This window comes from Enterococcus sp. AZ080 (assembly GCF_051714945.1).
Classification (GTDB): domain Bacteria; phylum Bacillota; class Bacilli; order Lactobacillales; family Enterococcaceae; genus Enterococcus_B; species Enterococcus_B pernyi.
In genome coordinates, this window is record NZ_JBIOSV010000001.1 from 2,785,172 (window position 1) to 2,842,842 (window position 57,671).

Here is a 57,671-nt window from a genome sequence, read left to right on the forward strand (position 1 = left end):
CCATTTGGATTCCTGATAAAATTTATGGTCTTCTATGGAAAGCATCCGCTACAATAATGATGCGACACTCAGCATCTTCTTTCAATACAAAGGCATAGGCTTTCGGATCATCATTACTAATGGAATAATAGGCATGTGTCTTCTCATCTAGCACAAAATCAGTCGAAACGACTCAAATATTTTCAAATCCCCAGTCTGCTGTTCGACGCAAACATTGTTCGCCTTTTGTTGCGATCGAAAGAAGTCGCTCGACTGATTCCTTTAAAATCTTCTCTTATTGAAAAGAAGGTGGTATATCAAGGAATTTTCTTAAGTATTGACCTTCGACTGTTTCTGCGATTTTATCTACTTTTAATAATTCTAAACACACATCTTTGACTAAAGTCAATAAAAAAAATGACCCAACAGACTAATCTAATCTGTTGGGTCATCCTATATTTTAACTATTTTTTATTTCGCATAATCGGTTGCACGAGTCTCTCGGATCACGATTACTTTGATGTGTCCTGGGTAATCCAGATCATCTTCGATGCGTTTACGGATATCGCGTACTAAGCGTACCGCGTCTAAATCAGAGATTTCTTCTGGTTTGACCATGACGCGTACTTCACGTCCGGCTTGGACAGCAAAACTTGATTCAACACCGGCAAAGCTGTTTGAGATCGTTTCTAGGCTTCTCAAACGACGGATATAGTTTTCCAATGATTCGCTTCTTGCACCTGGGCGAGCTGCTGATAATGCGTCTGCAGCGGCAACTAGGACGGAAATAACAGAAGTCGCTTCGACATCGCCATGGTGAGAGGCGATCGCATTGATCACAACTGGATTCTCTTTGTATTTCGCTGCTAGTTCTGCACCGATCTCAACATGTGAGCCTTCAATTTCATGGTCTAATGCTTTCCCGATATCATGCAGCAATCCCGCACGTTTCGCCAATTGGATATCTTCGCCTAACTCCGCTGCTAAGATTCCTGATAATTTCGCTACTTCGACCGAGTGTTTCAACACGTTTTGGCCATAACTTGTTCGGAAATGTAGACGACCCATGATCTTGATCAAATCTGGATGAAGCGTATGTGCGCCGACTTCAAAGGCTGCTTCTTCTCCATATTCTCGAATCCGTTCGTCCATTTCTTTGCGTGATTTTTCAACCATTTCTTCAATACGCGCTGGATGGATCCGTCCATCTTGAATCAGTTTTTCTAATGTCATTCGTGCGATTTCTCGACGAATTGGATCAAATCCTGAAAGAACGACTGCTTCTGGTGTATCATCAATGATCAAATCGATCCCTGTAAGGGTCTCAAGGGTCCGAATGTTTCGTCCTTCACGTCCGATGATACGACCTTTCATTTCGTCATTTGGCAATGTCACGACAGACACTGTCGTTTCAGAAACTTGATCTGCTGCACAACGTTGGATAGCCAATGAGAGCAAGTTCTTCGCTTTGCGATCTGCTTCTTCTTTTGCACGTTGTTCTGATTCTTTTACCATCAAGGTCAGTTCATGATTCAACTCTTCTTCGGTTGATTTCATGATTACTTCTCTTGCATCTTCTTTCGATAAACCAGCAATTTTTTCTAATTCTTTTTGTTGATCTTCAATCAATCTTTCAACGTCTTTTTCTCGCTCTTCAATTAATTGCTGTTTTGAACTAAGTGCCTCTTCTTTACTTTCAAGTGAGTTTTCTCGTTTTTCTAACGAGTCATCTTTACGATCTAACGTTTGTTCGCGTTGGATCAATCGATTTTCTTGAGATTTTAGCTCTAATTTACTTTCTCTCAGCTCACTTTCAACTTCAGAACGATATTTCTGATTTTCTTCCTTAGCTTCCAACAATGCTTCTTTTTTTAGAGTTTCTGCTTCTTTTTTTGCACCTTCAAGAATACTTGCAGCTGATGTTTTTGCACCAGCAATTTCTTTCTCATGACGTGACTTCGCAACCATAAACCCTAAACCAAGACCGACAATTAAACCGATGATAGCGAGGAGAATGTTGAGTCCCATTAAATCCACCTCCATACTATCTTTTCCATTTTTATCATCTACCAATTTCTATGATAAATTATTCTAAACTATAAATATGCTGTTGCATATGTGCATAAAAACCTGCACAAGTTTATTCTAATGTTTGTTTCCAGTAGTGTCAACTTTAAATACGAAAAGAAACGGCTTCCTCGTTTTTCAAAAAAGGGAGGTTTTGAGCGAGTGATGACTTATTTTTTTGTGCTTATTCTAGAGAAAAATAAAAAAACATCCGGTAGTTATTAGACTACCGGATATCCGCTTATTTCTTTATTCATCTAGTGGTAATTCTTCTTGTGCTTCTTCTGGTACATCAACTGGTTCACCGATGCCATAAGCTGCACGCACTAATGTAGATACTTCAGCCATCATCTCTGGATGATTTGACATATAGATTTTCGCGTTTTCACGACCTTGACCAATGCGATCTTCTTTGTAAGAATACCATGCACCACTCTTGTCAACGATATCTTTTTCAACTGCCATATCCAATAGCTCGCCTTCTTGAGAGATACCTAAGCCATACATGACATCGACTTCAGCGATTTTGAATGGTGGCGCTACTTTATTTTTTACGACTTTGATCTTTGTACGGTTACCGACAATGTCCGTTCCTTGTTTCAATTGTTCAGCACGACGTACTTCCAAACGGATCGTTGCATAGAACTTCAGCGCACGTCCTCCTGGTGTGATTTCTGGATTACCGAACATCACGCCAACTTTTTCACGAATTTGGTTGATGAAAATCGCGATCGTTTTTGTTTTGTTGATCGATCCTGACAGTTTACGTAAGGCTTGAGACATCAAACGAGCTTGTAACCCTACGTGTGAGTCACCCATCTCACCGTCGATCTCTGCACGTGGTACTAAAGCTGCTACTGAGTCGATAACGACAATATCTACTGCACCACTTGATACTAAAGCATCAGCGATTTCTAATCCTTGTTCTCCTGTATCCGGTTGAGAAAGGAGTAATTCATCGATATTTACCCCTAATTTTTGGGCATATTGTGGATCTAAGGCATGTTCCGCATCAATAAAGGCGGCAGTCCCACCATTTTTTTGGACTTCTGCGATTGCATGAAGTGCAACCGTTGTTTTACCTGAACTTTCTGGACCGTAGACTTCAATGATCCGTCCACGAGGATAGCCACCTATCCCTAAAGCAACATCTAGTGCAAGAGAACCACTTGGAATTGTCGAGATTTGTTGGTCGATTTTTTCGCCCAGTTTCATGATCGAACCTTTCCCATAGTTCTTTTCAATTTTTTTCAATGCAGCATCTAAGGCTGCTTTACGATCATCTGCCAATACGATAATCCTCCTTATTTTTACGACTCAAAGTAACATTTCATTACGTTTATAATATCTTTTTTATTTATAAAAAGCAAGCGAAAACCGAACAAATATTCGCATTTATTTTTTTCTTAATAGTTGCTTTCTTAGCAGATCAAATCCTTGCATAATCGCGCTATTTCTGATTGCCGAACGGTCTCTTGTGAAGTGACATTCTTTTGTTTCTACGCCTTCTTTTGATGCAACGGCAAGCCAAACTGTACCCGCAGGATGTCCTTCTAATGTGTCGGGTCCCGCTACGCCAGTAAACGCTACGGCATAATCTGTACCAACGAGTTGGCGTGCTCGAATCGCCATTTGTTCGGCGCATTCTTTACTGACTGTGCCAAACTGCTCTAACAGGTCTGGATCGATGCCTAAGAGCTTTGCTTTGGTCTCTGCTGAATAAGTCACAAAACCACCAGAAAAGACTTGAGAGACGCCAGGAATCGCTCCTAGTGCGGATTGAAAGCCTCCGGCTGTCAAACTCTCAACTGCTGTGACTGTCTTCCCCTGTTCTTTCAGTAGATCCACGACGGCTTGTGGCAACGAATAGTCATCCCCATAGCCATAAAAATATTCACCGACACGGGCTTGGATTTTTTCTTCTAGTGCGTGCAACGCTTGATTCCCTGCATGGATGTCTGACGTTTTGACGGTCAATCTCAGTGTGACTTCATTTGGTTTGGCATAAGGAGCAATCGTGGGATTGATTTGTGTAGCAATCAAGTCTTTTAGATCGGTTACTAATTGTGATTCACCAATGCCATAGAAGCGCAACACTTTTGAGATCAGTTTTTCTTCTGAAGGGAATTGTTGTTCTAACAAGGGGCGTACTTGTTCTACAAACATCGGCTTCAACTCACTCGGTGGCCCAGGAAGTAAAAGATAGGCATTGCTTTTCGTTTGATAAAACGTGCCTAACGCTAAGCCAGTTCGATTAGGTAATGGTGTGCCACCTTCAATGATTTGGGACTGTTGTAAATTGTTATCCGTCATTTTTCTTTTTGTCGTTTCGAAAAATGCCAACAGTTTCTTGTAACCTTCTGTATTTTGGATCAGTTTTCTATCAAGGTGTTTTGCAACAACTTCTTTTGTTAAATCATCTTCTGTTGGTCCTAATCCACCACATAAAATGATTAGTTCACTTCTTGATTCAGCTAACTGGAGTAACTCCTCCAAACGAGTCGGATTATCCCCGACAACTGTGTGATAATAGACATCGATTCCTAGATCTGCTAACTGTTCTGATAAAAATGTCGCATTCGTATTCACGACTTGTCCAAGTAATAATTCTGTTCCTACTGCTATGATTTCAGATTTCATATTTGATCGCTTCCTTTAGTTGAGGTTGCTTTTGCAACATCTCTATTTATCTGTAAATCAGTCTTTGTTCGACTAATTATCTCTACCAAATAGTATACGCTATTTGCTGATAGAATCATTTCTCCTTGCTCAATTTATTCTTGTGATTGCGTCTATGTCAAAAAAATAAAAATCAGACCGGAAATGACCGATCTGATTGCAAGGTTCACTAAGTGACTCTATGATTTTACATGGATCCTTTGAATACGCCACGATTCTTGATAAAGTAATCGACACCTGAATAGATGGTAAAAATCAGACAAGCGTATAACATGATTTGATCAAGGGGTACATTGATCAAGTTGAATGGGATATTATTGATGAATAATAAAATGATCGCAATCATTTGAGTAGCTGTTTTTACTTTTCCAGGCCAAGCAGCTGCCATGACTTCCCCGTCCTCGACAAGCAATAATCGTAACCCTGTTACAGCCAACTCACGACAAACGATGATCGCAATCACCCATGCTGGCGCTTTTCCTTGACCTACCAACATGATAAAAGCTGTCATAACTAACATTTTGTCTGCTAATGGATCAGCAAATTTTCCGAAGTTCGTCACTAATCCTCTGGAGCGAGCAATTTTCCCATCTAGCCAATCCGTCACACTTGCTAAAGCAAAAATGATGGCACCTACTAGCTGAGTGATCGCTAATGACGTTGTTCCTACCGTTAATTGCCCCCAATCTAACGGAAGGCCGACGACTAAAATAAACACTGGAATCATACAGATTCTAAGTACAGTTAATTGATTTGGTAAATTCACAAGAACGACTCCTTTCTTTCCTATTTTACGTCAGTCCAGCAAAAGTTTCCACCAATAGTCTCTCAATTGCTAAACAAATCTTTCACTACATTATAACCTACTATCTAAACAAGAAAAGAGAGCCCAACACGAGATTCCGGCTCTCTTTTACACGGTTGATGTTTAAACTAGTTATTCTGCATACTGCAAGGAAAGCGAAATATTCTTCAGACTCGTATTATTTGGGCCTGCGTTGATAGGCAGTTCTTCACCATTTAATTTGACCGTTGCATTACTCGCTGCTCCAAGTGTGATCATTGCATTTGTCGTATTTTCTGGAAGTTCTGTTGTTTTTGTATCATTGGCAACCAAGGTTTCTTGATAGTGATAGTCAAACGTATTGTTCAATTGGACACCAATCCAGACACGTTCACTTGCTGTAAATTCCAATGTGATCGGTTTTTTCGCATCTTTTACCTCGATTGAAAGCGCACTTCCTGTGTCTTGTCCCGGTGTGATGATCATTTTTTTCTCTTCTTCTGTTGATTTTGTTGTCGATTCCACGGTCGATTCAACCGTTGATTCACTTGACTCCGGTTCTTCTTCCGTGATCGAACCATCGACAGATACCGTTGAAGCTGTTCCACCAATGATCGGCTCCGATTGACGGTCTTGCCATGACATATATGCCACTACTGTGATAATTGCTACAGCGACTAATCCTAATAAAATCACTGGCAGACTTGTCCAGAATTTTGTTAGATTCTTTTCTTCTTCGTGCATGGCTTTTCTTGAACCACTCACTGTTTCTGGTTCTGGTCGTTTTTTGATGATCTCATCTGCGAAAGATTTTTTCCCATCAAAAACATCCACTAAATAATCACCATCTTCACCAACAGCTTCTGCATATTGACGAATAAATGCACGAACATAAAATTTACCTGGCAATTGATCAAATTCGTTTTGATCGATCGATTCCAAGTAACGTTTTTGGATCTTCGTCATTTGTTGTAATTCATCTAATGATATTTTTTTGTTTAAACGGGCTTGCCGTAATTTTTCCCCGATGGTTTCAAAAGCCACTCGTTCATCTTCTCCAGTCTGTGTATTCTAGTCAGAAGGTGCTTTCTCTACTGAGGATCGACCATTTTTTCTGACTGCTTCTCATTGAATTTTTGCTTTATTCATGCTCAATGTATAGTGTTCCCTCTATATTGATCAATCTTGCACTCAATCTACTTAAGAATACCACAAAGCGAACTTACTTTGGACAACATTTCATCTGTTTTAAAGTGAAATTTAAAACTTTCTTTTATTCTTACAAAAAGCATGACGAAACAGCGAGTATGTCCAATAAATTCAGAGTTTTTTTACTGTTTCACTTTTTTGGCTGCATATAAAATTCACTAAATACATCAGCATTGATAAAAGAGCGTCCTACTTGAAGAAGATCCGTCATCTGGATTGATTCAATGATTTCTGGCAAATCAAACAATGTTTGGTCACCAAATAGACTTTGTGTAAATTGATTGGCGATGTATTCGATGGAGTTCAATGATTGGAAATACTGCCCTAACATTTTCTTTTTCAATAAGTTCAAGTTTTCTTCTGTGATTCCTTCGTCATGTTCAAAGTTCAATAGAATCTCTTTTATTTTTTTTACTGCTAGTTTTGGTTGGTCCGAATCGCCACTGAAGTCAGCAAAATGAAATTCACGATCTAAACTAAACTCAAAGCCAAAACTATCATCAATAATTCCTTCGTTGTAAAGGGCTAAATAGTTTTGTGCAGTTGGGCCTAAAAGTAATTGTAGTAACAAACGAATCGCTGTTTTATATCTGAGCAATTCTCTCCCATTTTCAGGTAACACATCGATTCCTTTGATCCCTAACACAAATTTTTCTCGTGTGATCGCTGCTTCTAAGGTACTTATCGGCAGAACATCTGCTTGATTTTCGGGAAAGAATCGTTCGATTTTTTGAGCGGGTGGAAATTCTTTGGTAGCTTGATTGTGGCGAATTTGCTCCATCAACTGTTCTGGTTCCAAATTACCAACTACAAATAACACCATATTGCTTGGTTGATAAAAGGTGCGATAGCAAGTATATAGATCCTCTGCTGTGATGTCAGCAATACTTTCCACCGTTCCTGCAATATCGATGTGTAATGGATGATTGGGGTATAGATTGTTTAAGATACCAAAGAATAACCGCCAATTCGGATCGTCTTCATACATCTGGATTTCTTGACCAATGATCCCTTTTTCTTTGTTGACTGTTTCTTCAGTAAAATAAGGTGCTTGAACAAAATCAAGTAAGGTCAAAAGATTCTTTTCTACCTGATCTGTCGTTGAAAACAAATAGCTGGTTTTTGTAAAGCTCGTGAACGCATTCGCTGATGCTCCTTGTTGACCGAACAACTGGAACACATCGCCTTCTTCTTTTTCAAATAACTTATGTTCCAAGAAATGCGCGATCCCATCAGGAACTTTCACTTTTTCCGTTGCATCATAGGGAATAAATTCATTGTCGATCGACCCATAGTTCGTACTGAATAAACCGTATGTTTTGTGATAATCGTTTTTTGGTAACAAGTAAACCGTCAAACCATTCGGTAAGACTTCGTGATACAGTGTTTCATTGATTTGACTGTACTCTGCTTTATGCATTCTCTTCACCTCCAGCTAAAAAGAAAATTGCTTGTAATTCGATTTGGTTTGCCACTTCTTGAATATCTTCGATCGTTACACGTTCCATGCGAGCCAGCCATTCCTCGTCCGATAGTTCAGTATCAGGAAGCCAGTGTGCTAAATAAGCGGATTCGATTGCAGCTTGTGGCGAATCCAAAGACAACAAATAGTGATTACGTAACATTGCCTTGGTTTGTTCAAGCTCCAATTTAGTGACTTCGCCATTTTGTAAACTTGCCAGTTGTTGATGGATCAAGTGCAAGACTTGATTACGATTTTTGGTCTCAATGCCTGTTTGTACAGTCAATAACCCACGAAAAGTATCAACGTTGCTAGACGCATAATAAGCTAAGCTTTCTTTTTCACGTACATTCATGAAAAGTTTGGAGTGAGGGAAGCCTCCGAATAAGCCATTAAAGACCATCAATGAAAAACGTTCTGGCTGATCGTAATAAACATTGGTTTGATAGGCTAGGTTCAGTTTGGCTTGCACCACTGGTTCTTGGATTTGTCGTTCCTTGATCACGTTGTTTTGTGTTTGTTGATAAAAGATTTCTGGTCGTACCACTTTTCGCTCAGTGAAAGGAAGCTCTTTTAACGCTTCGATTGCCATTGTTTCTTCGATATCACCCACTACAAAAATATCCACTTGGTCTTCTTTGATCATACGTGCATAATATTCTGCTAAGGCACTTGATGTGATATTTTCGAGTTCTTCAACGGACCCCATACTTGGGATTTTTTGTGCATCTGACTGTTCAAAATATAATTCTTGTAATGCTAATGAAGCCATTGTTTGCTTATCTTCATTTAAGCTTTCCAAATATTGCTTTAAGTTATTTTTCTCTAAATCAAATGTTGCTTGATCAAATGTTTGATTTTTGATGTTAGGGAAGAATAATACCTCTTTTAAAAAGGAAACGGCATTCGTCAAAATCGTGCTGTCATTGACATACGCACCATTGACGAAACTGATTCCCGCATTCATCCAATGTAGATTGCCTTTTTTCCGAACAGAAAAACCGAAACCAGCTCCATACAAATCAGCTAATTTTGCACTTAATTGTGTCTGATCCGGATAGTTCAAGCTATTCGTCTCTAATAAACTACTCAGTAATGAACGTTTGGTGACGATGTCTTTTTCTAAGGCTGTGGTGAACCGTACAAAAATACGGATCGTTTTAAATTGTTTGGTTGGTAGCACATGAAGGTTGACACCTTCTGTCAATTGATAGGCCATAAATAACTACTCCTTTTTGTCATGATCCTTGGATCTCTTAGCGATGATCGTTGTTGTTTCAACGACATAAAAGTTCTCTTTTTTTGTCCAATTTTTTTAAAAGTCACTTTCTAGTATAGCATACAAGTGATTGAACGAACGTGTGGGGATATTATTAAGCGTGTTGTTTTTACATTTTTTTATTCTTCGATATACTAGGATTAACAAGAAAGGAGAAAAACAATGATCAAAGAATTTAAAGAATTTATCATGCGAGGCGATGTGCTAGATCTAGCTGTCGGTGTAGTGATCGGTAGTGCTTTTACGGGCATTGTGAATCAAATCGTTCAAGGTCTGATTACTCCCTTAATTGGTTGGGTCGTTGCAATGATCACAGGTACCTCTGATTTGGATGGTGCATTGTCTGTTCTTGATTGGTCACCTGCGAAAGGGGTCACCTTTTCTTTTGGGAATGTTATTAGTGCAATTATTACATTTGTCATTACTGGTTTTGTTCTATTCCTAGTGGTCAAAGCAGCCAATCATGCGAAAAACTTACGTCCAAAAGAAGAAGAAGTGGTGGAAGACAAACCCACTGCGGAAGATTATCTTAGTGATATTCGCGATCTATTGGCACAACAAACAGCTGAAAATAATGCACGCCCCACTGCCCAAGCAACTTCTGAGAGCACGGATCCTAAAGCGTGAGATAAAAAAAACAGAAGGAAATCCTTCTGTTTTTTTTATGCTTGTTTTCTCATGTCTAAGTGGGGGATTCCATCTTCTAAATATACTTCTGAGATTGCCTGAAAACCAAAGGATTCATAAAATGATTGTAGATATTCTTGTGCCCCGATCACGATCGGACGTCCAGGTGCATTGGCTTCGATCGCCGCTAATGTTTGTGCCACGATTTTTTGTCCTAACCCTGACTTGCGATGCGCCTGATTGACCAAGACTCGTCCAAAATGAACTGTGTCTTCTTCTGCATAAATACGTGTATATGCCAAAATCGTACCATCTTCATCTTTAAAATAAGTATGCCATGCGATTTCATCGATCTCATCGACTTCTTGGTAAGGACAATTTTGTTCAACAACAAATACGGCGATTCGCTCTTTCACGATTGCATAAAATTCTGCTGTTGTTAGTTCTGCAAATTTTTTTACATAATGCTTCATCATCAGGACCTCCGTTCTTTCTTGCTAATAGCATAACGAGTTAGATACAAAAAAGCAAACGAACCTCATATATAATCTAGGTCCGCTTGCTTTTTAAACTGCTTCAGTTAAAAATTCGATCTCAACTGTTCGAGTAAGTACATCTGAATAACTGTAAGATACTCGTTCAAATGAATTTTCTTCAGGATCTAAGTCTACGACAAATACTGAAGGATAGGTTTCTGTTAAAACGCCTCGGCGTTCCGTTTGACGCTTTCTTCCGGTCTGTGCAACCAACATGATTTGGCTGCCGATACGACCTTCTAAATCTTTTTTGATTGTAGCTAAAGTTAGTGGCATACAATTCACCTCAATTACTATCATACCATATATAGTAAAATTTTTCAAGTTTACCATATCAAAAAAAGAAATGCAATAGAAATAAGTAAGAAAAACATTAGTAATGCTATAAAAAATCACTCATTATAATCTTTCAGATGTTTTTTTATCTTATATTTCACTCGACCGTAAGCGCTTTTTATTTGCTTCAGATCCATTGATAATTCTCTCTCCATCTCGCTAAAATCATTGCCTTGCATGTAATGTTGAAAGATTTTTGCCTCTTTTGATGAGAATTTGATATCACAGTCCTCGAAAGCTTCTTTTAATAGTAATTGTTGCATCGCAACAGGTTCTTGGATGGTGATCTCGGCTAAAAAATCTGGTCCTTCTGTCGCTATTTTTTGTTCAATAGAAATTTCATTTTTTTGGTCTCGACGTTTTAGCGCGTTTTGCTTACGCAATAAAGAGTAGATTTGGTTACTGATAATACTTTTGTAATAACTCCCAAAACTGACACCTTTATTATTTTCGTACGTTTTAAGTGCTTGATATAGAGCAATCCTTGCTTCTTGTTCCCAATCTTCACTTACATAATTCCTTAGATAATAAATATTTTTCAACCGTAATAATAACGGGAAATATTTTTGATACAGCATAGAAAATGCTTCTTCATCTCCATTACGGGCGGCGCACAATAACTCCTCGGACATAAAATAATTCCTCCATAACTTTCGATTATGGAGGAATCTTACCATCAATTCATTGAATAACTAATCGTATCTGGCTGTTATTTTTCTTTTCTCATTAAATCGTCCAATTTTTGGGACAATTTTTCTAATTGTTCTTCATTCCACGGAGAATTTCGTCGAAAATCAATAAAACGCATATTTATATTATCTTGGGTAATATTTTTTTCTGTTTTTTTGATTGTTTTATATAATTCGTACGCGGAAGTTCGTAAGGCACCTTGTGAAAAAATCACCCATTGTTCCGCTAAGTCACTCGTTGCGACAGTCACTTGCGTCAAACGAGTATTCAACTCTCCAGCGATCCGCTCGATATACGTATCTGCCGTTTCATCCTCTTTTGTGAAAACAACTTCTAATTGGTATTTTCGATAATTTTGTTGGATACCCGGCACTAATTGTGCATCAAAGACAACGATTACTTCTAGGCCTTCATATTTTGCATAATTCGATAAACGATGCAACAAGGCTTCTCTGGCATCCGCCATTTTATCTTGCTTTTTCAGTGCCACTAATTCCGGCCAAGAACCGATCATATTATAGCCATCGACGATCAACAGCTGCTTCTTCATGCCTTATCCCCCCTGACGCTGAGAAAAAGCCTGATACATCAGTAGCCCAGCCGCAACACTCGCGTTCAAGCTTTGAACATGACCGACCATAGGGATCGTTAACAACTCATCCATTTCTTTCTTCAAGCCTGCACTCATGCCACGACCTTCGTTACCGATCACTAACGCTATCGATCCTTTTGCATTCCATGATTGGAAATTCGTTCCTTCCATATCCGTTCCGAATACCCAAAATTGTTGCTCTTTTAGCTGCTGGACAGTTTGAACTAAGTTTGTCACACGAGCCACTGGCACGTATTCAACGGCGCCTGTCGATGTTTTCGTCACGATTGGCGTGATTCCGACTGCGCGATGTTTAGGAATGATGACACCATCCACCCCACTGGCATCTGCCGTTCGTAAAATCGAACCAAAATTGTGAGGATCTTCGATACTGTCCAAGATCAAGAAAAAGGGTGTTTCCGTTTTGCTCTTCGCCTGTTCCAATAGTTGATCCAACGTCAGATATTCATAAGGCGTGATGGCCAATACCACCCCTTGATGAACACCACGATCACTCAGTAGGTCTAATTTCTGCTTAGGCACCCACTTGACCGGCACCGATTGTTCTCGAGCAATATTTTTCAACTCTTCAACCTTGTCGCCCCGTGAATCTTCTTGGAGGAACAATTTATTTCCACGACCTTGTTGCAAAGCTTCGACTGTCGCATGATGACCAAATACAAAATTGTCTTCACTCGTTGTGTCCTCTTGACCAACATAAACTGTTTCCTTCTTGGCACTACGTTTCTCATTGCCTTTTGTAAAACGTTGAGAATCTTTTTTGTTTCGTTTTTGATAATTACGTTCTTTATTTTCTTTCCTCATGGGTTTCACCTACTTTCTCAATACACCAATTGATCAATTCTTCCATACGTTCGGTTTGTTTTGTTAGATGTAAGTAGCCCATCAAGGCTTCAAACCCTGTTGCAACGCGATAAGTGGTAATATCCGCATTTTTTGCACTCGTATGGCTTTTGGCATTTCTACCCCTGCGATAGTAAAGTTCTTCATTTTCTGTTAACAGGTTTTCTTGCAACATTTGTTGGATCAAAAAAGCTTGTGCCTTTGCCGAAACATAGTGTGTCGCTGCTCGGTGCAGTTTATTCGGCTTTGTTTCACCTTTTTCAATCAAGTAATCTCGAATATAGATTTCGTAGATAGCATCTCCAACATAAGCAAGTGCTAAACCATTTAGTTGTGTATAATCTCTCATGCTTCTCTTCTCCAACGAGTACCTTGTGGAGTGTCATCTAACAAGATACCTTTTTCTTTTAATTGGTCCCGAATTTCATCACTACGAGCGAAATCTCGGTTTTTTCTGGCTTGTGTTCGTTCTTCGATCAGTTGCTCGATTTCTTCATCCAACATTTCTGCTGTCGTAAATAAGATACCAAAGATCGACAACCATTGGGTAAATAGTGCCTCACTTTTGGATAGGATCGTTTTGGAGACAGTCGGTTGTTCCAAATACGTATTGATCCATTTTGCTAATTCATAGACAACTGTGATGCCGTTAGCCGCATTGAAATCATCGTCCATTTCTTTGATGAATCGTGTCTCTAATTGTTCCAGTTCTGTTACCTGTCTCTCATCTTCCGACTGGGCTGCTACCGCATTTTCAAAACGGAAGTTTAGATTATCAAACGTATTTTTCAATCGCTGTAAGTTTGTCGCTGCTTCTTTCATCGTTGCTTCACTATAGCGAATCGGTCGACGATATTGTGTGGTTGCCATAAAGAAGCGTAACACTTGTGGGTCTACCTCTTGGATCATTTCGTGGACAGTGATAAAGTTCCCTAAAGACTTACTCATTTTTTGATCGTCTTCACCAATCGTCACATAGCCATTGTGCATCCAATAGTTCGCAAATTTTTTACCTGTTTTCGCTTCACTTTGGGCAATTTCGTTCTCATGATGAGGGAACTCCAAGTCTTGTCCACCACCATGGATATCGATTGTCTCACCTAAATGTTTCGTTGCCATCACGGAACATTCGATATGCCACCCTGGACGACCTTCGCCCCATGGCGATTCCCATGAAATTTCGCCTGGTTTTGCTTTTTTCCACAAGGCAAAGTCTAAAGGATCTTCTTTTTGTTGCTGTTCTGCGCCAGTACGTTGACTTGCACCAATCTCTAACTCGTCTATTGATTGATCACTCAATTGACCATAATCAGTAAATTTACGCGTACGATAATAAACATCGCCATTCGATTCATAAGCAAAACCTTTGGCGATCAATATTTGGATGAACACACGAATATCTTCCATGTGATCCATTACTCTTGGATGGCTCGTTGCTGGCTGCACATTCAAGGCTTTCGTATCTTCTTCAAAAGCTTTGATAAAACGATCAGCAACTTCAGGCGCCGTGATCCCAAGCTCATTGGCAGCCTTGATGATTTTATCATCCACATCTGTAAAATTCGATACGTAGTTCACTTGATATCCACGGTATTCCAAATAGCGTCGAATCGTGTCAAATGCAATCGTACTTCGGGCATTTCCAATGTGGATATAATTATAGACAGTTGGTCCGCAAACATACATTGAAACTTGTCCTTCTTTTAAAGGAACAAAAGTCTCTTTTTCTCTTGATAGCGTATTATAGATTTTTATCATTCTCATCCCCTACTTTCTCTCCATTGATTCGGACAACTTTTGCTGGTATCCCTACTGCTGTTGCCCCATCAGGTATATCTTTTAAGACGACTGCGCCTGCACCGATTTTCGCATCTTTTCCTATGGTGATCGGTCCTAAGATTTGGGCATTGGCTGACAACATTGCGCCTTTTTTGACGGTTGGATGTCTTTTCCCCGTTTCTTTTCCAGTCCCCCCTAAAGTGACACCATGAAACAAGACGACATCATCTTCGATTTCTGCTGTTTCTCCAATAACGATTCCCATACCGTGATCGATAAATACACCCGTTCCAATCGTCGCTCCTGGATGTATCTCTATTCCCGTAATAAATCGCCAAAATTGGGCATTCATTTTGGCAATCAAATAGAGACGATGGCGATATAAATAATGGGAGAAACGATGCCAAAATAATGCATGTAGCCCAGGATAGGTCAAAATGACCTCTGCTGTGGTACGCGCTGCTGGATCATTTTTCTTTACGGCAATGACAGCTCGTTTGAACCATTCCATCGACTTCCTCTCCTTTCCTTTTTCGACTGTATGTAAGAACAACGAAAGACAACTAAAAAACGTCTTTTAATAAGTTTCCTTATTAAAAGACGCTATGAGGCGTGGTTCCACTTTTTTTCATAATCAAATGATTATCTCTAACAGGTAACGTCTGCTATTCGTTCTTCGCTACTTTCAAGGATTGAGATTGATCAACCCCCTCTTCGCAAAGACCACTCCCAGAGGCATTTCAAAAAAGAACAATTGACAACTTACACCACCCGTTGACTCTCTTGAAACCATTCTTTTTTTACTTCTTTCTGTTCATCGTGTTTAGTTCAATACTTGGTTTAAATGTGCTAAAGATTTTTCTTTTCCTAACAATTCGATTGTTTCTGGTAATTCAGGTCCATGCATTTGTCCTGAAACAGCGACACGGATCGGCATAAACAGGTTCTTTCCTTTTACCCCTGTTTCTTTTTGTACTGCTTTGATTGCTGCTTTGACTGTTGGTGCATCTACCACTTCCATTTGAGTAAGTTGTTCTTTGAAAGCTTTCAACACAGTCGGAACCGTTTCACCCGCTAATACTTCTTTGGCTGCTTCATCTAATACAGGATGTTCGTTAAAGAATAATGTTGATACTTCAACGATTTCCGCTGCATAACTCATTTGTGGTTGGTACAGACGAACAATTTTTTTCACCCATTCGATTGTTTGTGCATCTGGATTTTCTTGCACACGACCATCAGCGATCAAATAAGGTAAACACATTTCTGTCAATGCATCTAGATCCATTTCTTTGATGTAATGGTTGTTCACCCATTGTAATTTTTTTGCGTCAAATGCTGCTGGTGATTTGCTCAAGCGCTGTGGATCAAACATTTTGATCAATTCTTCTTGACTGAACAATTCATCTTCACCGACAGGCGACCAGCCTAGTAAAGCAATAAAATTGAACATCGCTTCTGGTAAGTAGCCTAATTCACGGTATTGTTCGATAAATTGTAAAATCGATTCATCACGTTTACTTAATTTTTTGCCCGTTTCAGAATTGATGATCAAGGTCATATGCCCAAATGTTGGCGCAGTCCAACCAAATGCTTCATAGATCATTAATTGTTTTGGTGTATTCGCAATATGATCATCCCCACGTAATACGTGAGTGATCTTCATTAAGTGATCGTCAACAGCTACCGCAAAGTTATAGGTTGGCATACCATCGCGTTTTTGGATGACATAATCCCCACCGATATTGTCTGATTCAAAGGTGATATCTCCTTTGACCATGTCGGTAAACGCATATTCTGTATTGCGCGGCACACGGAAACGAATCACTGGTACAATACCTTCTGCTTCTTTTTTCGCTTGTTCTTCAGGTGACAAGTTCGCACAAGTCCCAGCGTAGTGAGGCATTTCGCCACGCGCACGTTGCGCTTCACGTTCTGCTTCTAATTCTTCTTCTGAACAATAGCATTTGTAAGCACGATTGCTTGCTAATAACTGATCGATCCATGGTTGGTAGATTTCTTTTCTTTCAGATTGACGGTAAGGACCGTATTCACCTGGATTTTCAGGTGATTCATCCCATTCCATCCCTAACCATGCAAGATTCTCTAATTGGCTTTTTTCGCCATCTTCAATATTTCGTTTTTGGTCAGTGTCCTCAATGCGGATAATGAAATCTCCATCATTGTGACGGGCAAATAAATAATTGAATAATGCAGTTCGTGCATTCCCAATATGCAAATGCCCTGTTGGACTTGGTGCATAACGTACGCGTACTTTCGTCATTTTCTTCCTCTTCTTTCAAACTAGACTTTGAGACGCCAAAAACAACTGACAATACAATATCTTATCAGATTGTTTTGGGTTGGATCTCCTTTAGCGATAAATGTTGAAATTTAAAGCTACTCAGCACAAATTTTACCTTTTATACGTTAAATAGTAAAGAGATTATGAAAAAGTCATTCAAATCTACGTAAGAAGGCGGGAATCGAAAAAATAGTTTGGCCTACTTTTCAATCCTCGCCTACTCCACCTAAACTGAGGAAACAAAAACCATCTCTCTAAAAAATCTGACGATGTCTAATTGCCTCATATTTACCATATTGCGTTTTTATTTCGCTTTTTTCTCATTTTCACGCTTATTGTCGATTCCTCTACCCGCATGAGCAGGTTTTGCAAAGATCATTCGTCCAGCAGCTGTTTGTAGTGCACTCGTTACCACGACTTCGATCCGTTCATTCATGTAATGTTGCCCATCTTCCACAACCACCATTGTACCGTCATCTAGATAAGCCACTCCTTGTTGACGTTCTGTGCCTGCTTTGACCACTAGTACATTCATATTCTCACCAGGGATAACGACTGGTTTCACTGCGTTAGCAAGTGCATTGATATTGAGAACAGGTACATTTTGAAATTCAGAGACTTTGTTAAGATTATAATCATTGGTCACGATGACACCATCCAATAGTTTTGCCAATTTGATCAGCTTACTATCTACTTCACTGATGTCTTCAAAATCACCATCATACATCTCAACTGAAATACCTTCTTCTTTTTGTAACGCATTCAAAATATCTAGTCCGCGACGTCCACGTACCCGCTTCAGGCTATCGCCAGAATCAGCGATATATTGTAATTCATACAGGACGAAATTTGGGATCATCAAGGTTCCTTCTAGAAATCCTGTTTTTGTAATATCGTAAATACGTCCATCAATAATGACGCTTGTGTCTAAAATTTTATATTTATGAAAATGATCATCTAATTTGCGTTCTAATAACTGACTTTCCACCTGACTAGGTGTTTCTTGCTCCACCTTTTTACTTCTAGGTCCAAATATTTTCTTCCATTCTTCGATGCGGGTCGTTCCCATTCGCAAGCCCAAATAGCCAAGGATCACCATCAATAAGATGGGTAAAACACTGTTCACAAAAGGTATTTCAATATTGTAAAGCGGCGTTGAGATCACAACCCCCAACGTTAGGCCAATAATTGCACCGATTGCGCCAAATAAGAGATACGTCAAGCTGACTTCACTTAATTTTTCTTCAATTTGCTTGATGACTGCTGTTATATGTTTTGCCAATAGCAAAGATAATAGAAAGAAAATAAGTGCACCTAACAAGCTATTGGTAAAGGTGTTATTCAGCCATCCATTCGTCTGTTGACCGACCGCCTGCCAAGCTGTAGGTAAAAAAGAAATCCCTAAGCTGGCACCAACGATGATCATCAGTAAGGTGATGACACGTTTTTGCATCCTGTTTCCTCCATTTCATTTTGATTTTAGCGAAATACTCGTCTAAGAGTTTCATCAAGTGTAGCAACACCTACGACTTCGATACCCTCTGGAATATTCCAACCACCTAAATTATTTTTAGGTAAATATACTTTTGTAAAACCTAATTTTTGTACTTCTTTGACTCGTTGTTCAATTTGGTTGACTCTTCTGATTTCACCAGTCAGACCGATTTCTCCAATAAAACACTCCGTTGGTTGCGTTCCTTTTTCTTTGTAACTAGACGCAATACTGACTGCAATCGCTAAGTCGATTGCAGGTTCATTTAATTTTACCCCACCAGCTGCTTTTAAGTAAGCATCTTGATTTTGCAACAATAATCCTGCCCGTTTTTCTAAGACTGCCATGATCAATGACACCCGATTAAAGTCTAAACCAGTCGTTGTTCGTTTGGCATTTCCGAACATCGTAGGCGTGACTAAGGCTTGGATCTCAACCAAGATCGGACGTGTACCTTCCATGGCGACAACGATCGCTGAACCTGTCGCCCCATCCAATCGTTCTTCTAAGAAAATCTGTGAAGGATTGGCTACTTCTTCAAGGCCATGGGTGTGCATCTCAAAAATACCGATCTCATTGGTGGAACCAAAACGATTTTTGACGGCACGCAAAATGCGAAAACTATGATGTTGCTCACCTTCAAAATACAAGACCGTATCAACCATGTGCTCTAACATGCGCGGACCTGCAATCGAGCCTTCTTTCGTGACATGACCTACTATAAAGATAGCAATACCGTTTGTTTTTGCGATTTTCAATAGCTCAGCTGTGGTTTCTCGCACTTGACTAACACTACCAGCGACACTCGTAATATCAGGTTGAGTCATTGTTTGGATCGAATCGATGATGACATAATCAGGTGAAATTTGTTCGATGGCTCGACTGATTTCATTCATATCTGTCTCTGCATACAAGTAAAACTCTGTGTCGATCGAACCTAATCGTTCTGCACGCAACTTGATTTGGTCCGCACTCTCTTCTCCCGATACGTAAAGGACTTTTCCACCAATAGCAGCCAGTTGCTGTGATACTTGCAAGAGTAAGGTGGATTTTCCGATACCAGGGTCGCCACCGATCAAAACCATCGAGCCAGGGACCACACCACCGCCTAAAACACGGTTCAATTCTTCTAGCTTCGTCTTTACTCGTGGTTCTTTCTTAGGAACCACCTCAGCAATTTTTGTTGGCTTGGCTTTTTCTCCGGTCAAACTCGTTCGTACTCTGCGGTCCGTTGTATCTTGTTCGATTTCTTCAACCATGGTATTCCATTTACCACAATTTGGGCAACGTCCTAAAAATTTAGGCGACACATAGCCACAATTTTGACAAACAAATTGAACTTTTGCTTTTTTGGCCATTTCGGTGTACCACCTGTCTTTCATTTTACTTTTCTTGAGTTAAAGATAACTTAAATCTACTTTGCTTATTGGTTGGATGAACCAAATCCACCTTGACGAGCATTAGCGGTTTGATCTTGGTCCGCTTTTAAGAACGGTAGGAAGATTCCTTGCCCAATTCTTTCCCCTTTTTTGATCACTACATCTTTGAAACCAAAATTCGTGAATTGGAACATGATATGCCCTTCATTTGCTTCGTTATTATAATAGTCACTGTCGATCACGCCGACACCATTCGTCAAAATCAAAAAACGTTTTAATGGATTGCTCGAACGATTGGCTAATTGTAAGAATTCATCCTCACCCATATACGCTTTGATTCCTGTAGGCACTAAAACGGGTTTGATTTTCTTTTCCTCTGCTGACATTTCAGAGATCAGCGCATCTGATACAGCTGTTAGTCCTTGCTTGAACCCGGCTTTCCAAACACTTGGAATCACCACATCTTCTGCTGCTTCAAAATCATAACCGGCAGCGTGATGAGTCGCTCTTTGCGGCAATTGGATCTGTTGATCCTGATAACGTGTAATTACTTCAAAACCTCTTTTATTCACCGAATCCCTCCCAGAGTAAACTAGTTCTATTTTAACATACCAAGCGACTGAATACCCAAAGTTAACGAATTCTTCATGAAATTCCTTTCTCTATTTAAGAAACAAATTTATTGATTTTTTGAAAAAAAGTTTATTAAAACATGACTTTATGATTGAAAACAAGTAGAATAGAGCAAAATCATTTCTGTGTAAAAAAGATTAGTTGAGGTGCACCATGCGAAAAGAAATAATAGAAGCAAAACGAATCATTATAAAAGTAGGAACAAGTACGTTGATCTATCCAAATGGCAACATCAATTTGGGTGCGATCGATCAACTCGCTTTTGTTCTCTCTGACCTTCGTAATCAAGGCAAAGAAATCGTCTTAGTCTCTTCCGGTGCAGTAGGTGTTGGGATGCACAAGATGAATCTAGCAAAGCGTCCTAATACGATCCCCGCACAACAAGCGATTGCAGCAATTGGACAAGCTGAATTGATGAATATCTATAATCAACGGTTCAGTGCCTATGGTCAACAAACGGCACAAATCTTAGTGACGCGAGATGTTATCGATTACCCTGAAAGCCGAAAAAATGTTGTCAATACGTTAGAACAGCTACTAGCAATGGGAACCATTCCGATCGTCAATGAAAATGACACCGTCGCAGTGGATGAATTAGATCACTCCACCAAATTTGGCGACAATGATCAGTTATCTGCGATCGTTACCAAACTGATTGCCGCTGATCTACTCATCATTCTTTCAGATATCGACGGTTTTTATTCGGATAATCCAACCATCAATCCTGACGCTGAAATGTATCAAACAGTTACCGCGATCGACGATGAACTGATGGCCCAAGCAGGTGGTGCTGGTAGTGCCTACGGAACTGGTGGGATGGCAAGCAAACTAAAAGCAGCTTTAAGGATCTTTGAAGCAAATCGTCCGATGATCTTAGCAAACGGAAAAAATCCAGCAATCATTTTTGATATTTTAGCTGGAAAAGAAATCGGCACATTATTTAAGGAGGTTTTATAATGACTGATCTTAACCAACTTGGGATACAAGCAAAAAAAGGCGCGCGAGAACTTGCTTTGATGCCGACTAAACAAAAAAATGACTTATTGTTGCAAATGGCACAAACAATCAAGAGAAATCAACTAGCCATTCTTGAAGCCAATCAAAAAGACTTAGATCAAGCGACAGAAAATAATATTAGCGAAACAATGCAAGATCGTTTACGGCTAACACCAGAACGCATCCATACAATGGCGGAAGAAATCATTAAAGTGGCGCAACTAGACGACCCAATCGGAAAAGTCGATCACATGTGGCAAAACGAAGATGGTTTATTGATTGGCAAGAAACGTGTCCCTCTAGGTGTCATCGGCATGATCTACGAATCACGTCCGAATGTGACAACTGATGCGGCAAGTCTCGCATTTAAATCAGGAAATGCAGTGATTTTACGTGGTGGAAAAGAAGCCTTCCATTCCAATCAACTGTTGGTTGAATTACTTCAAGAAACATTGGGAAATGCTGAAGTTTCGCCTTACGCGATCCAATTCGTGGATGATACCTCTCATGAGACGGCTGCGGAATTGATGCGATTAACGGATTATTTAGACGTATTGATTCCTCGAGGTGGTGCTTCGTTGATCAAACGTGTGAAAGAGCAAGCCACTGTACCAATCATTGAAACGGGTACCGGCAATAACCATATCTATATCGATAAAGAAGCACAATTAGCCATGGCCGTGGATATCATTGTGAACGCCAAAACATCTCGCCCTTCTGTCTGTAACGCTGCCGAGACTTTGCTGATCCATTCAGAGATCGCACCTTTCTTCTTGCCATCTATTGAGCAAGCACTGGTTGAACATGGTGTCTCTCTACATGCAGATGCTCACGCGTTAGATTATTTAGAGACCGCAACCTTAGCAGACGAAACCGATTGGGATACAGAATATTTGGATTATATTTTAGCGGTTAAGATCGTTGATTCTTTGGACGAAGCAATTGAACATATCAACCGTCACAATACACAACATTCCGAAGCTATCGTGACGGACAGTTACACAGCAAGCCAACGCTTTTTAAATGAAGTTGATGCAGCTGCTGTTTACGTCAATGCGTCCACTCGCTTCACGGATGGTTCAGTATTTGGCTTCGGTGCAGAAATCGGTATTTCTACACAAAAACTTCATGCTAGAGGTCCAATGGGGCTAAATGAGTTAACAACGACGAAATACATCATCTATGGAGATGGACAAATTCGTAAATAATGTTTCACGGGAAACATTTTATGTGCGAGTTGTCTTTCATAATAAAGTTACGTAAAAATCAGATTATTCTTTATTAAAAGAAAAAAATAAGACGACATCCACAAAATTTTAAAATAAATTTCGTGGATGTCGTCTTGTTTCTAAAGAGTGCACACTATTAGTACATTCTCCCTTGATAGACTATTCTTCCGTTAATTGATCAAATAAAGAAAAGCCATCAAATGTTTCTCCATCGTAATAGCGCAATAATTGTTCACTCGTCAGATTTGTGGTAGTTTCTTTTTCCTCTTCTGATTCAAGAAGAAGTTGTTCACGATAGATTCGGTAGGTCTCTGCTAATTGTTGTTGCATTTTTATCCTTGAATTAGCCTCCGCATTGATCGTCGGAAGCTCCTTGATCAATCCCCGATAAATCAACTGTTCATCTACCCATTCAACAGGTAGTTCGACCATCGTCAAACCTACCTCTTTAAAATATTCTTCGATCATCATCTAAGCCTCACATTTATGTCTTGCTTGCATTTTAGCTTATCTAACTGAAAGTTGCTAGCGACAACATAGAGACTTCTTTATTTATTTTTGGATCGTCGCCAAAACTGCACGTGAAACTGGACCGACAAATAATAACTGTAACGGCAACGCCATGATCACATTCATTTTCCAAGCTGTAAGATAGGCAGAAAGAAATTGTTCTGGAATCCCTTGTTCAATAACAATACCGAATAATGACATACATGTCACCATACCTAAAACCATGAGACATGAAATCGTAAGGATCATTTGCATTTTATTTTGTTTATTTATAGGTAGTTTGAAAGCAATCTTTTTTGCGACTACTCCTACGATAAAAACATCTAAGATAAATGCCACGATAAATCCTGGTATAAGTCCTACGAATAAGTTTGATACATGCAACGCATTATGTAACCATAGATTATAGATACTCATCCCTAAAACCATCAGAAAACACATCATTGTTGTAAAAATAATTCCTTCTTTTTTGTTTGTTGGCACTTCAATCACTCCTTTTCATGAAAAACAGCATAGCATAAATGAAAATTTTTCGTAAGTTTTTATTTTATTTTTTTCATTGAGCTATATTTCTTGACTTAATTTAGAAAATATATTGGAAAATAATTAAATTTACGATAGAATAATATTAGTAACACCGAAATAAAAATAACATTTTCTTATCAATCAAATAAAGAAAAGATTATAACCAGGAGGATATTTGATGAAAGTAAGGATTTTGCTTGCATCGATAATGTTATTAAACGCATCATTGTCGCCATGTATTGCTTTAGCAGAAACAGTAACAAACAATAATCAGCAAACCGAAACCACCTCAAGTTCAATCACCGAAGAAAAAACAACGAATGTAATATCTCCAACTACCATTTCAACCACAAATGAAGAGATACCCCCACCCAGCACTGACACACCAACTATAATAGGAACTCCCCAATTAATAGGAGAAAGCTATAAGGATGGTGTCAGTAAACCGAAACGAATCAACGTATCAGCGACTGAAACTATGCAACAAACATTTATTGAAGATGAGGAAAACAAAAAAACAACACACAGCTACATTGGTGGAAACACAATCTATGAAATCAATTCCACAGATGTGCAAGTCCCTAACCCCCGAACTACTGATTCATCCACGATCCAGTTAGCTGTCTACACTGGAGATGTCTCACAAACCAAACAAACTTTAGCTTATTATCTTGCACAACAGTTTAAAACTTATCAACTCTCACTCGAGAATCTCACAGATATTCTTTCAATTGATCCAACTTTAGCGATCAATGAAGATAGTTTGTTTGCTTTGATCCAAGAGTATTATCCGCAGGTCACAGAAAAAACCACTATTCGAGAAATAGAAGATTTAACTGATCAATATGGGAGTGTGCAACAACAATCACTAACTGATACATTTAATCAACAATCTAATGAAAAAGTATTCTCTGGAAACATTCTTTTGAGTCGAAAAATCGCATTATCCAATCAGGAAACATTCTTTTTTGTCGAAAGCGCTACGCAGTCCGGTTGGATTTTTGCAGAAAATTTAACTTATCATGCTTCTAAAATAATAAACCTTTCTGAAAAAGGAAAATTAACAGAAAATCATGCAAAAATTTATTCCACTTTAGATGATGCATGGCTTGAAAAATCTGCAATGCAAGCTGATCTTGAAACACTTTATGAAATAAATCAACAAATACAAATCAATAACCGTTCATTTTATAAAATATCCCATGACAATGTTGTGGTGGGGTATGTTGATCAGAACGACTTCAACAAATTGGGACAAGGTGATCCAGACACAACTGAAACAGAAAATATTACACCTACTATACCTTCGAATAGTAGTGTCAATGATACAAATCATTCACCTAGCGAAAGAAGAACAGAAACTTCAATTAGTTACTCAACACATGTGCGTGGACATGGGTGGATGCCCACCTCAAAAAATGGTGAGTTGTCTGGCACAGAAGGACAAGGACTACGCATTGAAGCAATACGTGCCAATCTTACTTCTTCCCTTTCTGGTTCGATTGAGTATAGTTCCTATGTTGAAGGAACTGGCTGGCAAGACTGGGTAGCAAATGGAGCAATATCAGGAACGGAGGGGCAAGGTCTTCAAATAGAAGGAATTAATATGCGACTCACAGGAGAATTGGCTGAAAATTATAACCTTTATTACCGAGTTCATGTTCAAAAACTTGGTTGGCTACCTTGGGCAAAAAATGGAAATCCTTCTGGAACATCCAGTTTTGGTTTCCGAATCGAAGCCATCGAAATTCAATTAATTAGCCGCTCCCAACAAGGTCCTGAACTTGGAGATTCTTACGTCCAAAGAGCATCTATAAATTATTCCACGCATGTACGCGGGCAAGGTTGGCTTCCTGAATCTTCGAATGGGGAAATTTCTGGAACAGAAGGACAAGGGTTACGTATTGAAGCGTTACGTGTCAATCTCTCTTCTGCCTTTTCTGGATCAATCGAATATACTTCCTATATTGAAAATCATGGTTGGCAAAATTGGGTAGCAAATGGAGGGATATCGGGAACAGAAGGACAAGGTCGTCAGATTGAAGGAATCAGGATACGACTGACAGACGAACTTGCAACACATTACAATATTTATTACCGAATCCATGCTCAAAATCTAGGCTGGTTACCTTGGGCAGAAAATGGAAATAGTGCTGGTACATTGGGGTACGGTTATCGTATTGAAGCAATTGAAATACGTCTGCTACCCAAAGAGCAAATTGGGCCACCAACGGGTGAATCTTATGTTGAAAAAACCCCTTCTGTCTTAGCGAACGCTCACGTAGCTTCTAGAGGATGGCTACCAGAACAAACAGCCGAGACACAAGTTGGAACGGTCGGACAAGGACTTAGCTTACAGGCACTTCAATTAAAATTAACGGAAAACAGTTATGAGGGTGGTATCGTTTACCAGTCCCACCTGGCACATCGTGGTTGGGAAACTTCATGGATTCAGGAAGGACAAACTTCAGGGACCGTTGGACAAAGCTTAGCATTACAAGCTGTCCGAATTAATTTGACCGGTGATATCAGTCACCACTATGATATTTATTACCGTGTCCACTCCCAACACTTCGGCTGGTTAGACTGGGCAAAAAATGGAGAATCAGCTGGCACACAAGGTTACTCGTATCGTGCAGAGGGCTTACAAATAAAACTAGTCGAAAAAGGGCAAGCTCCCCCAGGTCAAACTGCTCGTGCCTTTCGAATTGCACCACCTAAGGTTTTCTTTGATGGTCATGTGTCTGGTATTGGTTGGGTCAATCGCAATGGTCTAAGTAATTCAATCAATCATGCGAATCAAGGGCGGCAATTTGAAGCAATTCGTGCACAATTAGAACAAAGTGATTACTCTGGTGGAATTAGATATGATTCACATATTTCATCAAGTGGATGGACAAATCCTGTTGAGAATGGAGCAATATCAGGTTCGGTCGGACATAGTCGTGCACTCCAGGCCTTCTCTTTTCAACTAACAGGTGAATTATCTGAAAAATACGATATTTACTATCGTTCATTCGTCCGTTCACGCGGTTGGTTAGGTTGGGCTTCAAATGGTCAAAAAGCAGGCTCAGTTGGAATGAGTCTACCTGTCGAAGCAATTGAAGTCACGATTGTAGAAAATGATCGAAAACCAGCGGGTTACCAAGCAAATCAACTGACCATATTAGGTCAAATTGACACTTCAACACCAGAAGGAAGATTTGTCAATTCTATTACACAAAGTGCAAATCGAGTTGCTCCAGCATACGGATTATACACTTCTGTCATGCTTGCTCAAGCAATTCTAGAGACCGGCTATGGCACTAGCTTCTTGGCACGCAATGCGAACAATTTCTTTGGAATGAAGTTCAAAGATGGGGAAGATGAAGGGAAATATGATTACGTTTGGCATGTATCCAATGAAGTTGTCAACGGGATCACGATACCTGTCAATTCTAAATTCCGTGTCTATCAAAGTACCGATGAATCTTTCATCGACAATGCTGTGAAACTGAAATATGGCGTACCTTGGGACCCTGTTCGCTATCGTGGAACTTGGAAAGTTAATACACGTTCTTATCGAGATGCGACCCAAGCCTTAACTGGAACATATGCAACTGATCCAAATTATGGAACAAAATTAAACAACATCATTGAACGTTGGCGTTTGGATCAGTTTGATTGATCTGATCTTTTATAAAAAATATCTACTTGACATTATTTAAAAATGCCAAGTAGATATTTTTTATTTATTAATTCGCGTAAAAGCCGATTCCCTCATATCTCCAACCTAATGGTGTCAAAGAATCTCTTTCTACTGAACTTAATGTGTAATGATGTGTTCCGATAGTTTCATTTGGGTTAAATAGTCGATAAATTGGTTTAGAACCTCCAGAATAAAAACTTAGCCCTTCATATCTCCAGCCTAGTGGTGTAAGGAAGTTGATTTCTGACTGAGCCATTGTATAATGATGATCCCCATTATTTGGATTATACAGACGATACACCGGTTGACCACTATTTGGTGCTTGCCATGCAATTCCTTCGTATTTCCAACCAACTGTTGATAAATAGTTTTTCTCTCCCGCATTTAATGTGTACAAATGTTGCCCTGTACTTTTATTATATAAGCGATACATCGGTGAAGAACTAGAGTTTGGCGTATCATATTGTGTCAAATTATAGGTTTCAATAATACTATTCAATATTGAACCATAGTTTGGTGCTGTCGCGTAACGACCTGTTAACCATGCTGTGGCATCTTTATACGAAGAGGTATTACTTTTCCAAGCACCTGAGTAATAATACACACCCGATTGGAACGAAGTTGTTTTAAGAACAGTTACATTATCCTGTAAAGATTCTGCGTACGAAGGATATTTACGAAAAGCGGCATTTACAGTGATCCATTGCCCATTTACAAACTCAGAAGTTGGCATTGTCACGGATTGCCCATTATAACTTCCCTTTATTCCAAATAAATTGTAGTTAGGTGCCGAAGCTAGCGTACTTTTCCCCCAGCCACTTTCAACAATCGCTTGAGCGATCATAACTGAAGCATATAAGTCATTCGCGCTTGCTAAGGTCTGTGCACTTGCAGCAATGCTATCAATGAACGCTTGTTGCGCATTTGAAGAAGCACGTGCTGAAAATGCTGCTATGCCAGGATTTTCAAATTGTGATAAATCCGCTTGATGTGTGTGTGTTAGTTCTTCCCCATTTGTCAGAGGATTCGTAATAGATTCAGTTTGTTCCACATTTTCCGTAGGCTGTTCTGTCACATCGTCTGCTTGTGTCGAAACGGTGGTTTCAACAGAATTATTTGTCCCTACTTCTTCTGCAAGTACAGTAAGGTTGGTAGTCACAAGACTACTCAGAACAATTGCACTAAATAATAAATTTTTTGCTTTCATTACTTCTCCTTTATTCTTAAAAATAAAATAATTTAATGTGTTGCATATGATAACAGAAATATACACTCTCTTTAAACATCATACACTTTTTAATTATACATAGATTTCAACATTTTTCAGTATATAAATTCTTAAGATTTAGAGGAGTCTTTATGCCATTTTGTAACTTTCTATTTTTGAAGTCGATGATTATTGGCTCAAATCAAAAAATAAAAAACTCTTAGAGGCTTGCCGGCATAGTTTAGAAATACATCTGCTATTTCCAAACCCATACGCGTGCTCTAAGAGTAACATTCCTATTAAATTTGGTAGAAAAAACTAGTCCTTAATTTAGATACCTAACTCCCTTAACCCATCTTCTATCGAAGTCAATTCGCGTCCTAATACTTTTGCAAAATCATCAGAAGTTACATCTAACTGATTATTGCGAATATCATTTTGGATTGCAGTCGTCATTTCTGCACCACCTTGAGAAAATCCCGAGGCTGTTAGTTTGTCTGTAAATTCATCTGGAGCCAACGAAAGGATGTCTAAAGGTTTCCCACTTACTTTAGCAACTTGTTCTGCCAAGGTTTGATAGGTGATTGGTTTTCCAGATAATTCTAAGAACTCAGGATAATCCATTCCTGTTAACACTTTTGCAGCTACTTCTGCATACTCTCTCTTTAACGCCCAACCGGTTTTCCCTTCGCCAGCTGCATAAACAAACTGACCAGTTTTCAATGCTACTCCAATCAATGGCATCTCATTTTCTAAGTACCAGTTATTTCGTAAAAAGGTATGTTTAATACCCGATTCTTTGATGATTTTTTCTGTAAATTGATGGTCTGGAGCCAGGATACTAGTCGAATGATCTGCATCCGCAAAACTAGTATAGGCAATAAAAGAAACCCCCGTTTCTTTTGCTGCTTCTACAACATGTTGATGTTCAGCTTGTCGGTTTCCCGGTACACCTGATACAAATAATAGACGATCGATGCCTTGTAGCGCCTGTACCATCGTCTCGCGATCAGCATAATCGCCGATGCGAACTTGAAGTCCTGCTTCAATTAATTTCTGTGCCTTTTCTTCATTACGAGCAAGGACATAGATCTCCTCCAATGGAACCAGCTTCTTTAATTCTTCTAAAGCGTAGTGTCCAAATCCTCCAGTTGCTCCTGTTACTAAATAAGTCATATTCCCACTCCCTATTGATTAATTATTTTTGTTCATATAGCTGTACATTTTTAAAATACACCATTATCATAAAGAGTATGCTAAGATAAGTCAAGAAATCAAGTTGAAAGGATGGATTTTAATGAAATATTCTCTACAATTAAGCGATGCGATCCACATCTTAGCTTATATCCACATATTTCAAGGAACTGATTTACTTTCAAGCGACATGATTGCAAGTAGCATTGAAACGAATCCAACAAATGTTCGAAAAATCATGAGTCAATTAAAAAAAGCAGATCTTATCCATACAACAAGTGGGAAACCAACACCCGTACTTGCGAAAGCTCCCGAAAATATCAATTTATTGGAAATTTATCGAAGTATTGAAGGCAACACAAATTTGATCCAAGTAGATCCAAAAACAAATCCGAATTGCGTGGTAGGCGCTAATATCCAAGAAGTCTTGGCTGCAACTTATTCTCGATTACAAAAAAAAGTGGAAGAAGAAATGGCAGTAATCACTTTAGATGGACTCATTAAACAGATTGCATTATCAGAAAAAGAGAAACGTCCAGAAAACCAGCCGCTCGTGGAAAAATTTCTTTAGTTTGATGTAAATCAGAGTCACTTTTAGTTATCTAAAAATTAAAATAACAGTTTTATATTATTATTAATTTTATAATAGATTAAATAATCTTCGTACTGGAAAAAAATTGCTGTTTTCTTTTTATTTATTCGGTAAAATTAAACTATGAAGATAACTAAAGGAGGAAATTTTATGAAAGATTGGAAAAACGATTTTTGGGAATCTGATTTAGATCATGGCTATGAAATGTTTATTGAAAAACGCGTTCATGGATGTTTGTTTACACAAGAAAAAATCATCGCAAAAGTCACAGAAGAAAACAAGAAGGAGTATGACATACTTATCCAATTAACAGATGACAACCAATTCTATGGTTTGTCTTGCAGTTGCTCCCACGAAGACACAGGTCATTGTCCTCATGTCGTGGCTACCTTATTCAAATATGAACAAGAAAAAGAGCAGAGAAAAGCAAATGAACTGGTCAAGTTGATTTCTTATGCAAATGAACAAGATATTCAAGACTTTCTATTAATTATTTTAAAAGAGAACCAAGAACTAGCTCAACGATTCCAAGAACATACTGCAATCAAAAATATGGACGATTACGATAAAATGATTGTTATTTTAGAAAAACATACCCATTATTCTGGAAGCAATATTCATGATCGCACACTTCAAAACATCAATAAAGAACTGTCTGAATTTTTAAACAGTCTTATTGATACATCCATCGCAAAAAAACAGATCCTTCATGCATTCGAATTAATGAACAGAATAGTTGAACACTTTGACTTAGCAAAGGTACATAATGTAGAAAATGATATCAGCCTTATCATGCATCAATGGTACTCTCTATGGAAAAAATTACTTAGACATGCGTCTGAGCAAGAAAAACAACGAATATATTCTAAACTTTCGGCTAAAATAAATAACGCAAGCCAATCTAGTTTTTATATCCAACAAATTTTACATGAAGAATTCCCTGAACAGTTCTCTGATCAGGATCAGCAAAAACTTGATCAAACATCTGAAAATAACGGACACTTAAACTATAAAAACAAACGATTGCTATCCATTCGCCAAATGGAAAATTTGAATTATACAGACAATCAAATTCATCAACGTGCACGCGAAAGCTGGCAATCTCCAACTATACGTTCACAATATATTGACTATCTGATGCAAAAGAAAGCATATGAAGAAGCAATCACTGTTTTGAATGAAAGTATTGTATTAGATCAACACTCTTCTGATATGGTCACCTTGCATCGCTATGCATTAAAAAATCTTTATCATAAACTAGGGGAAAAAGAGCTGTATGCGGAACAAGTCTTGCATCTTCTATTAGAGGGAGAGACCGTTGATATGAATTTGATCCATCAATTGAAAAAAACATATTCGATTGATCAGTGGGAAGAAGTACGTGAAAACTTATTTGAAAAATTAAAATATCGTACAGACGTTGGATTGTTTTATTCAAAAGAAAGACGTTATGATTTATTGTTGGATTATGTCCTCAAGTCACCTGGACTGGAAGAAGCAAGTCGCTATTTTTCTTTCTTGAGAAAGCAATTTCCAGAAGCGCTTCTTCAAAAATATGAATACGAATTACGGCGGATGGCTGCTGAGACAACTACACGTTTACGGTATCATAAAATGGCTTTGTTGATCGCCGAAATGGCCACCCTTCCAAGTAGCACCATCTCTGTTCAATTACTGATCAAAGAACTAAAAGAAAAATACCCACGCAGAAAAGCGATGCTAGAAGAATTGAGAAAATTAGAAAAAACGTATAAATAATGTAGCAATAGCGACCCTATTCACAGTCCGTACTTCAAAAAGCCGAATCAACAAGCAACGCCGTTGATTCGGCTTTTTTGAATAGACAATTACAAATTTGTCTATTTCCTATATTTTCCTAAAAAAGAAAAAGCATTTTAAAAACTTTTAAATAACATGATATCTCATCTGTCAATCAAATCCAATCGGAATTGATTGGGCTGATTTACTGGTTGCTTGCTTCACGTCAGTCTCCCACTTGCTATAGATCTCTAAAAATCTCACTTCTTCTTCATCACTATATCCTTCAAAAACAACTTTATCGATATTTTTATGATCAAAAAAAATCGTGGTCTCAGGATTTAATCCTGAGGGATAAAGTACTGCCATATAGTCTGCAAACGTATCTTTTTTCGACTGTTGATCTGTATATACAGCACCTCTTCCAACGATGACTAATTTTTGTAACCCTTCCTCAAGCAACACGACACTTCCTAATGGTAATAACTTTTTCCCCTCATTCATTATATATTTCCTCCTTATCAGTTCCTTTGATATGTTTGTTAAAATATTTCTCTCCATACCATTCTAATTGTGTTTTCCCTTCAAAATTACGGTATTCTTCTGAGTATTTGTGTTTATAATAACCGTGTAATAGATACGGGAAGAATAGATAGGCTTCTCCGAAAATCATAACGATATTCATAGCTATCCATAGACCTAAAGTACTGATAAATCCAACAAAATCTGTTCGGACCTCATCACTATCCGGAAATACGATCTTCCATACCATGACGACAATGACAACTATCCAGCCATATTTTATTGCTTTCTCTACTAACATAGCCAACATATCTTTCTTTCTACCTGTTCCATACAAAACATACTCAATTGAACGCTTCTTATTTATAAAAATGACACAACTAACTAGTAATACTAATCCTAGTAACACTGTCAATCCTATTAGAGTCAATGGTTTAAGAAAAAATGTAATACACAATAAGTTTGCACTTAACAACATTATTATCAATAGATTATTCGCATTTAGAAGAAAAACAACTTGACTAATTTCCTTATAAACAAATCTTTTGATGAAAACGATACATAGTAACCATAAAAATAAAAAAATAGCCACTAACCAAGATGGGAAGAAGTTGATTTCAGCTCTTCCCACTGGACTATTAGGATCTTGATGATAAAACAGTCTAGATATAAGATAAATAATGCTAAATATTACTATTGAAAAAAAAGTATTTAATATTGGTCTACTCCGAAGTGATTTAGGATCTCCTTTCTCAATCATATATATTATTAATTGGTCATCCAACAACTTAATACATTGTTCAAATGATGCATTGAATAATTTTTTCATATTCTTCACCAATTAAAGCTACTCTCATCTCTAATGTCTACTCCTTATATTTTTTCTTCTTTATCAGTTCCTTTGATATGTTTGTTAAAATATTTCTCTCCGTACCATTCTAATTGTGTTTTCCCTTCCAGATTGCGGTATTCTTCTGAATATTTGTGTCTATAATAACCACGCAAGAGATACGGAAGGAACAGGTAAGCTTGTGCGATAATAAATCCTATATCAAACACAAACCACATAGCTAAAAATCCTAGAAAACCAGTTACATCTGTGCGTGGTGTATCTCCACTAGGAAAAATAAAATTCCAAATAACCCCGATAATAACGACTATTGAGCTATACTTCACCACTAAATTTATTGATTTTTCTATCCATTCATCCACCTTTTCTTTTTTATTTGTATCATAAAGCAAATTTTCCAACGACGCTTTCTTACTTCTAACTACTATATATCCTACTAATAAAATTATTGAGAAAAATATTCCCATTCCTATAGCTGTTAGAGGCTTTAGAAATGCTGTGATGAAAAGAAGGTTAGTTTCAATTACTAGCCAAACAAAAATGTTTACTGCATTAATGTAGCCCCAGAAAAATTTAGTGGCTCGATAACGTTTAATCAATGTATAGACCCATATAACTAAATACATTACCAAAAGTATCCAAAACAAAGATAAAGGTAAAAAGTTTATATCAGCTTGTGGAACCAAACTATTCTTATCGTGATTCGTAATAATGCTATTTGTAAATAAAACTATGCCATATAGCATGCCTATCAAAGCTAGTGCTAATATTTTCAATAAAATAGGTCTTTCTTTTAAATCCCACCTTTCAACATCATTTTTCATATAATTGATTAGCTTGTCATTTTTCAAATTTAAACTTTCTTCAAAAGATGCCTTGAATAAATTTTTCATATTAATCTCCAATTAAAATTTATTTCTGGTAATTTTATCGAAGAAAGTGCATTCCCAATTGATTTTCCCACTTGCTGAATCTCCTTATTCATATATTTCACTGTATTAGTACTTTGCTCAATAGCTTTGCCTATTTTTTCCGTACTCCTATCATATACTTCATATGCCCAAGTTTTACCACGATCATACACATCTGGTGCTAGTAGTTGTATCCCCTTATTTACTAAGCCTGCAGTAAATCCTATAGCAGCACCAACACCATTCCCAATAAATGGTACAAATGTTCCTAACTTTGCACCTAATGTCATTCCCTCTAACGGTCCAATGCTCTTCACCATCTCTATTCCACCGCCTATTATTCCTTTGCCAACACTTCCTGTTTTTCCATATTCATTCACCGCATTGGCGGCGAAAGTGACGCCTAATTGCGCGTAAGTAGCTACTTGGCCTGCCGTTCCTAATCCTTTGGCAACACCCCAATTTTTAGCTCCTTGCACAAATTGAGATTTCTTCAAGGCTTCGCTGACATAGGTTTTTACGGGAGAGGTAAATTTAGTGAAATTTTGATAGGCCTTGCCTAGCGTATCGATTTTAGGAATCCATTTCCCTTGGGCAACGGCTTTACCGAACATTTCGTATTTTGCAAGACCGCTAAATAATTTATTTTTCATACCTGATGGTAGATGATTAGCAAGCATCCAAAATTCATCGTTGGATGCCAATTTGTTGACTAATGCATCCGGATAATTTTTGATCAACATTTCGAACCGCTTGACTGCATCGGTTTTCCCATCTTTCAAGGGTTGGACCAATTTTTCGATCTCCGCATACATTTCTAAGTAGGCATTATTTGAAGATTCTTCCAACAAAGCTTGTCCGTTTGGTTTGTACTTCTCAAACCAACTCCCATCCACTCCTTTCGGCAATACATAACTACCGTCTGCCTTGATGGTTGTTTGGTTCAAGACTAATACGCTTTGCATGGCGAGTTTCAATTCCAGTAGACTGTTATTGAACAGTCCACTGGTTTGGAAGTTAAAGGCATGCAGTTTTTGTTGTTTGCGTTGCAACTTGTAGATATCTTCTTGCAGGCTGTCCGCCATTCGCATCAAGTTTCGATGAAAATCACTGAGCATTTCTGTGATACCTGGTAATATGCTTGTATTGGCGATCTGCCTAATCGTCTGCGCGTGGTTATCGATTGATTGTTTAGCGAATGTTTTGGCACGAATCTGTCCGCTTAAATTCTCTTCATCCAAGTATCCTTCACTGGCAAGCATTTGATGTGCGGAAGAGTAAAGATTCAAGTCTGACTGAATCCCTTGTACCGCAGTGTTTACCCGATTGATCGTAGGAATGATCAACTCAGAAAACAGCCCTTTCCCAGCTTGATAAGCAGCTCCTGAGAGTTTTTTGCCATCAACCGCTTGAACAACTTGTTGACTACCTGTTCGTAGTTGGGTGATCGTTGTACGAGCAAGCGATAAATTAGTGGTCAGATTGCTCATTAAATTAGAAGACTCTGTGGCTGAATAAATTAGTCCCATCGTTTATTCCTTTCTTTCTGAAGTTCCGTACGTTCTTCTTCAAGTTTGATTACACCTTTTAAGTATTCTTGATCTAGTTGGTGCTGTTGGTTTTCTACCAACTGCGTGAAGTAAGTTGATTTCCCTTCATTCTCATTTTGCTCCCAACGAGCAACTTGGCTTCCTTGGGATACTAATTCTTCTGTGAATTGTTGGATTTCTCGAAAGCTTTTTCGCATGTCCATCTCTAAATAATACATACATTGTTTTAACTGCTGTTTTTCTTTACTCAGACGCTCCAATCGTTGTTCATTGTTGCTGATTTTACGCTCATATTCAGCGAGCAACTCTTCCTTTTCCATACTGACTCCTTACTTGAATCTTGTTTGACTGTCTCTGACTGCGATTGCTTGAGCAAGCTGAGGGAATTTGTTTGCCTGTTCATTGACACAAGTAACTAGATTTGAAATATCGGTGAGTAGGTTGTTACTGACCTCTACTCCTGTTTTCATACTGCTGATCGTGCTCTTGCTTAAAGAACTTGTTTTACTACTACTAACAGATACATTTTTTATTCCTGTTACGGCTGCTGTTGCAGTGGATTCCTGAGAAGCGATTTTCGGCATCTTTTTTCTCCTTATCTGAATTGATAGAATGGGTCTTCTTTTAATCTCTCTTCTTCATTGATTTTTATAGTTTCTACAATCTGTACAGGTTTCTCCTCTTGCACGAGTGGTGGTCTAGTTGGCGCATCCCTAAGTTGCTTCAGCAAATCGTCTAAAAATTCTTCATCGTCTTGGTTTTGGAAGCCTTCGAACAACACTTCTGTGATTTGATCGGCATGGATAGAAAAGACTTCTTGGCTCGGTACATCTCCAAACGGATGGGGGGCTACTCGATATCTCGCTATCACTTTTTCTTCTTCATTTTTAGCGATGGCACGAGCAACGACAAAATAGAGCAGTTGGTCATCCTCTGTCCCAACTAGTCTTAAGATACTACCTAGTGGCAAAAACGGTGTGATCATTTCTTCTCTCATGCTTCTTCCTCCGTAGGAAACACCAAAGCTTCCAAGTGTTCATCCTTCAAACTGTGTAGGACGTTTTTAGCAACTATTGCGTTTTTTTCTTGATAAGAAAGATTTTCAATAAATAATTGATTTTGTAAGCTTCCACCAAATAAAATATGATCGATATTTTCTTTTACGAACATAGTGATTCCGCCAAAGGTATTACCCACTTTCGTCATATGATCGAGAAAAACAAACTGTAAATGCTCGTTTCCTCCACTTAGCAGAGCGGTAACTTCCTCAGGGTTCAATGTTAATTTATCGACCAAGTCTGCGATACCATTGATAATGATGATTCTCTTGCCAGTTTCATTTGTTAAGAGAGCTTCTAAAGCCCCTTTTAGGGCTGTTGCTTTTTCACTAAGACATGAACGGTCCAAATATAGTGAAACTTTCGGCTTTGCTGGTTCGAGTGTTCCATTTGCATCGATCAACACCACTTCTTCTTGTCTTTCTTGACAAATTTGTTGAAGCAGCCAAGGCATCATCGCACGAAGTTGCTTATTGGATCTGAAAAAGATCCCTAATCTCATGCGCTGGAACAAGTCGAACGATTCTACTGAAGAAGTGGCTTTGTTTAATCCCAAATACAGTGTGTGGCTGTCGTCTTGTTCAAGGTAAGAAGCAAAACTTTTTTGCGTTAGGTTTTCTGGTACCATTGGAATTTTATCTGGGCGTTCGCCTGTCCAAGCTTGATTGATTTCTATAATTTCTTCTTCCAGATTTTGGAGTAGTTCCGCATCATTTTTCCCGTTAATCGGCAGATAAAACTGAATGGTAGTTGGCGTAGAGAGTAAGACTTGTCCGCGCCCATTGATTGCTTCAGGTGACAAAGCATTTCTGCCCATGACCATATTTATTTCATTTTCATCGTTTAAATATAGCGTTATCTTAGTGGCAATATTGCTCATCATGTTAGTCCGAATACTTCCTACACGATTCGCGGTCATCACAAGAAAGATACCCAAACTGGCACCATCTCTTAGTAGTTGAAGAAGCACTTCGTCGATTCTATCTTTGCGCTTATCTTCCAAGCTCAGGCCATCATAACTATCAAGAATGATTCCTAAGATCGGTAATTTTTCTCTTGTTCTTGTTTCGTATTGCGTTAGATTCGCGACACCAGCTTGCTTGAACAAATTTTTGCGTGCTGCCAATAATTTTTCGATGCGATCAAGCATTTTTTGCAGTTTTTCATCTTCTTCCAAAGTCGCTATATCCGCAATATGGGGTAATTCCTTGAGTACTAATAAACCATTATTCCCAAAATCAATTAAATGAAACTGAATCGTTGCAGGGGTGTTTTGACGGGCAAGGTTCATTACAAGAGTTTGCAACACTGTCGACTTCCCATAGCCTGGACTAGCTACGATCAATGTGTGACTCGCTTCTTCGAGATTGAAGGTATAATTCATTTGTTTTTGTTCAGAAGGAATATCTAAACAACCAAATGGGATAGCTAGATTACGAACTTCTGACTGTTTTATTTTTGGCGCCATAATCTGCTTATTTAGGTTCGGTAGCCATGGCTTATCCGGCAATTTGTAGGTAGAATCGGCAAAGATTGTCTTGATCTTATCAATCACTGCTTCTAATTGTGTCGGCAAATCTCGTGTATCTTTTCCTTGAATGATTTCGATATCTGGATCATAGAGTAATTCTAACTGGCCCAATTCGTTGATTTTGAATACCCGTTCATCAATCACTTCTTCGATCAATTGTTCTGGATCATATGGAACCCCCGCATAGCCACTTTGAAATAATTCATACACCTCATTTTCGCCAACTTTCAAATAGCCTCGTCCAGGATTCGTGATTTGTGCGGCATCTGGCGTTTTGAGTAACTCATTCGAGTCTTGGACACTCGCCATTTTCAAGGCAATTTTACTCGTACTATTGGCTTCGATCTGGTCATTGACTACCCCAGAAGGTTTTTGGGTGGCTAAAATCAAATGAACACCTAATGAACGTCCGATTCGTGCAACAGAAGTGAGCTCATCTAAGAATTCTGGAACATTGGCTTTAAGCTCCGCAAATTCATCCGAAACTAAAATCAAATGGGGCAAAGGTTTTTGTGGATAAACAACGTCTGGTTTTGGGGTATTTCTTTGTTTATACAAGGTCATGTAGCCGTTGATATTATTTACACCATATTTGGCAAACTCTCTTTGACGTTTCGCTAGCTCTGCTTTGATGCTTGCTAAGGCTCGCGCAGTTCCAGCACCATCCAAATTAGTGATTGCGCCCATAAAATGGGGCAAATGATCTAAGGTATTGGCTATTCCGCCACCTTTCCAGTCAATAATCAACATGCCGATATCTTCTGGCGAAAAATTGATTGCTAAGCCGATCAAATAAGTCGTTAAAAATTCAGATTTCCCGGAACCAGTCGTACCACCAACTAAGGCGTGTGGTCCATGGACTCGTTCATGTAGATCCCAGTAAACTAAATCTTTTTTTCCACGCCAACCAATTAATGAACGAATCGATTTATTAGGTTCCGCAGTAGCCCAGCGATTTGAAATCGCTAGTTCTTCAGCTGTCTTGACCTCATATTGATCCAATAGACTCAAGCTGTCAGGTACGGCATTTTTCTCTACTTCCACATGATGAAGATTCGCCAAACGCCGAATGGCTTTTTCGATTGGATAGGTTGTCGGCAAATGATTGGGAATAAAACGCTGGTTCACATATTCATTGTCCTGATTGATCAACGTTGCTGCTTCATTGCTTTGATATTCAATTAAAGTAGTCGTTGTTTCTGGCAACATATTCAACGTTTCTTTTCCCCAAATGACCGTGATTCCATAGTCTCCTAAGTTTTCGGCTAAAAACTCGTTCAATCCATGACCTGCCAACCAACTTTCATCCAAAATCGAAAAAACATACTGTGGCTGAAAGTGTACCTTTTCATTTCCCGCTTCACGGACTTGTTGTTTTCTTTTTGCCACTATTTGATAAAAAGAATTCAAAATCATGTCTCGACTTTGGGGGGTATGCACCATTCCTCTTAGATTTAAAGAACGGATTTTGTTATGAGGTAACCAACGCCATTCTCGCCAATGTTGTTCGTACTCTTCCGACGGGATCAGTGTAATGAATTCGACGTCTCGATAAGAATGCAACACACATAACTGAAATAATAGGAGTTGTAATGCTGTTCGTAAAACACTAGGTGTTCCTGCTAAGCCAACCGTCTGTTCCAAAAGTGAAACGATGATCGGGGCATCTCCAAGTTGTTTATAGGGACTATTAAGATGCTCAAACGCTTCATTACTCAGTTCATCCTCTTCTACCGGCTGAAAGTTTGTTTGAAAACTAGCATTGATTTCGCCGATTCCTAGGCGGACAGTCAAAAAATCTTCGTTCACTGTCATGCGTTCATAAATCCTCGCATGATAATCTTTAGCCATCAATGCTAATTCATCCAGTGAAGGATTCATATATTCTAATGCTGTTTTTTGTGTTTGCTGTAAGACATTAAGCTCTGACTTTTTTTTGATCATATACTGACGGAAATGCTCTTCTCTCATATGATTTTTACTGTTGATTTCTTTTTTGTTTGTAAAATAACTCGACACAGAAAAACCTGTTGTAAGTAAACTAGCACCTCCCATACTGATCAACATAACTGGATTGCCCCCGCTCAAAAAACTTGTCGCACCGCTCAAAACAACCATACCTAACGGTGGAACGATAGTTTTCAACCACTCATTCTTTCCTTCATTAGATTTCTGCTTAGGCGCTTGGATCTCTATTTTTTCTTTTGGCTCTTTTAAATGGATTCTTGGACTACGCCTAAATGCTGGAAAATTTTCTGGATACTCGGGAATGTAGGGTTCTTCGAGCAACTGCCAGGGGTCCAACTGTAGCTGATTTTTTAAATCTGAGATCTTTAATTGTTTCTCACGCATCTCAATCATGAGATAATCAATGATCAATTGATCGCCTACAGAAAATGGAAAGACACCTTTTTCTACACGTTGGTGATTGTAATAAATCTTGGCCTTACTAGGATAGATTTTTATTTGATAGTCATCAGTACTATTACGATGAATAAAAATCAACGCATCCGAATCAATACGGATCGCCGAGTCTTGTGTATTTGATAGATAGACGCTTTCCCTTGGCTTATTGACGATTACCGTTTTCAAATTTTCATGATGAACGAGGAGAAACTTTTCATCCTTGACTAATTCTCCTCCACAAAAAAGCTGTCCGTCTTCACAGGAAAGTGTTCGATTGTCCAGTATTACTTGATTGTTTTTTTCTGTTATTTGTTTATGAATAAACGTCGAACCAAAGTAAAAAAGATCATAAAGAACTGAAACGGAATGTTGGATTTGATCAGTTATTGAATTTGGCTTAGTTTGCTTCATTACTATCCGTCTCGCTTTCTAAGATTTCTAAGTACTTATTGATTTCTTCCTCATAACTTGTTAATAACTCTTGCTTCTTCTGTCCACTCATCTTGTTGTTTGCTCGCGTCGCGTCGTATAGTTTGGTGTAGGCATGTAAAATGTATTGATGATCGCCGAGGTTTTGTGCGATATCTAATGATCGTTCAAAATTCCCCCTTCCAATATAGATCCAGTAAAGCAAAGTATTCTCATTTGATTTTTGAGAAATGTTATTTAAGATTGCTGTCTTTTGCTCATTCGACAAATTATCCAGCTGTACCGCGCTGACTGCAGCGACATATTGGGCACCAGAAGGGAGATCTTCGGGTTTATCATCTTTTAATGTGGTCAAAACACCAGCATAATTATTAGCAATATATTGCGTTTCAGCAGAACTGATCCGTTCTTGTGCGGGAAGTTTATCAAACGCATAGATACCTGTTGTAAGCGCTAAACCTATTGTTGAAATACTTAATAAAAGCGTGCCCCACTTAAACATAAAATAGCTTCTTTTGTTCACCATTTGAATTTCTGATGCACGTTTCGTTTTCTGCTGTACGACTTGTTCGCCAATCATGCGGTCGATTTCTGCGACACTGTTTGCTCTTTGGATTCGTTTAGAAAACTCGTCCTTCAATGTGCCATTTCCTTCAATCAGTTGCTCATAATCGAACTTAGGATGTAAAATTGTCAGGATCAAGGCACGATATTGCTTCAAAAATTCTTCTTCGGTTATTTCATAAGGAATAATTGAATGCGCAAAACCTCTATGTGCTACGATGATTTCTTCTCCAAATAGAAATAGATTGGCTGGATGGATGAACGGCTGGATCGGGCTACTCAAAAACTCGGATAAGAAATTGATTTTTTGTGCAAGTAATAATCGTTGAAAAAGTTCTGTTCGTTTAAGGTACTCTTGCAAAGAATAGATTTGTTTACTTTTCTGGTATTGAATGACGAGTTTTTCCTCTGAAGATTCTACGATCTGTCCAGAGAGCAAGTGTTTTTTCTGTGTTAAGAATAGTTGATACTGTTCTAAACGATCGAGTTGGTATTGCTTAGCATTCAGTGTCACTTTGACAGCATCAGTTGTTGTCTCAATCATGATCGTTTCAGAAATATCTTTTATGTGGGTCACGTTCGTTCCTCCGATTTTTGTTGAGATTCATGGATCAGTAAATGATCGCCTTCACTTAATGGATAGTCTGCCACATATGCCTCTTCCTTTAAGCGGATCGGTTTATTCAATACCACTAAGTCGAACACCTCTGGCAAGGACGAACCATTTTGTATGAAAGATTCCTTCAGTAATTCTTTTAATCGTGTAATCGTTACTTGGGTCGGGATCTGTAAGTCAATGATTTCTTCTTTGACTTGTAAACTTATCCCAATTGCTTGATTTCTATCCAACTACAACAGTCCTTTAATCATTTTTGTATTTCTGCTGTGAAAACTTTTTACCAAGATAATTGCCTCCAATAGTCAGTAAAATACTTCCTAGTAGAAGTAAGATCCACAAAACAATTCTTCCCTGGATAGCTGTGTGATTTGGGTTAGCTGACACCTGATGTCCTACAGACATTTGCCCTTTTTTGAATAATTGGGGTGTAATTGTTTGCTCAAAGACCTGTGGCTGTGGAGTTGCTTCCGACACAAAGACGAGGTTGTGAGCAGTAGAAATCTGTTGTCTTTGTTGTTGGACACGTTCTTGGTCTAATTTTGTTTTATCTTCTAAAAATAAATCTTGCACTATAAATGTTGTTTCATGATCTTCGATGCCTTCCCTTTCTTGGTAGATCACATGGTTATTGATAGTGAGTGTGCTTGCAAAGACTGTGACATTCGGGTGACTTAAAAATAGTAAAACTACCAACAAAAAGAAAAGCCCCCCTATTTTTTTCTGAACCATTTTATACCTCCGTTTATTCATTTGACCGTTCTTTTTTCTCTTCTGGTCGGACAATAAAATTCAGTATCACTCCAAATATCAGGAATAGAACGAGCATGAGATAACTTCCCCAACCGATGACACCCTCATTCATCAGCACATTAAACCCGTTTTGAATATTCTGTAAAGGTGACAGACGATAGAGCCATTCTGTCAACGAGCCATTTTTGATTGCTACGCCCAACAAAGGAGTCAACATGAAGAACAAGCCAAAAATCCCACCACATAAATACAACGTGATTTTTTTGAATTGGCGCATGAACCCTAAAAGAATCAATTGACCACTAGCAAAGACTAAAAATGCATAAACGAACCAAACAAAAGAATGCGCGACTCCTGATACTATGGTCGTTAAAACGCTATAAATAAGTGACAGAACTAACGTTACACTGAGTACCGCCACCATATTAGGCACGTTTTTCCATATACGGTTCGGTGTGACTAACAAATCGACAGAAGTCACTACACGTTTTTTCATCACGCTAGACAATTGAAAGGATACTAACAGAATCATAAAGCCACCGATCAATGTCACATAGTAAGGAGTCAATGAGCTTTGTCTTGTTTGACCAAAGCTTCCTTGTCCTAAAATTGGACTTGCTAAAAAATTAAAGACATGTGGATTGTCTGCCCCTCCATTCTTTGTATTCGAAAGGACTTCACTAAATGATTCGGCATATGTTTGATTTTCAGAGACAGTCTGTGCTGATTCATCAAGAGAGGTACTTAGATTACTTAAAATAGTGGTGGCATTCTCTTGTACTTCGATGGTCGATTCTTTTAGCTGATCGATTGTAGGTGTGATATCAGCTACTTCTGCCGCAGATTGACCGGTAACTTCAGCTGCTGCTTTTGAACTTGCCATCAATCCTTGCATCGTTTCGATCAGACTGGCTGTTTGAGCTTCAATCAGAGCGTATTCATTTTCTTTAGGATGTGGATTTTCTTCTGAGATGACGGATTCCGCTTCTGTTTGTGCCGTTTGCTGCCAACTGTCGTATACTGCATGGATTTGTTGATTCGCAGAGGCGAACCAGTGGTTTAATTTGTCCGCTTCTTCCATAAATGTCTGTGGTAATGTCATTAATTGCAAGGTACCGTACAAGGTTGGTTTTAGTTCTTCAGGTTCTTTAGTCCCAGGAGAACCAATGACTGCTTGTAATGCAATGATTTGATTCTCGGTATCGCTATACAACTGATCCCCTGTTTTTTTGTATTCCTGATACAGTTGTTCACTGATCATCGAAGGTTTGTCGCTTTCCTGAAGATTGTTATATAGCCAATAGATCGAACGAGAATCAGCTAATTCAATAAGGGATCTCCCCGTATTTTCTGGTTGATCGATCATCTGTCGATATGCGGGAATCGTTATAGAATGGTGTGGTGCACCAAATAGCGTGACGATTTGTTGCGCAGTCGTACTTAATAGTTGAAACTGTTCCAAGATTTGTGGCACATCATCAATCAATGGCTGATCCATTGGAAGATATACCGAGAATTCACTCATTGGTTGTTCGCGTTCATTGATCATCCATGTGTAAAACACCTGATTGTATGAAGTAGTTTGTTGTTCTGGAGTCAACTGCCACTTTAAAGGAATGCTTACTTCAAAGTTCAATTTATCTGATAGCGAAGGATATTCTATACGCTGGTATGTCTCTTCCGTTTCCTCCTCCGGTTCAATCGTCCAAGGTTGTACGATTGTGAATGAATGATTTGTATCTACTCGGATTGCTGTTTCATAGTTGTAGGGGGCTAGTAACTGATTCAATTGAGTTTCCATTTCTATAAAATCATATGTTGGATCAAAAAAGAGCATTCCTTGCTGCTCTTCTTCTGCTTGTATCGAGAGGAACGTATCTTGATTTAACTCAATTGACATCTGTTGATTGGTGGTGGGTAAAGAAATCATTGCATCATGTTGTGCTTTCGGTTCAAGATAAGCAAAAGAGGCTTCACTTCCGATTGGTCGGTCAAAATCATGGGCATAGCGTGTAACAATCGCTAGCTCATCATTGAAAATGGCGGCCTGATCCTGACTGATCACTGCTTGATTTTGTAATTCAGCTAATAATAGAGCTAAACTATCCACCGAGATCCGGGGCAATATCTCCTCGATAACTGATTGGTACGCCCCATCTAATTTGGGTTCATTCCTTTGATTTGTCATCAATTTGATAATCGCATTTTTCACTTGAACTTCTGTCGCAGTTGCGGGTGTACTTGTCGGATCATTATAATACGCATTGGCAATTTGACCTTTTAAGCGTTCTAGCTGTTCTACTTGACTCTCCAACTCAGTAATTTGTTGTTGGATCTCTTCGATGCGGGTTTGTTGATTGGTTTGAAACGCCGTTGCCTGAGCCAAGAAATCCCAATAAATACCGAAACTATTTTGTTCATTTGGTGTATAAAAGTTACTAAATTGAGCTAAAATCGCATCATTGAATAAGTCGTATTGATTTCTATAATCAGTTGTTGCGTTCTCCCACTGAGTGGTTAATTGATTTTTTTGTAAGATGACTTGTTGATTGAATTGATCGATCGCTCCAGTGATTTTTTCATTCGTTTCTTTTGTATAATCAACAATTGTCTCCTGAACATTTTCTGTCTCTTTGTGAGTCTCTTCTAAACTTGTATTATTGCGCTCCAAAAGAGATTGTACCGAATCAACAAAGGCCTGTTGTTGTGCCTTGAATGCACTATTTGTTGTATCTAAAATACTAGTTGAGTCTAATACACTCGCATAGTTGTCTGAAATATTTTGGAATGGCTGATAGATACTATTTTCTAGATTTTGCTGATAATTGCTATGTGTATTCGTCATTTTATTCACGTTTTGCTGCGCTTCAGAGAGATTTCCTACAATACTAGAGAAATACATCTGCACAACACGCTGATTGAAGTTTGTTAAAATCTGATTCACTTGTTCTTCGATCATTTGGTTAGTTATCTCATTTTGACCATCTCGAACTTGGTATTCGATGATCGCTTTTTCTGGATTGATACTTTGTAAAGATAATAGTTTTTCCGAAAAATCTTGGGGAATAATGATTTTTGCATCGAATTGGCCGTTCTCTAGTCCTGCTGTTGCAATATTACGCGTAGTCGTTTCCCAACGATTGGCAGTATCTTTATTGATCAGTGTCACAAAATCGGTTCCTAACAAGTACTGCTGACCTTCAAAATCTGCTCCTCGATCCTCATTTACCAAAACATATTGCATTTTTGTCGTCGGGCTGGCGGTGCTCGTGATGATACTCTTTTCTTTAAAGCCAATATAAGCAAAGAAAAGAAGCAAAGATAAACTTGCAATGATCGCAAGGATAAATGGCTGCTTTTGCTTCAGATGGTTTTTCAAGTTGTTCTCCTCCTTCTAAAAGAGCATGGGGTCAGAAGTGACTTGTCTGTATTTCTACCTTTCAAAATAAGCGTCAAAATCCAAAAATAGCTAGCTGATTTCGGATTTTGACGCTTATATCATGGCGATGTGCACTTCTGTCATATCCTCTTTTTAGGCTATAGCTGAGATGCTCTGTTTTACATTGTGTATTGTTGCACATGTGATTCGTTTAAGAAAATCTAGCAAAGTGACTTCTGTTTGAACATCAAGTTAAAATCCAAACGAACCTGCATCTTGACGATCGCGTTCTGCAACCGTATCAGCATACTTGTTCAACTGCTGATTGATGCGCTCAAGAAGTTCTTCCATTTGACGAACATTACCTTCTAATTGGTTGTATTGTTCCAAATAAGCTTGAAATGCTTGTCCTTTCCACTGTTGACTGATTTGTTGGTTCATTGCATTTACTTTACGGATCGCCTCTTGGATCTGAGAGGCTGCCTGTGAATAAACCTGTGCTTGTGACTTCAGTTGTTCGGGGGTGACTGCAATTACTCCTGCCATTTTTGTACCTCCTAAAATTTTTTTGACTAGTTTATCATACTTGATTTTCAACTGGTCAAAATAAAATACGCCGAATAAGGTTGATCTTCGTCGTATACGCACAATTCTTTTCGTATAAGATTAGTTATTTTAAGATAGCATTCAATTACTAGCGGGGGGAAACTCATTCTTGAGTTCAAAATCCACATGGTACGCCTGCTCCACGAAGCGTAACAGTTCGTATTTTTTTTGATATTGTTGCTTTGAATCCAAGTAGCAACTGACTGCTAAAGCGTTTTTTATGTGATACTTCCCTTTCTTATTACCTTTGATCACATACCAGACGCCTTGCAAAAACAATTGCAAGTTACGCTCATAGTATAGTTCTTCTTCAAGGAAATACTCTTCTAACTTCGCACCATATTTCCAAACCAGGCGGAGATCCTGATTTTTAATAAATAGAATGAGGCCATTTGCCAACATGCGAAATGTCTCACTTTGCCCGCTGCGGTTTTCTTCGTAGACCGCCAAACTAAGAAACGACTTTTCTAAAATCAAATCGATAAATTTAGGATGGAACGCATACATACAATTAGTAAACAAAAAAATTTCGTAGCGAGTCCATGTTTGTGCCTTCATTAAATACTGATAAACCTCTGAAGATAGCACATCGATTTTTTCCTCTTTTAATTGAGCGATCATCAAGCGACAAAGACTGATTAGATGACGTTCTCTTTGAGAATCAGGTTCTTCTGTTTCATACAACATGATAATACTATGTAATTCTAAACTATCTTTCTTTTCAAAAGCGACTACCGCTTCTTGCATCAATCGATTGACCTCGGATAAATCATTTGGAAAATTAAATAACTGCAATTCATCATAGTCCAAATTTAGTTTTTTCAAAAAATAAGTCAACTTACTGACTGTCGTATCTGCTTTATTTTGAATAAAACGTTTATAAACAGAACGACTAGCTTCCTCTCCACAAAGTTCTGCAATCGTTATTCCTTTTTGCTTTCTGACAAATTCAACGATCTCCCATACTTCCATTTTTTCACTCCTGACCTCTTTCACTGAATCTTGAACTCAAAGATTTTATAGAAAGAGCTTCTATGATTGAAATTTGATAAAGCTAAAAATCCCCGTTTATTATAATCTTACCATCATTCTCGTTTGAATATTACATTTATTTATAATAACTGTTGTTTTTAAATATAAAGACTTTACTAATAAATACAAAAAAACAGAACAGAAAAACATTGATGTTATTTATAAGAGCGATAATAATGGAATAAACAATGTATTTTTTGTTCAAAATGTCATGATAAACAAAGAATGAGCACTCGCAACGGTACTTTCCGCGAGTGCTCATTCCGTTTTCTGATACATCAGATTATCAATGCTATCATACCAATTATAATGTTGATTGTTGTGGACTATTTATTAGAGTTTCTACATATTTTTTGGCTTTTCTCAGCAGTTGGATTTTTCTTATCTGGCTGACATAGTTTTTACGATCTAACATGAAATAGTTATTTTCTCTGATTACGCTTAATTGCTCTCTATAGATCATTGCAGCAGCAGTTAATGCGAGTTGACAATTTCGGTCAATAAACGGCAGCATCGTAAAAGAAGTTTCATATTTTTTCTCTGCTTCATTAGCTATCGCTTCCCATAGATCAATCAATGGCTTCGCAGGTTTATCTGCTTGCAACATGGTTTCAGTCACACCATGGGCACGCATCATTTCCTTTGGTAAATAAATTCGTCCCATTTTATTATCTTCACCGATATCTCGTAAAATGTTAGTGAGTTGCATCGCTTCACCCAGCCTTTTTGCCTGTGACTGGATTTTTTCTGCTTGGTCAGATAATAAAGGTAACAACATCAAGCCGACACTACCTGCGACATAGTAACAATAGTCTTCTAAGTCAGCCAATGTTTCTGGCTGTGTAAAGACTAAATCTTGCTTTTGACCTGCGATCATGTCGTAGAACGGAGACAAGGTCATGGGATAAACGGAAAAAACAACCGACAAGGCACGCCAAATTGGTTCATCAGGAATTTTACCCATGGAGAAAGCATCTAGTTGGTGTTTTAGTGCCAACAATTCTTCCTCACTATGGGCTAAGTCAACTGTATCATCTGCCAAGCGACAAAAAGCATAAATGGCATAGACACTTTTTGCTTTTTCTTCAGGAAGTTGAGAAAACGCAGCGTAAAACGATTTTGAATATTTTTTTATCACAGTTTCACAATAGGCAAAATCGTCTGCGTGTTTTTCAAACAGTTCCTGATTAGTTTTTATCATCTTTAACCAACTCCTCTACCGCAAGCTTAGCACTTTGCATCACGATTGGTACACCAGCTCCGGGATGTGTGCTGCTACCACAGAAATAAAGATTCTCAGCAGAAGCAAATTTATTATGAGGTCGATAATAGTTACTTTGTTTTAAGGTTGGTTTCAACCCAAATGTTGCACCATTATAGGCATTGAAATGTTGTTCAAAGTCTTTTGGTGTATAAAAACTTTCTGAAACGATATGCTCTTCAATATCAGTAAAGTCTGTCTTTTCTTTTAATAATGTCAATACTTTTTGACGATATTCTTGGACTTTCGCTTCTGACCAATCTTCGTATTTTGAAAGTTCTGGAACTGGTACTAATACATATAATCCTTCATGGTTTTCTGGGGCTAATGATTCATCCATGATCGTAGGACGGTATAGATAAAAGGATGGATCTTCCGGTAAACGACCATCTTCAAATAAATCATCCACATTTCGTTTGAAGTCATCTGCAAAATAGATGCTGTGGAGATAATCCCCCGGATATTTTTTATCTAGACCTAAATATAGTAAGAAACAAGAACAAGAGTATTCCATCTTATCGATTTTCTTATCCGTATATTTCCCACGATTCTTTTCATCAGGAATCAACTCTTTCATTGCATAAGGAAAATCAGCACCACAAACGACCGCATCTGCTTCTATTCGTTCTTGTCCGATTCGAACACCTTTTGCCACTTTATCTTCAATGATCAATTCATCAACGGGTGTATTATAATGGATCGTTCCACCTAATTCTTCTAATAAGTTAGCTAGTGAGGTTGCTAAAGTATACATACCTCCTTTGATAAAATGAACGCCATATAAAAGTTCGATCATCGGGATAATCGTGTATAACGATGGACCTTGATATGGGGAAACACCGATGTATAAGGTTTGGAACGCCAATGATTTTCGCAAACGTTCATCTTTAACAAATTTAGCAATCGATGAATACGCATCACTAAATGTTCTTAGACGAATCCCTGCCCATAGTGATTTAGGATTATAGAAATCCCAAAAACCACGAAAGGATTTAGTAATAAATGCTTCTTTGGCTATGTGATAACGCTTGTAGATATCCGCTAGAAACGCATAATAGCCTTGCGCATCTTCTTGGGAAATCGCTTCGAGCGTTTTGGTCAATTCAATGAGATCATTTGAAAATTCGATTGGTTCTTCTTTATTGAAATAGAGTTTCAACATAGGATCGACTTTTTCCATCGGAATGTAGTCATCCGGATCTTTCCCACAAAATTCAAATACTTCGCGATAGATTTCAGGCATCATCACGATCGTTGGCCCCACATCAAACGTGAACCCATCTTTTTTGATTTGATTCATCTTGCCGCCAGGGCCACTTTCTTTTTCGTACAATGTTACTTCATAGCCTAATTTTTGCAAGCGTACAGCTGCACTTAATCCCGCAACTCCTGCACCTGTTACAATGACTTTTTTCATGACATCCACCTACTCAATTCTTGTTCTATAAATTTTTATCATCTGATAAATTTTAGGATATCATTAAATCCGTTATGTCATAAAATAAAACGCTCAAATAACATACGTTACATTAAATTTTCTTCATTTTTCTTTGTTTTTAATTCATTTTTTATCATTTTTCACTCAGTATTATTTACACGTGAAATATACAATCTAGATAGCCATTGTCAGCTAAAACTGAATAAACAGCCTTCAAAAGTCAATTCATTAAAAAAAGCCATGACATCCGAAAATATTTTCATATTTTTTAGATGTCACAGCTTTTTTGGCTGATTACTTTGTGAAAACTTAGACAGTTTATTCAGTTTTATGTTGAAATTCATCTAAACGTGCCCGAACTTCATCAGTGGATTTCGTGTTCATCAATTGCACACGCAAATCGTTGGCTCCTGGAAATCCTTTGACGTAGATTTTGAAGAAACGATGTAAGCCTGTGATCGAACGTGGGATCTCTTTTGCATAGTGGTCTTGTAAATCTAGTTGCAAGCGCAGTAAATCAATAAGTTCTTCTGCTGAATGCTCTTTCGGTTCTTTTTCAAAGGCAAATGGATTTTTAAAAATACCTCGGCCGATCATGATGCCATCTACACCATATTTTTCCGCTAATTCAAGCCCTGTTTGGCGGTCAGGGATGTCACCATTGATCGTCAACTTCGTTTGTGGGGCAATTTGGTCACGCAAGGCAACGACTTCAGGAATTAGTTCCCAATGTGCCGCCACTTTACTCATTTCTTTGCGTGTACGTAAATGAACAGAAAGATTCGCGATATCTTGCTTTAGTAAATGACTGATCCAATCAACCATTTCAGCTTGCTCTGTGTAGCCAATACGTGTTTTTACACTTACCGGTAACCCTCCAGCTTTTGCAGCTTCGATCAATTCTGCCGCAACCTCAGGACGTAGGATCAAGCCACTACCTTTTCCACGTTCTGCCACATTCGGTACCGGACAACCCATATTGAGGTCTATTCCTTTAAAACCCATCTCGGCTAGTTGAATACTCATCTCTCTGAAAAATTCCGGTTTATCTCCCCAGATATGTGCCACCATCGGTTGTTCATCTTCAGTAAATGTCAAACGTCCTTTGACACTTTCTTTGCCATCTGGATGACAAAAACTATCTGAATTAGTAAATTCGGTGAAATACACATCCGGCGCACCGGCCTTTTGGACAACATGGCGAAAAACCACATCTGTCACATCTTCCATCGGTGCTAATACAAAAAAGGGCGTAGGTAGTTCAGCCCAAAAATTATTCTTCATCAAGTACACTCCATTTCGCTATATAAAAAGTTCCATCAAAAACATTGTTGCCATTATACAAGGAAAAAGAAAAAGAAGCAAAGTAGAGGTTGTGAAAGGAGCGATCAGCACTAAGGCATAAGAAAGGAAAATCGAAAATGGTTGTTTCATTTTTGATTTTCCTGGCTTATGTCCGAAGTGTTGCTCCTTGAACACCGTTTATCATAGGTTGTGAAAAAAGCGTTTTGACCTGAGCAGTAAGATAGAAAATTGTAAAATAGCTTTTCATATTTTGCAATTTTTTAGCTTAATGTTGAAGGTCAGCTTTTTGAACACCGTTTATCGAGGTTGTGAGAAAGCCGGTCAGCTCCGAATATTAAGGCGGAAATTGGGAAAATAGCTTCTCATATTTTTTCAATTTCCGCCTTAATATTGAAGGAGTTGGCCTTCGAACACCGTTTATCGAGGTTGTGAGAAAGCCGGTCAGCTCCGACTTACTATTGAAGGAGTTAGCTTGCCTCGTTCGCTTAACTTCTTAACCCTCTACCTTTATTGATCAAGTACCAACACGTTGAATAAAGCACTACAATGAACAGTACAAGGATCGCAATCGAAATGAAGATTGGCACATCGGTGGTGCCTAAGAAACCATAACGGAAACTTGAGATCATATAAACAATTGGATTTACTTTTGAGATGGCTTGCCAAATCGGTGGTAACATCGAAATTGAATAAAACACCCCGCCAAGATAAGTCAAAGGTTGTAACACAAACGTTGGTACAATGGACACATCATCATAAGATTGGGCGAAAATCCCATTGATCAAACCAGCAAGCGAGAATAAGATAGCGGTCATCAATAGTGTTAATACAACGATCGTCCATGAATAGACATGTAATGGCACAAAAAATAGAGAAATCATTGTGACTAATGCACCGACCAAGACACTCCGTCCCAACCCACCGATCACAAATCCCCAGATGATGACATGTGTTGGTACAGGGGCAACTAAAATCTCTTCGATATTCTTTTGGAATTTTTGTGAAAAGAATGAAGAAGAAACATTTGAATAAGAGCTTGTGATGGCGGACATCATGATCAATCCGGGAACAATAAATTCCATGTAGGAGAAACCACCCATATCACCGATTCGTCCCCCGATCATTTTCCCAAAAATGATAAAATACAAAGACGTAGTGATCACTGGTGGTACTAGCGTTTGTACCCAGATACGCATATAGCGATTGGTTTCTTTGATTGCTAAACTTTTTAATGCAGTAAAATAAAGATTAAACATTTTTCTTCGTTGCCTCCATATGATAAGTTTCTTCCGTAATTTTCAAGAAAAGTTCTTCTAAGCGATTGGATTTATTGCGCATAGACAAGACTTTGATCCCTTGCGCACTTAACTGTTCAAAGATCCCATTCACTCCTTGATCACGCTCCACTTCAACCGCAAGTGTGCGTTCATCTTCTAAGATACTTGTATAGCCAATGATCTCTGGCTTTTTATCATAAGGTGCTAAGTCAAAGATAAACGTTTCAAATTGTAATTTGGAAAGCAAGGCTTTCATAGAGGTATTCTCAATCAGTTCACCCGATTGGATGATTCCAATATTTCGACAAAGCATTTCTGCTTCTTCCAAATAATGAGTCGTCAAAATGATCGTTGTTCCTGCGTGATTCAATTCACGTAGAAATTCCCACATTTCTCGTCTTAATTCAATATCGACACCCGCTGTGGGTTCATCTAGAATCAATAATTTGGGTTCATGCATCAATGCACGGGCAATCATCAATCGTCGTTTCATCCCACCTGAAAGCATCCGCGCACGAACATTGCGTTTCTCCCACAAATTAGATTGTTTAAGATATTTTTCACTACGTTTCAATGCTTCATTACGGGCCACGCCATAGTAACCCGCCTGATTCACGACGATTTGTTGCACTGTTTCAAACGGATTGAAGTTGAATTCTTGGGGCACTAAGCCGATTTGTTGTTTTGCTCGTACTAAATCTGTATCCAGATCATAGCCAAATACTTTCACTTTTCCCGATGTCTTATTCACTAATGAAGTGATGATCCCGATCGTTGTTGATTTCCCTGCACCATTTGGTCCCAATAATGCATAAAAATCTCCTTCTTCAACCGTCAGATCGATGCCTCGGAGTGCTTCCACACCTGTCCCATATATTTTTCTTAACTCATTTATCTCAAGAGCATATGTCATTTTTTACTAACTCTCCTTATTTTGTCTGATTTACTATTTTAGCATGTAAAGAGGTTGTGAGAAAGCCGTTAAGCTCCGAATAGTAAGGCGGAAATTGAGAAAATAGTTCCTCATATTTTTTCAATTTTCGACTTACTATTGAAGGAGTTGGCTTTCGAACACCGTTTATCTAGGTTGTGAGAAAGCCGTTAAGCTTCATGCAGTAAGATGAAAATGAAAAAACCACAAGTCCTTCCAGAAAATAATTCTGTCGTCTCTGTGGTTTTCATTATCAATGATGGTTATTGACTAAATACTTTCAGCTTGGGCTTATTTCTTACTCCACTACCCGCCATTGGCGATGTTGATCAAAATAGGCGGCTTCTGCTTGTGCCTCTTTCACGATTGCTGTAGGATACTTCAGCACATCTAATAATGCGATGGCATTTCTTGTCTTAGCAGGTCCTTGTTTTAATTTAAAGTCAAAGCTGATCCCCTTCTCAGGCGTCACTTGCTCTTCAAAATGGACATTGGCACAATCTTTTTTCAAGATCTCTGTCAGTTCGATATCATGTGTTGCGACAAAGGCTAAAGAAGGGTAATCACTCAACCAATTCACGATAGCTGCTGAAGACGCGATCCGTTCAATCGTATTTGTCCCTTTCAAGATCTCATCGACAAAGCAATAGCAACGTTCTTTTGTTTCCACTTGCTGTAATAAGCGCTTGATCGATTTGATTTCTGAAACAAAGTAACTATCGCCTTCAAACAAATTATCTTCGATCGCCATCGAGGTCAAGACATGACCGGGTTGGATCGTGAAAGATTCGGCTAAAGCAGTTTGGATCGTTTGCGCTAAGATACAGTTGATGGCAATACTTTTGACGTACGTCGATTTTCCTGAAGCATTCGAGCCTGTGACCAATGTGTTCTGTTGCCAATCGATGGGATTGACGACTGCCTCTGCAATCAGAGGGTGATACGTATCCTCTGCCATAATCCCGCCTTCTGCAAAGTCTGGTTGACAAGAATAGGGCATGTAGGTGCGATAATTCAATACTGCCGCAGCTACTTCTAGCTCTCCGAGTAATTGCCATAATTCAATCGCTTGTTCCGTTTTCTTTTCCAATCGGCTAATGACAAAATGATACGAAATAAATGGCAACATGAACATCATATTCAAGTAGTCAAAAAACAACTCCGCTTCTGAGCCATTTTTCACTCGAAATGAAAAACCGAACTTAGGGATTTCTTTTAAAGGCTGAACATTTTTTTGTAACTCTGCTTGTAACGGTGTGGCAAACGTAGCTATTTTTTTCGCCGCAGAAATCGTAGAAACAAGATAGCTCATACTATTAAGTTCTGTTTCGAGTGTTTGCTTTTTTATCAAGTAATAAACCGTATTGAATAACACACTAATGATCGCGAGATAAATGCCGATCACTTGTCCAAGTAAAAACAAGCCTAAACCAATGAGTGGTAACATGCCTAAAAAGGCAAATAGCCCAATATGACCAATTCTTTTGCTTTTGCCATCTGCTAAGTATTGTTTGGCAAAATTCCGGTCTTTTTTTCCAATTCGTGCAAATTGATATTGGATTTCTTCTCTCAACTTAGGATTTTCTTGATAGAAAGTAATCAACTTTTCTAGACGCTGATCTTGTCCAAAATCAAAATTACGCAGTCGCTGATAAAGCGCTTCTGAACCCACACTTGAATACGTATGATTGAGCGTTTCGAATACTTCAAACATATCTAGGTCATACCAAGTCAAGTCATCGACTTCACTGTCCCACGTGCGAAACTTTTTTTCTGTCTGCCAAGCTTCTTTTAAGCTCTCCTCCTTATCAAATCGTACTTGATATGGAAGCTTCCCCCATTTGTAACGGATATCTGCTCTTAATTTTTTTCGCGAATTGATTTCTAAGACAATTAAGATTCCAATGATGCCGACGATCAGGAGCATGATAAATTCTGTTTGACTCATAAATTTTCTCCAATCTATTGAATACTTTAAGTATAGCACTGATTGGAAACATAAATGGACTTATAAAAAAACTATCCTTCTTTTTCACCGTATTCATGTTGATTCTAGACACCAACTAATTCCATCGAAAAGTACCATTTGATTTCCTTCATGTTGCAATCCTTCTGAAAAATGTGCAGGAGTCATACAAAAAACTTTACCTTTACCATACAGATGTCGCCAAGCGGCAATCGATTCACCATAGTGAGAAAAGCTGTGCATCAGAACTTCCGTTTCGCCTATAGCTACCTCAGTGAAATAGTGTTCGTCCCATATTTTATAAGACTTACCATTTGGTTCTCGATAGGTTACTTCTGTAGGTTTGGGATGATGAAGGAAGCGCCCCCGCAACATCTCACTAAACGCAGAGTGGATCGGGTAGCTAGAAAGTCCTGAATGATACGCAATCAGGCTTCCGCCACCCGCTACATACTTGGTGATCAACTGATCGTATGTTTCATTTAACCAAAAAGCGTCATTTGTTTTGGGTGCTAACCGATTTTCCTTTGAAAGGAGGAATAAATCAGGTTGCTCATGTAATGCTTTGGTTAGTTGCTCGATCGTCAGATCAGTCATCTTTAGTTCTTGTGGGAAGTGCTTAGCGATCCCCTGAAAATAGTTGACTAACGGATCATGCGGATGGTAAAAATCGCCTAACAACGTGATCATTTTTTTCACTAGGAACACTCCTTTCACTTAGGTACTCGTTTATTATTTTTCGTACATGTGACAAATTTCCTTTGTACATTCGTATACTTTACGATAACGCGCATACACCTTTTGGTAAATTTCCACTTGTTGCGGGTTCGGTTGCACAGGGGATTGGTAGGAAACAAAAACACTTGCACATTCGTTCAAATCAGTAAACCAGTCA

At 38.5% G+C, this 57,671-nt stretch carries 51 protein-coding genes and 1 other annotated feature (1 of these 52 cut by a window edge); of the genes, 6 read left to right on the forward strand and 45 right to left on the reverse strand.

The genetic code is table 11. The annotated features are described in order from the left end of the window. Positions 1–450: 450 nt before the first annotated feature. The 7 genes from rny to yfmF all read right to left on the reverse strand — a co-directional run bounded on the left by rny (position 451) and on the right by yfmF (position 9,399). Positions 451–2,007, reverse strand: coding sequence for a ribonuclease Y (rny, locus tag IGK01_RS13210; protein ID WP_010734077.1), 1,557 nt, complete (start codon positions 2,005–2,007; stop codon positions 451–453). Between the two features lie 288 nt (positions 2,008–2,295). Then, positions 2,296–3,336, reverse strand: a complete 1,041-nt coding sequence (gene recA / locus IGK01_RS13215; protein ID WP_010734076.1) for a recombinase RecA — start codon at positions 3,334–3,336, stop codon at positions 2,296–2,298. 105 nt (positions 3,337–3,441) lie between these two features. Continuing rightward, on the reverse strand, positions 3,442–4,686 hold the full coding sequence (locus tag IGK01_RS13220; protein ID WP_023520517.1) for a competence/damage-inducible protein A: 1,245 nt from the start codon (positions 4,684–4,686) through the stop codon (positions 3,442–3,444). Between the two features lie 226 nt (positions 4,687–4,912). Next, on the reverse strand, positions 4,913–5,491 hold the full coding sequence (gene pgsA, locus IGK01_RS13225; protein WP_019723896.1) for a CDP-diacylglycerol--glycerol-3-phosphate 3-phosphatidyltransferase: 579 nt from the start codon (positions 5,489–5,491) through the stop codon (positions 4,913–4,915). A 171-nt stretch (positions 5,492–5,662) separates the two neighbouring features. Beyond that, positions 5,663–6,553, reverse strand: a complete 891-nt coding sequence (locus IGK01_RS13230) for a helix-turn-helix domain-containing protein (protein ID WP_438840817.1) — start codon at positions 6,551–6,553, stop codon at positions 5,663–5,665. Between the two features lie 295 nt (positions 6,554–6,848). Next, on the reverse strand, positions 6,849–8,138 hold the full coding sequence (gene yfmH / locus IGK01_RS13235) for an EF-P 5-aminopentanol modification-associated protein YfmH (protein ID WP_023520520.1): 1,290 nt from the start codon (positions 8,136–8,138) through the stop codon (positions 6,849–6,851). Next, positions 8,131–9,399 carry an EF-P 5-aminopentanol modification-associated protein YfmF gene (gene yfmF / locus IGK01_RS13240; RefSeq protein ID WP_023520521.1) on the reverse strand — a complete coding sequence of 423 codons (1,269 nt, stop codon included), beginning with the start codon at positions 9,397–9,399 and terminating at the stop codon, positions 8,131–8,133. The genes yfmH and yfmF overlap by 8 nt, the downstream gene beginning before the upstream one ends. 222 nt (positions 9,400–9,621) lie before the next feature. Between yfmF and mscL the strand changes: the two genes are divergently transcribed. Beyond that, positions 9,622–10,086: a large conductance mechanosensitive channel protein MscL gene (gene mscL / locus IGK01_RS13245; RefSeq protein WP_010734070.1), complete on the forward strand. Its 465-nt coding sequence runs from the start codon at positions 9,622–9,624 to the stop codon at positions 10,084–10,086. A gap of 35 nt (positions 10,087–10,121) precedes the next feature. Here the strand turns inward: mscL and IGK01_RS13250 are convergent, their stop codons facing one another. The 12 genes from IGK01_RS13250 to IGK01_RS13305 form a co-directional block, all read right to left on the reverse strand. Continuing rightward, a complete protein-coding gene (locus IGK01_RS13250; RefSeq protein WP_023520523.1) occupies positions 10,122–10,559 on the reverse strand; it encodes a GNAT family N-acetyltransferase in 438 nt (145 codons plus the stop codon). A gap of 93 nt (positions 10,560–10,652) precedes the next feature. Beyond that, positions 10,653–10,898, reverse strand: a complete 246-nt coding sequence (locus IGK01_RS13255) for a Veg family protein (protein WP_010734068.1) — start codon at positions 10,896–10,898, stop codon at positions 10,653–10,655. 116 nt (positions 10,899–11,014) lie between these two features. Then, positions 11,015–11,590 carry a sigma-70 family RNA polymerase sigma factor gene (locus tag IGK01_RS13260; protein ID WP_019724411.1) on the reverse strand — a complete coding sequence of 192 codons (576 nt, stop codon included), beginning with the start codon at positions 11,588–11,590 and terminating at the stop codon, positions 11,015–11,017. Positions 11,591–11,667: 77 nt separating this feature from the next. Beyond that, positions 11,668–12,198: an NYN domain-containing protein gene (locus tag IGK01_RS13265; protein ID WP_010734066.1), complete on the reverse strand. Its 531-nt coding sequence runs from the start codon at positions 12,196–12,198 to the stop codon at positions 11,668–11,670. Positions 12,199–12,201: 3 nt separating this feature from the next. Next, positions 12,202–13,065, reverse strand: a complete 864-nt coding sequence (gene rlmB, locus IGK01_RS13270; RefSeq protein ID WP_023520524.1) for a 23S rRNA (guanosine(2251)-2'-O)-methyltransferase RlmB — start codon at positions 13,063–13,065, stop codon at positions 12,202–12,204. Then, entirely contained in the window at positions 13,049–13,453 is a 405-nt protein-coding gene (locus IGK01_RS13275; RefSeq protein WP_438840818.1) for a Mini-ribonuclease 3, read from the reverse strand. Before IGK01_RS13275 ends, rlmB begins: the two co-directional genes overlap by 17 nt. Continuing rightward, on the reverse strand, positions 13,450–14,862 hold the full coding sequence (gene cysS / locus IGK01_RS13280) for a cysteine--tRNA ligase (RefSeq protein ID WP_023520525.1): 1,413 nt from the start codon (positions 14,860–14,862) through the stop codon (positions 13,450–13,452). Before cysS ends, IGK01_RS13275 begins: the two co-directional genes overlap by 4 nt. Next, positions 14,846–15,394: a serine O-acetyltransferase EpsC gene (gene epsC, locus IGK01_RS13285; protein ID WP_010734062.1), complete on the reverse strand. Its 549-nt coding sequence runs from the start codon at positions 15,392–15,394 to the stop codon at positions 14,846–14,848. Before epsC ends, cysS begins: the two co-directional genes overlap by 17 nt. Positions 15,395–15,476: 82 nt before the next feature. Beyond that, positions 15,477–15,710 (reverse strand) — a binding site (T-box leader). After that, positions 15,707–17,167 carry a glutamate--tRNA ligase gene (gene gltX / locus IGK01_RS13290; protein ID WP_010734061.1) on the reverse strand — a complete coding sequence of 487 codons (1,461 nt, stop codon included), beginning with the start codon at positions 17,165–17,167 and terminating at the stop codon, positions 15,707–15,709. Its footprint overlaps the feature before it by 4 nt. 325 nt (positions 17,168–17,492) lie before the next feature. After that, the gene (locus IGK01_RS13295; protein ID WP_010734060.1) at positions 17,493–18,641 is read right to left on the reverse strand and encodes a PIN/TRAM domain-containing protein; all 1,149 of its coding nucleotides are present in this window, start codon (positions 18,639–18,641) and stop codon (positions 17,493–17,495) included. A 26-nt stretch (positions 18,642–18,667) separates the two neighbouring features. Continuing rightward, the gene (gene radA / locus IGK01_RS13300; RefSeq protein WP_010734059.1) at positions 18,668–20,038 is read right to left on the reverse strand and encodes a DNA repair protein RadA; all 1,371 of its coding nucleotides are present in this window, start codon (positions 20,036–20,038) and stop codon (positions 18,668–18,670) included. Positions 20,039–20,103: 65 nt separating this feature from the next. Next, a complete protein-coding gene (locus tag IGK01_RS13305; protein ID WP_010734058.1) occupies positions 20,104–20,631 on the reverse strand; it encodes a dUTP diphosphatase in 528 nt (175 codons plus the stop codon). 214 nt (positions 20,632–20,845) lie between these two features. Here IGK01_RS13305 and proB point away from each other — a divergent pair, with 214 nt between their 5' ends. Together proB and IGK01_RS13315 are read left to right on the forward strand one after the other, a co-directional pair. Further along, a complete protein-coding gene (gene proB, locus IGK01_RS13310; protein WP_010734057.1) occupies positions 20,846–21,649 on the forward strand; it encodes a glutamate 5-kinase in 804 nt (267 codons plus the stop codon). Continuing rightward, a complete protein-coding gene (locus IGK01_RS13315) occupies positions 21,649–22,896 on the forward strand; it encodes a glutamate-5-semialdehyde dehydrogenase (protein WP_010734056.1) in 1,248 nt (415 codons plus the stop codon). The genes proB and IGK01_RS13315 overlap by 1 nt, the downstream gene beginning before the upstream one ends. 180 nt (positions 22,897–23,076) lie before the next feature. Here IGK01_RS13315 and IGK01_RS13320 read toward each other — a convergent pair whose 3' ends face one another. Then, complete coding sequence (locus tag IGK01_RS13320) at positions 23,077–23,385, reverse strand: hypothetical protein (RefSeq protein WP_175401350.1); 309 nt, start codon at positions 23,383–23,385, stop codon at positions 23,077–23,079. An 84-nt stretch (positions 23,386–23,469) separates the two neighbouring features. Next, positions 23,470–23,910 (reverse strand): DUF2798 domain-containing protein, encoded by a 441-nt coding sequence (locus IGK01_RS13325; RefSeq protein ID WP_019723030.1) that lies wholly within the window; start codon positions 23,908–23,910, stop codon positions 23,470–23,472. 220 nt (positions 23,911–24,130) lie between these two features. Here IGK01_RS13325 and IGK01_RS13330 point away from each other — a divergent pair, with 220 nt between their 5' ends. After that, a complete protein-coding gene (locus IGK01_RS13330) occupies positions 24,131–27,619 on the forward strand; it encodes a glucosaminidase domain-containing protein (protein WP_153830568.1) in 3,489 nt (1,162 codons plus the stop codon). Between the two features lie 67 nt (positions 27,620–27,686). Here IGK01_RS13330 and IGK01_RS13335 read toward each other — a convergent pair whose 3' ends face one another. Both IGK01_RS13335 and IGK01_RS13340 read right to left on the reverse strand, forming a co-directional pair. Further along, positions 27,687–28,847 (reverse strand): glycoside hydrolase family 73 protein, encoded by a 1,161-nt coding sequence (locus IGK01_RS13335; RefSeq protein WP_153830567.1) that lies wholly within the window; start codon positions 28,845–28,847, stop codon positions 27,687–27,689. Positions 28,848–29,177: 330 nt separating this feature from the next. Further along, complete coding sequence (locus IGK01_RS13340; protein WP_010734051.1) at positions 29,178–30,023, reverse strand: SDR family oxidoreductase; 846 nt, start codon at positions 30,021–30,023, stop codon at positions 29,178–29,180. 121 nt (positions 30,024–30,144) lie between these two features. Here IGK01_RS13340 and IGK01_RS13345 point away from each other — a divergent pair, with 121 nt between their 5' ends. Both IGK01_RS13345 and IGK01_RS13350 read left to right on the forward strand, forming a co-directional pair. Beyond that, positions 30,145–30,612, forward strand: coding sequence for an Rrf2 family transcriptional regulator (locus tag IGK01_RS13345; RefSeq protein WP_019723027.1), 468 nt, complete (start codon positions 30,145–30,147; stop codon positions 30,610–30,612). Between the two features lie 171 nt (positions 30,613–30,783). Next, positions 30,784–32,391, forward strand: a complete 1,608-nt coding sequence (locus IGK01_RS13350; RefSeq protein WP_010734049.1) for an SWIM zinc finger family protein — start codon at positions 30,784–30,786, stop codon at positions 32,389–32,391. A gap of 171 nt (positions 32,392–32,562) precedes the next feature. On the opposite strand, the gene IGK01_RS13355 is transcribed toward IGK01_RS13350, so the two are convergent. From IGK01_RS13355 to xylB, 22 genes are all read right to left on the reverse strand, one after another. Next, positions 32,563–32,895 (reverse strand): DUF4176 domain-containing protein, encoded by a 333-nt coding sequence (locus IGK01_RS13355; RefSeq protein ID WP_010734048.1) that lies wholly within the window; start codon positions 32,893–32,895, stop codon positions 32,563–32,565. Next, positions 32,888–33,742 carry a DUF4176 domain-containing protein gene (locus tag IGK01_RS13360; protein WP_438840819.1) on the reverse strand — a complete coding sequence of 285 codons (855 nt, stop codon included), beginning with the start codon at positions 33,740–33,742 and terminating at the stop codon, positions 32,888–32,890. Before IGK01_RS13360 ends, IGK01_RS13355 begins: the two co-directional genes overlap by 8 nt. 44 nt (positions 33,743–33,786) lie before the next feature. Continuing rightward, positions 33,787–34,656: a hypothetical protein gene (locus IGK01_RS13365; protein ID WP_062806015.1), complete on the reverse strand. Its 870-nt coding sequence runs from the start codon at positions 34,654–34,656 to the stop codon at positions 33,787–33,789. Further along, positions 34,653–36,203, reverse strand: coding sequence for a hypothetical protein (locus IGK01_RS13370; protein WP_438748792.1), 1,551 nt, complete (start codon positions 36,201–36,203; stop codon positions 34,653–34,655). Before IGK01_RS13370 ends, IGK01_RS13365 begins: the two co-directional genes overlap by 4 nt. Next, complete coding sequence (locus tag IGK01_RS13375) at positions 36,194–36,544, reverse strand: hypothetical protein (protein WP_010734045.1); 351 nt, start codon at positions 36,542–36,544, stop codon at positions 36,194–36,196. The genes IGK01_RS13370 and IGK01_RS13375 overlap by 10 nt, the downstream gene beginning before the upstream one ends. A gap of 9 nt (positions 36,545–36,553) precedes the next feature. Beyond that, complete coding sequence (locus tag IGK01_RS13380) at positions 36,554–36,808, reverse strand: hypothetical protein (protein WP_224434310.1); 255 nt, start codon at positions 36,806–36,808, stop codon at positions 36,554–36,556. An 11-nt stretch (positions 36,809–36,819) separates the two neighbouring features. Next, a complete protein-coding gene (locus IGK01_RS13385; RefSeq protein WP_010734043.1) occupies positions 36,820–37,221 on the reverse strand; it encodes a DUF4176 domain-containing protein in 402 nt (133 codons plus the stop codon). Beyond that, positions 37,218–41,630 carry a type VII secretion protein EssC gene (essC, locus tag IGK01_RS13390; RefSeq protein WP_438840820.1) on the reverse strand — a complete coding sequence of 1,471 codons (4,413 nt, stop codon included), beginning with the start codon at positions 41,628–41,630 and terminating at the stop codon, positions 37,218–37,220. Before essC ends, IGK01_RS13385 begins: the two co-directional genes overlap by 4 nt. After that, the gene (gene essB, locus IGK01_RS13395) at positions 41,617–42,789 is read right to left on the reverse strand and encodes a type VII secretion protein EssB (RefSeq protein WP_010734041.1); all 1,173 of its coding nucleotides are present in this window, start codon (positions 42,787–42,789) and stop codon (positions 41,617–41,619) included. The genes essC and essB overlap by 14 nt, the downstream gene beginning before the upstream one ends. Beyond that, on the reverse strand, positions 42,786–43,061 hold the full coding sequence (locus tag IGK01_RS13400; protein WP_010734040.1) for a hypothetical protein: 276 nt from the start codon (positions 43,059–43,061) through the stop codon (positions 42,786–42,788). The genes essB and IGK01_RS13400 overlap by 4 nt, the downstream gene beginning before the upstream one ends. 13 nt (positions 43,062–43,074) lie before the next feature. Then, positions 43,075–43,560 (reverse strand): hypothetical protein, encoded by a 486-nt coding sequence (locus IGK01_RS13405; protein WP_438770895.1) that lies wholly within the window; start codon positions 43,558–43,560, stop codon positions 43,075–43,077. Between the two features lie 13 nt (positions 43,561–43,573). Further along, positions 43,574–46,960 (reverse strand): type VII secretion protein EsaA, encoded by a 3,387-nt coding sequence (esaA, locus tag IGK01_RS13410; protein ID WP_226076993.1) that lies wholly within the window; start codon positions 46,958–46,960, stop codon positions 43,574–43,576. Positions 46,961–47,212: 252 nt separating this feature from the next. Further along, complete coding sequence (locus IGK01_RS13415) at positions 47,213–47,506, reverse strand: WXG100 family type VII secretion target (protein WP_023520541.1); 294 nt, start codon at positions 47,504–47,506, stop codon at positions 47,213–47,215. A 141-nt stretch (positions 47,507–47,647) separates the two neighbouring features. Further along, a complete protein-coding gene (locus tag IGK01_RS13420) occupies positions 47,648–48,538 on the reverse strand; it encodes an Rgg/GadR/MutR family transcriptional regulator (RefSeq protein ID WP_023520542.1) in 891 nt (296 codons plus the stop codon). 364 nt (positions 48,539–48,902) lie between these two features. Beyond that, positions 48,903–49,799, reverse strand: coding sequence for a phytoene/squalene synthase family protein (locus tag IGK01_RS13425; protein WP_023520543.1), 897 nt, complete (start codon positions 49,797–49,799; stop codon positions 48,903–48,905). After that, the gene (locus tag IGK01_RS13430; RefSeq protein WP_019722718.1) at positions 49,786–51,276 is read right to left on the reverse strand and encodes a phytoene desaturase family protein; all 1,491 of its coding nucleotides are present in this window, start codon (positions 51,274–51,276) and stop codon (positions 49,786–49,788) included. Before IGK01_RS13430 ends, IGK01_RS13425 begins: the two co-directional genes overlap by 14 nt. Positions 51,277–51,615: 339 nt before the next feature. After that, on the reverse strand, positions 51,616–52,581 hold the full coding sequence (locus IGK01_RS13435) for a tRNA dihydrouridine synthase (RefSeq protein ID WP_137072974.1): 966 nt from the start codon (positions 52,579–52,581) through the stop codon (positions 51,616–51,618). Between the two features lie 506 nt (positions 52,582–53,087). Further along, the gene (locus IGK01_RS13440; protein WP_010734031.1) at positions 53,088–53,858 is read right to left on the reverse strand and encodes an ABC transporter permease; all 771 of its coding nucleotides are present in this window, start codon (positions 53,856–53,858) and stop codon (positions 53,088–53,090) included. Then, positions 53,851–54,792, reverse strand: coding sequence for an ABC transporter ATP-binding protein (locus IGK01_RS13445; protein WP_224434316.1), 942 nt, complete (start codon positions 54,790–54,792; stop codon positions 53,851–53,853). Before IGK01_RS13445 ends, IGK01_RS13440 begins: the two co-directional genes overlap by 8 nt. 316 nt (positions 54,793–55,108) lie before the next feature. Continuing rightward, complete coding sequence (locus IGK01_RS13450; protein ID WP_224434317.1) at positions 55,109–56,758, reverse strand: MutS-related protein; 1,650 nt, start codon at positions 56,756–56,758, stop codon at positions 55,109–55,111. A gap of 93 nt (positions 56,759–56,851) precedes the next feature. Beyond that, positions 56,852–57,466, reverse strand: a complete 615-nt coding sequence (locus tag IGK01_RS13455; protein WP_153830580.1) for a ThuA domain-containing protein — start codon at positions 57,464–57,466, stop codon at positions 56,852–56,854. Positions 57,467–57,508: 42 nt separating this feature from the next. After that, positions 57,509–57,671 carry the 3' portion of a xylulokinase gene (xylB, locus tag IGK01_RS13460; protein ID WP_438840821.1) on the reverse strand. Its footprint extends 1,373 nt past the window's final position, so the window shows 163 of its 1,536 coding nt (coding positions 1,374–1,536); the start codon falls outside the window, past its right edge; its stop codon occupies positions 57,509–57,511.

Bases quoted from the DNA above. Each gene is read 5' to 3' on its own strand.
- rny (WP_010734077.1), bottom strand. From the start codon at position 2,007: ATGGGACTCAACATTCTCCTCGCTATCATCGGTTTAATTGTCGGTCTT.
- IGK01_RS13220 (WP_023520517.1), bottom strand. From the start codon at position 4,686: ATGAAATCTGAAATCATAGCAGTAGGAACAGAATTATTACTTGGACAA.
- yfmH (WP_023520520.1), bottom strand. From the start codon at position 8,138: ATGCATAAAGCAGAGTACAGTCAAATCAATGAAACACTGTATCACGAA.
- yfmF (WP_023520521.1), bottom strand. From the start codon at position 9,399: ATGGCCTATCAATTGACAGAAGGTGTCAACCTTCATGTGCTACCAACC.
- mscL (WP_010734070.1), top strand. From the start codon at position 9,622: ATGATCAAAGAATTTAAAGAATTTATCATGCGAGGCGATGTGCTAGAT.
- IGK01_RS13250 (WP_023520523.1), bottom strand. From the start codon at position 10,559: ATGAAGCATTATGTAAAAAAATTTGCAGAACTAACAACAGCAGAATTT.
- IGK01_RS13255 (WP_010734068.1), bottom strand. From the start codon at position 10,898: ATGCCACTAACTTTAGCTACAATCAAAAAAGATTTAGAAGGTCGTATC.
- IGK01_RS13260 (WP_019724411.1), bottom strand. From the start codon at position 11,590: ATGTCCGAGGAGTTATTGTGCGCCGCCCGTAATGGAGATGAAGAAGCA.
- IGK01_RS13265 (WP_010734066.1), bottom strand. From the start codon at position 12,198: ATGAAGAAGCAGCTGTTGATCGTCGATGGCTATAATATGATCGGTTCT.
- rlmB (WP_023520524.1), bottom strand. From the start codon at position 13,065: ATGAGGAAAGAAAATAAAGAACGTAATTATCAAAAACGAAACAAAAAA.
- IGK01_RS13275 (WP_438840818.1), bottom strand. From the start codon at position 13,453: ATGAGAGATTATACACAACTAAATGGTTTAGCACTTGCTTATGTTGGA.
- cysS (WP_023520525.1), bottom strand. From the start codon at position 14,862: ATGATAAAAATCTATAATACGCTATCAAGAGAAAAAGAGACTTTTGTT.
- epsC (WP_010734062.1), bottom strand. From the start codon at position 15,394: ATGGAATGGTTCAAACGAGCTGTCATTGCCGTAAAGAAAAATGATCCA.
- gltX (WP_010734061.1), bottom strand. From the start codon at position 17,167: ATGACGAAAGTACGCGTACGTTATGCACCAAGTCCAACAGGGCATTTG.
- IGK01_RS13295 (WP_010734060.1), bottom strand. From the start codon at position 18,641: ATGCAAAAACGTGTCATCACCTTACTGATGATCATCGTTGGTGCCAGC.
- radA (WP_010734059.1), bottom strand. From the start codon at position 20,038: ATGGCCAAAAAAGCAAAAGTTCAATTTGTTTGTCAAAATTGTGGCTAT.
- proB (WP_010734057.1), top strand. From the start codon at position 20,846: ATGCGAAAAGAAATAATAGAAGCAAAACGAATCATTATAAAAGTAGGA.
- IGK01_RS13315 (WP_010734056.1), top strand. From the start codon at position 21,649: ATGACTGATCTTAACCAACTTGGGATACAAGCAAAAAAAGGCGCGCGA.
- IGK01_RS13320 (WP_175401350.1), bottom strand. From the start codon at position 23,385: ATGATCGAAGAATATTTTAAAGAGGTAGGTTTGACGATGGTCGAACTA.
- IGK01_RS13330 (WP_153830568.1), top strand. From the start codon at position 24,131: ATGAAAGTAAGGATTTTGCTTGCATCGATAATGTTATTAAACGCATCA.
- IGK01_RS13335 (WP_153830567.1), bottom strand. From the start codon at position 28,847: ATGAAAGCAAAAAATTTATTATTTAGTGCAATTGTTCTGAGTAGTCTT.
- IGK01_RS13340 (WP_010734051.1), bottom strand. From the start codon at position 30,023: ATGACTTATTTAGTAACAGGAGCAACTGGAGGATTTGGACACTACGCT.
- IGK01_RS13345 (WP_019723027.1), top strand. From the start codon at position 30,145: ATGAAATATTCTCTACAATTAAGCGATGCGATCCACATCTTAGCTTAT.
- IGK01_RS13350 (WP_010734049.1), top strand. From the start codon at position 30,784: ATGAAAGATTGGAAAAACGATTTTTGGGAATCTGATTTAGATCATGGC.
- IGK01_RS13355 (WP_010734048.1), bottom strand. From the start codon at position 32,895: ATGAATGAGGGGAAAAAGTTATTACCATTAGGAAGTGTCGTGTTGCTT.
- IGK01_RS13360 (WP_438840819.1), bottom strand. From the start codon at position 33,742: ATGAAAAAATTATTCAATGCATCATTTGAACAATGTATTAAGTTGTTG.
- IGK01_RS13365 (WP_062806015.1), bottom strand. From the start codon at position 34,656: ATGAAAAATTTATTCAAGGCATCTTTTGAAGAAAGTTTAAATTTGAAA.
- IGK01_RS13370 (WP_438748792.1), bottom strand. From the start codon at position 36,203: ATGGGACTAATTTATTCAGCCACAGAGTCTTCTAATTTAATGAGCAAT.
- IGK01_RS13375 (WP_010734045.1), bottom strand. From the start codon at position 36,544: ATGGAAAAGGAAGAGTTGCTCGCTGAATATGAGCGTAAAATCAGCAAC.
- IGK01_RS13380 (WP_224434310.1), bottom strand. From the start codon at position 36,808: ATGCCGAAAATCGCTTCTCAGGAATCCACTGCAACAGCAGCCGTAACA.
- IGK01_RS13385 (WP_010734043.1), bottom strand. From the start codon at position 37,221: ATGAGAGAAGAAATGATCACACCGTTTTTGCCACTAGGTAGTATCTTA.
- essC (WP_438840820.1), bottom strand. From the start codon at position 41,630: ATGAAGCAAACTAAGCCAAATTCAATAACTGATCAAATCCAACATTCC.
- IGK01_RS13405 (WP_438770895.1), bottom strand. From the start codon at position 43,560: ATGGTTCAGAAAAAAATAGGGGGGCTTTTCTTTTTGTTGGTAGTTTTA.
- IGK01_RS13415 (WP_023520541.1), bottom strand. From the start codon at position 47,506: ATGGCAGGAGTAATTGCAGTCACCCCCGAACAACTGAAGTCACAAGCA.
- IGK01_RS13420 (WP_023520542.1), bottom strand. From the start codon at position 48,538: ATGGAAGTATGGGAGATCGTTGAATTTGTCAGAAAGCAAAAAGGAATA.
- IGK01_RS13425 (WP_023520543.1), bottom strand. From the start codon at position 49,799: ATGATAAAAACTAATCAGGAACTGTTTGAAAAACACGCAGACGATTTT.
- IGK01_RS13430 (WP_019722718.1), bottom strand. From the start codon at position 51,276: ATGAAAAAAGTCATTGTAACAGGTGCAGGAGTTGCGGGATTAAGTGCA.
- IGK01_RS13435 (WP_137072974.1), bottom strand. From the start codon at position 52,581: ATGAAGAATAATTTTTGGGCTGAACTACCTACGCCCTTTTTTGTATTA.
- IGK01_RS13440 (WP_010734031.1), bottom strand. From the start codon at position 53,858: ATGTTTAATCTTTATTTTACTGCATTAAAAAGTTTAGCAATCAAAGAA.
- IGK01_RS13445 (WP_224434316.1), bottom strand. From the start codon at position 54,792: ATGACATATGCTCTTGAGATAAATGAGTTAAGAAAAATATATGGGACA.
- IGK01_RS13450 (WP_224434317.1), bottom strand. From the start codon at position 56,758: ATGAGTCAAACAGAATTTATCATGCTCCTGATCGTCGGCATCATTGGA.
- IGK01_RS13455 (WP_153830580.1), bottom strand. From the start codon at position 57,466: ATGATCACGTTGTTAGGCGATTTTTACCATCCGCATGATCCGTTAGTC.